Consider the following 51,531-nt stretch of genomic DNA (forward strand, 5'->3'; position numbering starts at 1 on the left):
TAAAAAATTTAAAAATTTTAAATTATAATTTTATTATTATTTTATGACTGTTATTTTAACATATAACAGTCATATTATATTTTAAATTAATTAATTAATTATTATTATTTAATTAAAAAATATAAAGAATAAAAAGATATTAATAATAAAATAAAACAAAAAAATTTTTCTATTTTATTTAAAAATAAAATATTTGGATTATTAATTTTAGTTAATATTAAAAATATTAATCCAGGAATGTATAATACTAATGATAATAATAAATTTGTAAATCCTGCTGCATATAATAACCATATAGAATAGATACAAGAACCTAAACTTATAAAAAAATTAAATTTATTTTTTTTTCTAAAAGATATTTTTAATAAATATGCACCTACTAAAAAATATGGTACTAATATCATTTCAGATGCAATAGTTAATAACTTATTATAATTTACTTTAGAGATCCAGATTAATATTAAACATAATTGCATACTAATATTAGTAAACCATAAAGCATATGATGGTGCATTATTACAATTTTGTTTAGATAATATCTTAGGAAATATATTATTTTTAGAAGCAATACATGGAACTTCTGCTGCCATAATAGTCCAGCTTAAATAAGCTCCGCATACTGATATAATTAATCCTATTGCAGTAAATAAATTACCAAATTTACCAATTAAAATTGTCATTAGCCCTGCCATTGAAGGATTTTTCATACTTGCTAAATCTATTCTATTCATAATTCCAAAAGATAATAAAGTTACTAATGAATATATAAATAATGCAATAATCACTGCTAATAAAGTAGCTTTACCAACATCATTTTTATTTTTTGCTCTAGATGATAAAATCACAGCTCCTTCTACTCCAATAAATACCCATAAAGTAATTAACATTGTATTTTTAATTTGTTTTAACAGAGAAATATTTAAATAATATCCCATTAAATCTATTTGAAATTTTTTAAAATTAAAAGCGATAAAAGATAAAAGAATAAAAATACTTAAAGGTATTAATTTACATAATGTAGTTATTTTATTAATGATAGATGCAGTTTGTGCTCCATTAAGTAATAAAAAATGAACTAACCATAATAAAATTGATGCTCCTAATATAGATTGCCATGTATTACCATTACTAAAAATAATATTTTTTGGAGTATCAATAAAAAAACTAATAGCAGAAAATACGATAACTAAATAAGAAACATTTGCAATAATAGCACATAACCAATATCCCCATGCAGAAAAAAATCCAATTAAATTACCAAATCCATTTTTTGCATATGAAAAAATTCCTCCTTGAAGATCAGGTTTTATTTTATTTAATAATAATAATGTTGTAGCTAAAAAAATAATTCCAATCCCAGTGATAATCCATCCTATTATTAAAGCTAAAGGACCAGCAATTATAGCCATATTTTGTGGTAAACTAAATACTCCAGCTCCTAACATAGAACTAAGAACTAATGATGTAAGTGATATTAAATTTAATTTTTTATTCAAAATAATTCCTTTTTTATAAAATTATTAATTTTAATTATTTAGTTTTAATTTTTAATTTAAAATTAAAAATTTAATTAAAAGTAAAAAAATATTATTTTTATACTGGATTATTTATATTAATAAAATTAGTATTTAATTTAAATTTTTTTTTTAACCAATTACCTAGCATAATAACTCCACCTTTTTCAGTTGCATGATGTCCAGCACTAATAAAATGAATTTTATTTTCATTTGCAATATGAAAATTCATTTCTGATACTTCTCCTGTAATAAAAACATCTATATTATATTTTATAACTTTTTCTAAAAATTTTTGTCCTGCTCCACTACACCAAGCAATTTTATAAATTTTTTTTGGAGCATTTTCTCCGAAATGTAACGGTGTTCTATTTAATTTATTTTTTATAATAAAAAGAAATTTTTTTATACTAATTTTATTTTTTAAATATCCATAAAAAACAAAAGGATTAATTATACCTTTAAAATTTATATTTAAAATTTTAGCTAAATAAATATTATTTCCTATTTGTTGATTAATATCTAAAGGAAGATGCCAACTATATAAATTAATATTATTTTTTAATATTGTATATATTCTTTTTTTTTTCAATCCTCTAATAACTGAAGATTCATTATTCCAAAAATATCCATGATGAACTATAATAGCATCTGTCTTTAATTTTACAGCAATATCTAATAATTTTTGGCAAGCACTAACTCCCATTATAATATTTTTTATATATTTTTTACCTTCTATTTGTAATCCATTCGGTATATAATCTTGTATACTAAAATTAGTATTTAACTTATTATTAATAATAATTTCTAATTCTTTATTTTTTATCATTTTATTTTATTAAAATTTATTTTATTTATAAAATAAATTTATGTTTTTTAGTCTTAGGAAATTAATAATTAATTTTTTAAAATAAAACAATATTTTTTGTAAAATAAATAAAATTTATGTGAGGAATGTAAATGTTTGAAAATTTAAGTAATAAATTATCTAAAATATTATCAAGAATTAGAAATTATGGACGTTTAACAGAAAAAAATATTCAAGATACTTTAGATGAAATCTATATTAATTTATTAGAAGCTGATGTTGCATTAGAAGTAACTAAAAATTTTATTAATAAAATTAAAAAAGATGCTATTGGTAAAAAAATTAATAATAATTTTACCCCAGGACAAGAATTTATAAAATTAATACATAAGAATTTAATAAAAATTATGGATTCTTCTGATAAGAATATTAATCTTGCAATTCAACCTCCAGCTATAATATTATTTATAGGATTACAAGGTGTAGGTAAAACAACTAGTGTTGTAAAATTAGCATATTTTTTAAAAAAAAAATATAAAAAAAAAGTTTTAGTAGCATCAACAGATATATATAGACCAGCAGCTATACAGCAATTAAAAATTTTAGCAAAAAGTGTAAAAATTGATTTTTTTGATATAAATTTAAATCTTTCACCAATAGAAATATCCGAAAAAGTACTAAATTATGCTAGAATAAACTTTTATGACATATTAATTATAGATACAGCTGGTAGATTACATATTGATAAGAAAATGATGAAAGAAATAAAAAATATCTCTAATTTATTATGTCCTATAGAAATTTTATTTGTTATTGATGCAATGACAGGACAAGATTCAATTAATAGTGCTAAAAAATTTAATGAATTATTACCAATAACAGGAATTTTTTTAACTAAAGCTGATAGTGATACTAGAGGGGGAGCTTTTTTATCTACAAAATATGTTATAAAAAAACCTATTAAATTTGTTGGTAATGGAGAAAAAATAAATAATATTACAATATTTTCTCCTGATATAATTGCTTCTAAAATATTAGGTATGTCTTCTGAATTAGCTGTTATTGAAAACATCAAAAAAAAAATTAATTTCAAAGAAAATCAAAAAATAATTAATAAATTAAAAAGTAAAAAAACATTAGATTTTAAAGATTTTTTAGAACAATTAGAACAAATAAAATTAATAGGTAATAAAAATATTTCTTTTTTATTAAACAAAATGAAAATGAATAATATTCAATATCCTACAAATTCTATAATAAATATTATGAATATAGACGATTCAACTATAAAAAATATTAAAGCAATAATGACATCTATGACTAAATCAGAAAAACAAAATATTAACATACTTAATTATTCTCGGAAAAAAAGAATATCATTAGGATCAGGAGTTTCTATTTTAAAAATAAATGTTATACTAAAACAATATAATCAAATGAAATTAATTAATAAAAAAATGAAAAAAAATAATAATATTAATAAAATAATAAAATATGTAAAAAACTTTTTTAATTTTAGAAAATAGGAGTAAATATGATTAAAATTAGATTATCTAGAAAAGGTATAAAAAAAAAACCTTTTTATCAAATAATTGTTACTGATAGTAGAAATTCTAGAGATGGACGTTTTATAGAAAAATTAGGTTATTTTAATCCTTTTAATTCTAAAAAAAATTGTAAAAAAAAAATAATAAAATTTAATAAAGATAGAATTAATTTTTGGTTATCTAAGGGCGCTATTCTCTCAAAAAGAGTATATAGTTTAATAAAATAAATTTATTCATGAATATTTTAAATAAAAAAATAATTTTAGGTAAATTTGGTAAAATTTATGGTATTAAAGGATTAATTAGATTATTTTCTTACACTGAAAAAAAAAAAAGTATTTTTTTATATAAAAAATTATTTATTATTAATAATATAAAAGATATTTTTTTTATAAAATTTAATAAATATAAAGATAAAAAAAAATATTTTATTGTTAAAATTAATAATGTTAATAAAAATGAAGATACTATTAAATTTATCAATCATGAAATTTATATTTTTAAAAATGAATTAATAAAATATAAAAAAGAAAAAGAATATTATTGGGATGAGATAATTGGATGTTATATATTAAATAATAATAATATTAATATAGGTAAAGTTATAAATATTATAACAATAAAATTATATGATATACTTATTATTCAACCTAATAACTTATATATGAAAAAAAAAATATTAATTCCTTTTATTGAACCTAATATAATTAAAAATATAGATTTAATAAATAAAATTATTAAAGTAAATTGGGATTTTTAATTTCTTAAAATAAAAAAATAAAAAATAATAATTATGTGGATTAGTATTATTAGTTTATTTCCAGAAATGTTCAAAAAAATTATAAAATATGGATTAATTCATAAAAGTATAAAAAAAAAATTACTAAATATTAATTTTTGGAATCCTAGAGATTTTATAAAAAATAAATTTAGTAAAATAGATTCTAATATTTATGGAGGTGGTGGAGGAGTTATATTAAAAGCAGAACCATTAATAAAATCTATTTATAAAGCAAAATTAGAAATGAAAAATAATGTTAAAATAATTTATTTATCTCCACAAGGTAAAAAAATTAATATTGCTTATATAAAAAAATTAGTATCATATAACAAAATGATATTTATTTGTGGAAGATATAAAGGTATAGATGAACGTGTTATTAATAATTTTGTAGATGAAGAAGTATCTATTGGTGATTATATTCTTAGTGGGGGAGAATTACCTGCTATGATATTATTAGATATATTAGTAAGACAAATACCTGGTGTATTAAATAATATATCATCTGCTAATACTGATTCTTTTTTTAATAATGGTTTATTAGATGCTCCTAATTATACTCATCCTAAAAAATTAACAAATTTAAAAAAAAATATTGTGCCTTCCATATTATTATCAGGAAATCATAAAAAAATACAAGAATGGAAATTACAACAATCTTTAGGAATAACTTGGTTAAAAAGACCTGATTTATTAAGAAAAAAGAAATTAACAAAAAAAGAGAAAATTTTATTTCAAAATTTTAAAAAATCTTATTTAAAAAATAAATAATTTAATGGAGTTAAAGATGAATAATATTATTTCTTATGTAGAAAAAAAACAAATAAAAAATTATAATAAATTTCCTATATTTAGATCTGGAGATACATTAGAAATAAAAATTTGGGTTGTAGAAGGATTAAAAAAAAGACTTCAAAATTTTGAAGGTATTGTTATTTCTTTAGTTAAGAAAAATAGTTTTAATTGTTCTTTTACAATTAGAAAATTATCCAATGGTATTGGAGTTGAACGTGTTTTTCCTTTATATTCTAAAATAATTCATTCTATTATAATTAAAAAAACAGGTCATGTAAGAAAAGCAAAATTATATTATTTACGTAAATTAACAGGTAAAGCAGCTAGAATTAAAGAAAGATTACTTTAACATTTAAATAAAATTATTTATAAATAATTTTTTCTATATAATGAAGTATTTTTTTTTTAATATTAGAAAATCTTTTAATTTTTAATTTTATTGCTTTATAAAAAATTGATTTGTGACTATAAATATTTATTTTTTTTTTAGCTCTAGTAATTGCAGTATAAATTAATTCTCTAGTTAAAATAGGATAAAATTTATTTGGTAATACTAATGATATTTTTTCAAATTCTGATCCTTGAGATTTATGTGTAGTTATTGCATAAGCTATATCATAAGGAGGTAAATTTTTGATAGATATCACTTGATATTTATCATTAGCTAATAAAAATTTTATTTTTAATTTTTTATCATTTTCATCAAAAAAAGTGATTCCAATATCTCCATTAAATAAATTTAAAAAATTATTATTTTGGTTAATAATAATTGGTCTTCCTATATACCAATTATGATATTTAATATTATTTATTAATATTTTTTTATTAAATAATTCTTGTTCTATAATATTATTAATTGTTTTTGTACCAAATAAACCATGTTTAACTGCACATATAATTTGATAATAATTAAATTTTTGCAAAATATTTTTATGATTATGATTTTTTTTTAAAAAAATAAAATATTTTTTATACTCATTAATAAATGAGTTAATCATGAATTTATAATTTTTTTCATTCATAATATTAATATAATTAATATCATTATATTTTTTTAATAAAAATAATTTTTTAATTTTTTTTATATTACCTTTTTTAATCATTATAGCTAATTTATTAATACCAGAATTATTTGGATATCTATAATTATGTTGTAATACAGTAATAAAATTACGGAAAAAAAAATTTGGAATATTATAATTTTCTTGTAATTTATTATTAGTTATACTATTTAACCATATAAAATATTTTCTTGTAAAAAAAAAATTTTTAAAATAACATAAATCTTTAAACATATTACCATACTCTATTGAAGGTAATTGATATTCATCTCCTAATAATATTAATTTAGTTTTTTTAGATAAAGATTTTAAAATAATAGACATTAAATTAAAATTAATCATAGATGCTTCATCTATTATTAATAGATCTAAATTTAATTTATTTTGAGAATTATATAAGGTATCTTCAGTATAGATTTTCATTTTTAATAAATTATGTATAGTAGTTGCTTTTTTTGGAATATTTTTTTTTTCGTTTTTATTTATTAAATTTAAAGATATTTTTTTAAAAAAGTTGTTTATAGATTGAGTTAGTCTTACAGAAGCTTTACCAGTAGTTGCAACAACCCTAATTTTTAAAGGATTGTTAAAAATTTTTATAAATGTAAAAATTATTTTAGATATTATACTTGTTTTGCCAGTTCCTGGAGATCCACTAATAATACTAATTCTATGTGTTAAAGCAGCACAAATAGCTTGTTTCTGAAAAAAATCATCTTTATTATTATTAATAAATAAAAATTTTAATATATTTTTAATTTTATCTTGTTCTACTAACATACATTGATTTTTAAGAAAATTTTTTACTATTGTATTTTCTTCATCCCATATTTTATATAAATAAAGGCAATTATCTTCTAAAATAATAGGAGTAATTTTTTTACCATTACTAATAATTTTTTTATCTAAAAATAATATATTTTTCCAATTTGTAATTTTATTTATTTCTTTTATTTTTTTTATAAAAAATTTATTTTTTTGATTTTTAATATTTATATCTAAATATAATTTAGATATTGGTAAACAAATATTACCTTTACTAATATTATTACTAAGTAATGTAATTGAATATTTTAAAAATTCTTGTTTCTTTGTTGTGAATATAGATGCAAAATAAAGATCAATTAATCTAATAATACCTATTTCACATAATTTTTTTAAAAAATATTGCATATATTTTATTTTAATATTTTAAAAATAAATTTAAACAAACAGTTGATTTAATTTATTAATTAATTTTAAAGATGGTTTTGTTATCCAAATACCATTTTGATTTTTTTTATTATTAATTCCTCTAATATATAAATATATTACCCCCCCAAAATGTTTTTTATAATTATAATTATTAATACGATATTTTAAATATTTATGTAAAGCTAATGAATAAATTTGATATTGTATATCATAACGATTGAAACATATATCATTTTGAATATATTTTTTTTTATAATTTTTATAATTATTACCTAACCAAGTGGATTTATAATCTATAATATAATATTTTTTTCCCCATAAGAAAATTAAATCAATTATACCTGATAAAAATCCTTCTATTACTTTAAATTTTAATTTATATAAATGACAAGAAATTAAATCATATTTACTTATAAAGTTATTATATTTAGTGGAAGAAAATGATTTTTTAATAGATAAATAAAATTTAAATTCTGTTTTTTTATTTTTATTTTCTATTTTATTTAGAATAATATTTTCATTACCTATTGGTTTCTTTAAAATATTATTAAACCAATTAGTTAGCATAATATGCCAAGTAAAATTAATATTATTTTTTATTAGTTCTTTTTTAATAAATTTTCTAGAAATAATTTGGGTAAAATCTAGTTTTTCTAAAATATTATGTAATATAATTCCTATTTGTTTACCATGAGGAAAATTATATTGTGTTTTTTTTAATTTTTCTTTATTTAAATTTGAAAATATATTTTTTAGATTAATATTTAAATAATTAAAATTAATATTTTGTTGTTTTTTTATCTTAGAAAAATTAGATATTGTTTTATTTTTAAAAAAAAAATTATTAATTTTCTGTGTAAATAATAATTTTTTTTTTTTTTTTTTTAAAATTTTATTATCTATTTTTATTAATTTTTTTTTTTTTACAATTTTAATCGAAATATCTTTATTTTTTAAATTATTTAAAATTTTTTCTAATTCTATATTAGAAATATTATTTTTTTTTTTAAGTAAAAAATCTAAAGAATTAAAATATTTTAAATATAAATTTAATTTTTTTAAGTTAAAAAATTTAATATTAGCAATACCAATACTACAATGGAAAATTGATCTTGTTAATGAAACATATAATAATCTTAAATTTTCAGCAAGTGATTCTTCTAAAAAAAATTTTTTACTTTCTTCATCTTTTTTAAAATCTAAAATTAATTTAAAATTTTTTCTATCATGATAAATGATAGCATCTTTATTTATAGATTCTATAATATTCGAAGAAATAAATGGTAACCAAACAATAGGAAATTGTAATCCTTTTGATTTATGTATTGTCATAATTTTTATTTTATTAATATTATAATATAATTTTATTTGTTTATTTAATAAATTTTTATTAGTATGTATAATTTGTTCTGATAACCAATCTATAATTTGATTATAATTTATAATATTTATACATGATGTTTGAATTAATTCTCCTAAATATAAAATATTTTTTATTTTTTTTGCTATAAAATTATTAATAAAATTTTCTTTATAAAAAATAGCATCTTTTATAAAAATTGTTTCTAACATAGTTAAAATACCATATTTCTCCCAAAGTAATTTATAATTAATAAATTTATTAATTATTGTACTTATATAATTTTTTTCTTTATTATCTATAAAAAAAGATAAATTAACATTAAATAATGCACTTGATAGAAGATTAATAATCTTTTGTTTATTTGGTTGTAAAATAGTTTTTAACAATAAAATTAGTTCTTTTGCTTCTTGTTTTTCAAATATATTGTCTGAATTAGATAAATAAATAGAAGGTAATTTGAATTTAATAAATTCTTTTTGTAAAATATATGCTTCAAAACGATTTCTTACTAAAACTGTGATATCTGAAATTTTAATTTTTTGATTTTTATTATTTTTTTGTAAAAATGCTTGATTTTTATTTCCTAAAATTATTAATTGACATATTTCATATGCACATGTATATGCTATTTTTTGTTTATATGAATTAATATCAATAATTTTATTAATAAACCAGAAAGTAATCCCAGGTTTAATTTTTTTATTAATGATAAGATTATAGTTTAATTTTTTATTTGTATATCTAATAGGATAAAAAATAATATTTTTAAATAAAAAAGGATAAGTTCTATAAGAAAATATTTTATTTATACTATTTACCATAGTACTAGAAGAACGCCAGTTATTTTTTAATGTATAACGTTTTTTTATTTCAAATGAAGCTTTTAAATAAGTAAAAATATCAGCTCCTCTAAAAGAATAGATAGATTGTTTTGGATCACCAATTAGTATAATTATACTATTTGATTTATTAATATAAATTTTTTTTAAAATATTATATTGTTGTATATCTGTATCTTGAAATTCATCTACTAATATTATAGGAAATAATTTTTTTATATCTTTTGCAATTTTTATACCATATGGGCTATTTAATCCTTTATTTAAAATAATTAATAAATCATTAAAACTTATTTCATTATTTTTTTCTTTTTTTTTTATTACATATTGATTTATATATTTAATAGCTTTTAAAATTATTAAAAATTTTAAATTATTAAATTTTTTTAAAAAAATATCTATATATTTAAATAAAATATATTTTGGTATTTTAATATTATTAATTGTGTTATTAATTAATAATTTTTGAGAAAATTTAGATAATTCTTTAGGATAAAAATTATCTTTACTTTTTGTTATACTCCATAAATTAATAATATTTATCCATTTATTTATTAAATTTTTATTATAAATATGTTTATTAACATTAGAATTAATAATAATGTTAAATATATTATTTTTATATTTTATCCAATATTTTTTTATTATTTTAATATATTTTAAATTTTTATAAAATTGTATATAAAAATTTTTATTTTTAATTAGATATTTAATTTTTGGAAAAGGTTTTTTTAGTAAAAAAGGGCTTATTGTATTTAATAAATCAAAAGGAGATTTCCAATAAAAAAAAACTATTCTTGCTATTTTTTTTGGTAATTTATAAAAATATTTTCTCCAAAAATTAATAGAAGCTTCTTGTTGTAAAGTTAATTCATCACTAATAATTTTTTTATTAGAAAAAAAATCATAAATTTCATAATTTTTAAAATTTAAAATTTTTTGACAAAAAGAATGTATTGTATAAATAGATGCATTATTAATATTTAATTCAGCTTTTAACAATAAATTATTAGCTACTTTATAATCTTTAATTTCTTTTATAAAATTATTTATAATATCATATTTACTTTTTTTTTCTAAACATCCTTTTCTTAAAATATTAATACTTTTCTTTATTCTTTTACGTAAATTTTGTGTTGCAAGGTCAGTAAAAGTTACTACTAAAATTTGTTCTACAGTTAATGGTAATACATTACAATTTTTTTGATGTAAACCTAAAAGCATTCTTAAATATAAGATAATAATAGTAAATGTTTTTCCAGTACCAGCAGAAGCTTCAATAAGATATTGACCTTTTAAATTTTCTTTAAATGGATCAAATTCTTTTAATTTTATTAATTTTTTTATCATTTTATTAAATCTAAATTAATTATTATAATATAATAAATCATTCATCCATTTTTGAATTAATTTTTTAATTTTTATCCATTCTTTTTCATTTAAATTAAAATTTAATTTTTTAAAATATGGATCATTTTTTTCATTAATAAAGTTATTATTATTCCAATAATAGAAAAATTTTTTTTTTGCTTGTTTTTGTATTAATAAATCATTATTAATACATTTTTTTTTTTTATCATAACAAGTATTTATCCAAATCCAAGAACTTTTCATAGGTAAAAAGATAGGATGATTTATACCAGACAAATAACCATTTATATATTTTTCTAATAAAAAAATAGCTTTATTTTTTGTTAAAAATTTAAAATTATATTTTGTTTTTTTTAAACCATAAATAAATAAATTTATTTTTTTATTATCAATATTATTTGCACATAAAATTAAATATTTAATCCAAAGACTAATAATAGTTTTAATATCTATTATTTTAGGTTCAAATTTAATTAAACCTTTTTCATAATTAAAAAATTTTATTTTTCCTTTTAAAATAATATTTAAAATTTTAAAATTAATTGTATAAATCTTTTCTATATATTTATACTTCTGAAATTGATTATTAAACATTTGATTAATTTTATATATTTTTTCTTCCCACCATATTTCTCCATAATAACCATAAGGTAAAATACCATTATTTAAATAAAAATAGTATAAATCATTAATGTTTTCATTTAAAATTAGTGTACGTAATATTTTTTTATTTATAATATATTCTTGTAAATAATTAATAGTAAATGGTTCTGTATTAGATACTTTTATTTTATCCAAATTTTCTAAATATATTCTCAATCCTTGATTAAAATATCCTTTAATTGGATGTTTCCAAAAATTAATTAAATTATTAATTTTTAATTTAATAATTTTTATTGGTTTATTTATAATAATTTTATTATTAACTATAACATCAAGTTTTTTTTTATTAAAAAAATTAATATTTTTATATTTATAATTTCTATAAAAATATTTAATAATATTATTATTAATTATTTTTTTTTTAAAAAAATAATTTTTAGAAATATATGATAGTAATTTTTTTACTATACTAGATAAATTATTATTAATTTGTTTATTATCAGTAAAACTAATAAATAATTTATTTTCTGTAGAAATAATTATTTTTAAAAATAAATTTTTTTCTTTATCTAAATAATTATTTTTATAAATATTATTTTTTAATAAATCAAATGTAATAGGATATTTTTTTTTTGGAAAATAATCATTATTCATTCCAATTACAAAAATTTGTTTAAAAAATATATTTTGAAATATATTTAAAGGACAAAAATTAATCTTATTTATAGAAAATAAGAAATTTTCATTTTTTTTTTTAATAAAAAATTTAACTTTTTTTATAATTATTTTAATTGAAATTTTTTTTTTATATTTTATATCAATACCTTGATCAAGGAACAAAAAAATTTTATTTAAAATAAAATAGATATTTTTATCTATAAACTTATTTTTAGGAAAAAAATTTTGATAAAGTTTTAATAAAATATTTTTCCATTGTTTTAAAAAATATTTTTTATTAAGTTTATTTTTCCATTTTTCTAATTGAATTAAAAAATAAAGAAATTTACCTATTAATTCCTTTGATAATCCAATAGATATATTATATGGAATTAAATTTTTCCATTTTCCTATATTTTGATTTAAAGCAAATCCCAAAAATATACGATAAATACCTAATTTCCATGTATATTGATCTTTAGGTAAATTAATATTATTAAAATTTTTAATATTTAGACCATATTTAATTCCTAAATCTTTTATCCAATAATGTAAATATTCTAAATCATCTTTATTTAAAAGAAATTTATTAGATATATAATCATCATCTAATAAAAAAAATATTTCTTTAGGAGTTAAATCTTTATAAGATATTTTTAATAAAAATAAAAATTTATTTAAAATATCTAAATTTTCTATTTTATTCTGATTAGAATATATATTAATAGGTATATTAATATTTTTAAATATTGTATTAATATAAGGAATATATAATTTTAAATTAGGAGATAAAACAATAATATCATGTAAAAAATAATCTTGATTATTTTTTAGAGTATATAGTATATTATTATATAATAATTCTGTTTCGGTATAAAGATCTTCACAGATATTTATCTGAATAGATTTATCTAAATAATTAATTTTTTTTTTATATTTTAAATTATTTTCATTTAAATATAAAATGTCATTTTTTATATTATCTAATAAACTTAGATTTTTATTTTCTATAAAAGTTTCAATATATCTAGATGATAAATTTATTAATTTGTTTATATTATTTAAACAATAATTACCCCAAGAAAATAATAATGTATTAAAATTAACATTTTTTTTCTTATTAATATAAGTATATTTAGAAATATTACCCCAATAATATTTAGAAGGATTACATATTAAAATGTGTATTTCTATGTATTTTTCTATTTTTTTTAATAAATTTAAATGTATTAAAGGAATATTTTGTATATCTAATATAAAAATTCTTTCTGGAATTAAATTATATTTAAATAATATATTTTTTTTATATTTTTCATAAAAATAAAATAATTTACCATAATGCCATAATTTTTTATCTAAAGTATTTTTATAATATTTTAATAATGTTCTCCATAATTTAGCTTGCCATATTTGATGTTCATTATTTATAGTTAAAAAAAATTTTTTTTTTTCCCATAAAAATAATAATTCTGGTTTATATTTTTGATAATCATTATATAAATTAGAAATTTGAGTAGATATTTGAAATAAATAATTAAAATTTTTAATTTTAGATCCAAATTTTTTTTTAAAATTTATAAATTCTTTTGTAGATATTAATGTAGGAATTAATAATAATATTAACCAAACAATATTTTCCTTATATAAAATATTATTTTTAGATATATTAGGTACAATTTTTATAAAAGTATTCCAAATAAATTTATCAAAAGTAATAAATTTAATATTACTATATATTCCTAAAATTTTTGAAAAATTAATTTTAATTAATTTAGAAAAATTTTTATGTTTATCATATAAGATTATTTCTGGATTTAAAGGATTTTTTAAAGGATTTTTTTTAATTTGTATTTTTATTATATTTAATAAAATATTAATATTATTTGAATAATAGTTTGTAAACATATTAATTTATATTTGATTAAATGATTTTTTTTTTATAAATAAAATTAATCCAATAATTATCATAATTATTGAAAATAATTGATTAATAGTTAAAATAATATTATTTTTAAAAAAAGTAAATTGGATATCAGGTTCTCTAAAATATTCAACAATAAACCTTATTATACCATAAAAAATTAAGAATAAAATAGATTTATATCCTGTAAATATATTTTTTTTAAAAATTATATTTAAAATTAAAAATAAAATTATACCTTCTAATAAACATTCATAAATTTGTGTTGGATGTCTAGGTAAATTACCATATTGTATAAAAATTTTTTTATATTTTAAATTTTTTTGTAAAAAAATTAGATCTTTTTTAATTGAATTAGGAAATATAATAGCCCATGGTACATTTGTTACTTTTCCCCATAATTCACTATTAATAAAATTTCCTATTCTTCCCATACCAATCCCGATTGGAACCATAGGTACTATAAAATCTGTAATTTGTAAAAAATTTTTCTTTTTTATGTAAGAAATAAAAGATATAACTATAATAGTACCTATTAAACCTCCAAAAAATGACATCCCTCCTGTCCAAATTTTTATTAAAATAATTGGATTTTTTATAAAAACATGTATATTATACAGTAGTATACATCCTAATTTACCTCCTAATAATAAACCTAAAAAACATAAACATAATAAATTATTAATTTCTTCTTTTTTCCCAAAATTATTATTTTTATTTCTTATATAAGAAATTTTTTTTACTAAAATAAAACTAATAAAATACATAATTCCATACCAATAAATATTAATTTTATTTATTTTTAAAAAAATTGGATTTATTTTTGGAAATAAAAAATATTTTTTATACATTTTTATTATAGATTAATTAATTTTATTAATATATTATACAATATATTTATTTATAAATATAATTTATGTAAATATATGAAAAAAATTTTTTCTACCTTTATTCCTAATGAAAATATTTTGTTTTTAAGAGCAAAATTAATAACAGGGTATTATATACTAGATATTGCAAGATGGTTAAATTATAAAATATCTAATAATTTTAAAAAAGATAAAGGAATAATAGGTAAATTAATAGAATTTTATTTAATAGGTAAAAAAAATAATAATTTATTTAATCAAGACATACCATATCTTGGTATAGAAATTAAAACAATAACTATTGATTTAAACAATAAAACTATAAATAATAGTTTTATTTGTTCTTTACCTTTAATTAATAAAGATCTTTTACTTTTTTATAAAAGTAAATTATATAATAAAGTATCTAAAATTTTATGGATACCTATTATCATTAAAAATATAAATACACCTCTCCATATGAGAAAGATAGGTAAACCATTTTTTTGGGTACCAAATATAGATGATAAAATAAAGTTAAATTATGATTGGTCTAATTTAGTAAAATTATTAATTTTAGGAAAAATAAAAAGTATAAATTCTTATAATGGTTATATTTTATTAATCAAAAACAAAGGAGGTAAAAAATCTTTTACCAAAACTATCAATAATTTAGGTAAAGTTATATCTGTTGTTCCTAAAGCTTTATATTTTAAAAAAAAATTTTTAAATTCTTTATTAAAAAATAATTATTAAAAAAATTTTTTAAAACAATTCTAAATTAATTAATTCTTGTATTTTTTGACGACGTCTAATAATTTTAGGTATATTATTTTCAATTAAAATTTCAGGTATTAAAGGTCTACTATTATAATTAGAAGACATTGAAGCTCCATATGCTCCAGTATCATGAAAAATTAAATAATCCCCAATATTAACTATAGGTAACTTAAAATAAGAAATTTCACCATTATCTAATTGTGTAAATATATCTCCTGATTCACATAAAGGACCTGCAACAATAGTATTAATTTTTAAATCATTAGACATATCTTGACCCTTAGAAGAAATTGCAGATATATAATGATAACTACCATACATTACAGGCCTAATTAAATCATTAAAACCCGCGTCTACTATAACAAACCTTTTATTTTTTATATTTTTTATAGCACAAACTTGACAAATTAAAATACCTGATTCTGCTACTAAAAATCTTCCTGGTTCAATTTCTAATTTTATATTTCTTTTAAAAAACTTATTAATAATATTTCTTGTATTATTCCATAATTTAAAATAATGATTAGTATTTACTTTAATATCATTTTTTTTATAAGGTATAGATAAGCCTCCTCCAGCTGAGATTATATTAATTTTAGGCATATAAGGTTGTAATACATTATTTAACATTGAATTACATACTTTCTGTAAATGATAATAATCAACTCCTGAACCTATATGCATATGTATTCCAATTAGATTTAAATTATATTTTTTTATAAAATAAATTGATTTTTTTAAATCTGTATACCAAATACCATGTTTACTTGTCTCTCCTCCTGTGTTTGTTTTTTTATTATGACCATGCCCAAAACCAGGATTAATTCTTAACCATATATTATGACCTTTAGAAATATTACCTAATTGATGTATCATATCTATTGAACCAATATTTACAGTAATGTTTAACTCAATAATACGTTTTAACGTTTGTTTATCAAAAATATCAGATGTAAATACAATATCATTAATTTTTTTAGGATCATATCCAGCAATTAAAGCTCTTTCTATTTCTCCTAATGAAATAGCATCAACTTTAACTCCTTCATATCTCATAATTTTTAAAATATTTATATTAGAACAAGACTTTTGTGCAAATCTTATTATATCAAATTGTTTTAATTGTAAAATTTTATTTTTTATATTTTCAGCACAATATAGCCAAAATGGAGTTTGATATTTTTTTATTAAGAATAAAATTGTTTTAATTGAAATATTATTTTTATTAAATTTTTTATCAAAAATTTTCATTTTTATATAATAACCTTATAAATAAAATATTTTTAAAATATTAAAATAAATATTTTAAATAATTAAGTATATAATTATTTATCTTTATTTTTTTTAAAAATAAATAATAATTTATATATAATATATATATATTCTAAATTATATTAAAATAATTTTTTTATTAAAATTTAGATTTATTATTATTTTAATAATAAATAAAATATATAATATATATATCTTAATAAATTTAGTAGCCAAGATAATTTATCTATGTTATTTATACAATAAAATATTTAAATATATAAAAATTATTTATTATTGATAAATTAATATTTTAATTATTATATAATTATTGTTTAATATATTAAAATTAAGGAAAAATAATGTTACAAAAAGAAATTATTATTAATAACACTCATGGTTTTCATACTCGTCCAGCAGCACTTTTTGTAAAAGAAGCTAAAAATTTTATATCAGATATTACAATTACATCTAAAGGAAAAACAGTAAACGCTAAAAGTTTATTTAAAATTCAAACATTAGGATTAACTAAAGGAACTTTAATTATTTTAAAAACTTCAGGAATAGATGAAAAAAATGCTATAGAACATTTGACTAAAATTATTCAAAAATTATAAAATAATTTTTTAATTTTATAATAAAAAATATAATTTATAAAGATTTTACTAATAAAACTAATTCTTAGTTTAGTAACTTATTTAAATTATTATTTCAATAAATATTGATATAAAATTATTATATAATGAGGTAAAAATATGATTTCAGGAATTTTAGCTTCTCCTGGTATTTCTTTTGGTAAAGCTTTTTTATTAAAAAAAAATAATATTATTATTAATCGTAATAAAATTACTGATAATCAAATAAATATAGAAATTAATAAATTTTTAGATAGCCAAAAAAAATCTATAAGACAATTAGAATATATTAAAAAAAAATCATTAAATAATTTAAATTCTGAAAAAGAATTAATTCTTGATGGACATATTCTTTTTTTAGAAGATGAAGAAATGACTAAAGAAATTATTTTTTTAATAAAAAATAATTTATTTTCAGCAGATGCTGCTGTAGATTCAGTAATAAAATCTCAAATTAAAATATTAGAAAATTTAGATGATAAATATTTAAAAGAAAGGATTATTGATATAAAAGATATTGGTGATCGTTTAATAAAAAATATTTTAAATTTAAATATTTTAAATTTAAATCAAATAAATAAAAAAGTAATTTTAATTGCAAAGGACCTAACACCTTCAGAAACTGCTCAATTAGACTTAAAAAAAATTTTAGGTTTTATCACTGATTTAGGAAGTAAAACTTCTCATACAGCTATAATGGCACGTTCATTAGAAATACCAGCAATTGTTGGAACAGGAAATATAACAACTAAAGTTAAAACAAATGATTATATTATTTTAGATAGTATTAATAATTTAATTTATATAAATCCTTCTATAAATAAAATTAAAGAAAAAAAAATATTATTTAATCAATATCTTTTTGAAAAAGAAAAATTAAAAAAAAATAGTAATTTACCAGCTAAAACAAAAGATAATTTTAAAATAAAAGTATGTGCTAATATAGGATCATTAAAAGAGTTAAGTAATATTGAAAAAAATGGTGCTGATGGTATTGGTTTATATAGAACAGAATTTTTATTTATGAATCGTACTTCTTTACCTACAGAAGAAGAACAATTTAATATTTATAAAACTGTTGCAACAAATATGCATGATAAATCAGTTATTATTAGAACTATGGATATAGGTGGGGATAAAAAAATACCATATATGAATTTACCTAAAGAAGAAAATCCTTTTTTAGGTTATAGAGCTATTAGAATAAGTATGGATCGGAAAGATATTTTACATACACAATTAAGAGCACTCTTAAGAGCATCTTTTTTTGGTAAATTATATATAATGTTTCCTATGGTTATTTCAGTAGAAGAAGTTTTATTCTTAAAAGAAGAATTAGATTTTTTAAAAAAACAATTACAAAAACAAAAATATAATTTTAATAAAAATATTCCTATAGGAATAATGATAGAAACTCCAGCTTCAGCTATAATAGCTCATCATTTAATAAAAGAAATAGATTTTTTTAGTATAGGTACTAATGATTTAACCCAATATACATTAGCAGTAGATAGAGGTAATGATTTAATTTCACATTTATATAATCCTATTCATCCTGCTATATTTTTTTTAATAAAAAAAGTAATAGATGCTTCACATGAAGAAGGAAAATGGACAGGAATGTGTGGAGAATTAGCAAGTGATGAATGTTTTATTCCTATATTATTAGGTATGGGATTAGATGAATTAAGTATGAATTCTATTTCTATTCCAAAAATTAAAAATATTATTTGTAATATAGAAATGGTTCAAGCAAAAGAACTAGCTAATAATGTCTTATTACAACCTACAATTAAAAATATTAAAAATTTATTATTAAAATTTAATAAAAAAAAATAATTTTTCTAAAAGGAAAATAAATGAATATTTTTTCTAATTTTTTTAAAAAAAAACAAAAAAAAATTGAAATTACTAAAATATTTGCTCCTATTTCAGGTAATATAATAGATATAGAAAAAGTTCCTGATATTGTTTTTTCAGATAAAATTGTAGGAGATGGTATTGCAATTAATCCAACTGAAAACATTATCGTTTCTCCTGTTGATGGAATAATTGGTAAAATATTTGAAACTAATCATGCATTCTCAATAAAAACATTAAATAAAATAGAATTATTTGTACATTTTGGAATTGATACAGTTAAATTAAAAGGAAAAGGATTTATAAGAAAATTTAATTTTGAAAAAACTAATATAGTAAAAAAAGGAGAAATAATTATTGAATTAGATTTGGCTTTTTTAAAAAAAGTTGCTAAATCTATATATACTCCAGTAATAGTTTCTAATATTGAAGATATTAATAAAATAAAAAAATATTCTGGAAATGTAATTGCTGGTATTGATCCTATATTAGAAATATATAAATAAAAAACTTATATTAAAAGCATTTTTTAATAATTAATTTTTTTATTATTAAAAAATGTAATTTAGGTATTTATTTTTAAATAAAAATTTTTAATAATTTTTTTATAAATGAAGACGACTATGTGTAATTGCAATTGCTAATGCATCAGCAGCATCTTTTTTTGGATAAAAGGATAATTTTAACAACATAAATACTGTATCTTGTACTTGTTTTTTTTTTGCATTACCAATACCAGCTACAATCATTTTTACTTTACTTGCTGAATATTCAAAAACAGAAAGATTATGATTTACAGCTGATATTATTGCTGCACTTCTTGCATGACCTAATTTTAATGCAGAATCAGCATTTTTAGACATAAAAATTTGTTCTATAGCAAAATTATCAGGTTTAAATTTTTTTATTATTTTACTTATATTTTTATAAATTATTTTTAATCTTGTAGGAAAATCTTTAATTTTTAAAGTTAAAATACATCCACTATCAATATAAATAATCTTATTATTTTTGAGTTTTTTAATTAAACCATATCCTGTAATTCTAGATCCTGGATCAATACCTAAAATTATTGTCATAATATTTTATCTTTTAAATTATATAAAAATAATTGTTCATTAAATTTCAGCATTATGATAAATATTTTTTATATCTTCATATCTCTTACATAAAGATAAAAAAATAAATAATTTATTTTTTGTAGAAATATCAATTTTTTTTTTTATAAATGGTTCAATAAATAAATTGATTTTTATTGGTTTAATTTTAAAATTTTTTATTTCTTTAGTAAGAAGTTTATATTTTTTTTTAGAAAAAATAATTTGAATATTTTTTTTATTAAAAATAATATCATCTGCTTTTAATTTTTCTGCTATATCAATAATATAATTTGGATTATTTTTATATGAATATGAAATAAAAATTTGTTTTTTAAAAATATAATTGACAGCGCCTTTTTGTTTTAAACTACCCCCGGTTTTATTAAAAATATTACGTATTAAAGAACTAGTTCTATTATTATTATTAGTTAAACATTGAATCATTAATGCAATATTATTTGGTCCAAATCCTTCATAATAAATTTCTTTTAACTGATTATTATTTTTTTTTTTTTTTTCTAAAATATTATTAATTGTTGATCTACTCATATTAAATGATAATGCTTTTTCTATAATTAAACGTAATTTAGAATTATATTGTGGATTTATATTTTCACTTTTTTTTATAACTGTATTTAATTCTTTAATAATTCTAGAAAAAATTTTATCTTTTTTATTATCTTGTAATTCTTTACGATGACGTGTATTAGCCCATTTACTATGTCCAGACATAAAATTATATTCCTTTTATTATTATTTATATTTAATTAATCATTATAATAATGATAATCCTAAATCTTTTAAAATATTTATATCAACTTTATTAGGAGATTGTGTTAATAAACAATTTGCTGATGTAGTTTTTGGAAAAGCAATAACATCACGAATATTATCAGTGTTAGTTAATAACATAATTAATCTATCTAATCCTAAAGCCATACCTATATGTGGAGGAGTACCAAATTGTAAAGCTTCTAAAAAAAAACCAAAATTTTTTTTTTGAACTACTTCATTTATTTTAAGAAAATCAAATATTTTTTTTTGTATTTTATAATTATTTATTCGTGCAGAACCACTACCTATTTCATAACCATTAATTACTAAATCATATGAATCAGATATTATCTGATGAGGATTTTTTTGTAAAAAATTATCTATATTTTTAATAAATTTTTTTTTTGGAGATGTAAATGGATGATTCATAGGAATTAATTTACCTATTTTATTTTTTTTGAATAAAGGGAAATCAATTATCCATAACGGACACCATTTCTTATTTTTAATAAGATTAAAATCTTTTCCTAATTTTTTACGTAAATATCCCATAGAAGATATATTATCATTAATAATTTCTGTTCCAATAAAAATAATATCATTATTATGACATTTATTTTTAATAATAATATCTTTAATTTGTTCATCATTTAAATTAAATGTAAAATTATTTTTTATATTTAAAATATTTATTAATTTATTATTATTTACTTGGAATATATTTAAATCATTTGTATTATATTTCTTAATATAAGAAATATATTTATTTAAATTTTTTTTTTTAAAATTAGATAAATATTTATTTTTTATAGAAATTGAAACTATTCTATTCTTATTTTTTACAATAAAAAAATTACTTAGATCTATTAATTTTAATTTATTTCTTAAATCAGGTTTATCTGTACCAAAATATTTCATTGATTTTTTAAAAGTTAATACTTTAAATTTATCTAGAAATATATTTTTTATATTTTTCCATAAATTAAAAATCATTTTTTCTATAAAAAATCTAAATATTTCTGAATTTGTAAAAGATATCTCTATATCAATTTGTGTAAATTCTGGTTGACGATCAGAACGTAAATCTTCATCACGAAAACATTTAGCAATTTGATAATAACGATCCAATCCAGCAATCATTAATAATTGTTTAAAAATTTGTGGAGATTGAGGTAATGCATAAAAATTATGTTTATGAATTCTGCTTGGAACTAAATAATCTCTTGACCCTTCAGGGGTTGAATTTGTTAATATAGGAGTTTCAATATTTAAAAAATTATTTTTTTCTAAAAAATTTCTGATATAACTTATTACTATTGATCTTTGTTTTAAAATTTTAGTCATTCTTATTTGTCTTAAATCTAAATATCGATATTTTAATCTTATTTCTTCTGTATTAATCATATTGTTATCAATAGGTAATGATTTAGATTTATTAAGTATAGATATACTAAATACGATAATTTCTATTTCTCCAGTTATTAAATTAAAATTTTTATTTTTTTTTGTTCTTTCTACTATTTTACCTTTAATTTTTACACAAAAATTATTACGTAATTTAATAGCTATATTATAAGCTATTTTATATTCTGGTTTAAATACCGCTTGAATAATACCTTCTCTATCTTTTATATTAACAAAAATTAGTTTTCCTAAATTTCGATAACTATCAACCCATCCATAAATAATTATTTCTTTATTTATAAATTTTTTATTAATTTCACCACAGTAAATTTTATTTTTCATTTATAAATCCTTTATTTAAAATAAATATTTTTGTGTTATTAAATTATTTGTGTATAAAATATGATTTAATATAAATTAAATTTATAATTTATGTTAATTTATATTAAAATTATTTATTATTTTTACATAATATAATTATTTATTAAAATATTATTTTAATAAATTTATTTATAGAATAAATAAAAAATTAATATATTATTAATATGATTAAAATATCTTTATAAGATATAATAATAATTAATTTAAATTTGTTAATTATAAAATCAATGAAATAATTAATTATTTCTTTTAATAAAGAAAAAATTTTATTTTTTTTATAAAAAATATAAATAATTTTATTATTATTATTTTTTAAAATATTTATTTTATTTTTAATTTTAAATTTATTTAATTTTAATTTATTTTTAAAATAATAATTTATAATTATAATTATAATAATTAGATAGAAAATAAAATATTTTTTTAAAAAAAAAATACTGTATTAATTTATTTAAATTTTATATTTTAAAATGTATTTATAAAATAAATAAATAAGTATTTATATATAATATTTAAAATAATAAAAAAGAAAAATATATGAATATAAAAAAAATTCTTTCAAAAAAAATTCATAAATCTATGATAAAAGTAGGTATCCCAAAAAAATATAATGTAATATTACGTTCATGTAAAAGAAAAGAATTAGGACATTATCAAATTAATGGTATTATATCTGCAGCTATTTATTTAAATATTAATCCTAATGATTTAGCTATTAAAGTAGTAAAAAATTTAAATATAAAAAAAATAATATCTAAAATTACAATATCTAAATTAGGATTTATTAATCTTTTTATTAAAAAAGAATGGTTATCAAAACAAATTAATTTATTAATTAATTCTAAAAAATTAGGATTAACAAAAAAAATTATATCAAAAAATATTGTTATTGATTATTCAAGTCCTAATATAGCTAAAGAAATGCATGTTGGACATTTAAGATCTACAATTATAGGAGATTCTGTTGTAAGAATTTTATCTTTTGTTGGTCATAATGTTATTAAATCCAATCATATTGGAGATTGGGGAACAAATTTTGGTATACTTATAGCTTTTTTAAAGTTAAAAAATAAAAAAAATAACTTGTTACTTGCTGATATAGAAAAATTATATAAACAAGCTCAAAAAAAATATATTGAAGATGTAAATTTTGCAAAAGAAGCTAAATTATATGTAGTTAAATTACAAAAGAAAGATATTTCTTGTTTAAAAATATGGAAAGAAATAGTTAATATTACAATGAATTATAATTACCAACTATATAATAAACTTAATATTAAACTAACATATCTTGATACTATGGGAGAAAGCACATATAATGATATGTTATCAAATATAATTATAGATTTACAAAAAAAAGGAATAGCCATTAATAATAATGGGACTATCATTATCCCAATGAAGGGAATAAAGAATATAAAAGGAGAATTAATGGCAGTTATTATTAAAAAAAAAGATGGAGCTTATCTTTATGCTACAACAGATATTGCGTGTATTAAATATCGTTATGAAAAATTTAAAGCAGATAGGATTATTTATTATGTAGATGCACGTCAAAATCAATATTTAAGACAAATTTTTCAAATAGTTAAAAAAGCAAAATATGTACCTTCTAATATAAAATTAGAACATCATATGTTCGGAATGATTTTAAATAATAAAAATAAACCTTTTAAAACAAGAGAAGGAAAAAATATAAAATTAAATGATTTAATAAATAAATCTATTTTAAAAGCTAAAAATATAATTCTTCAAAAGAATCCTCTTATTAAAAAAAATAAATTAGAAGATTTATCTTCTAATATTGGTATTGGAGCAATAAAATATGCTGATTTATCTAAAAATAGAATAAATAACTATATTTTTAGTTGGGATAAAATGTTATCTTTAAATGGAAATACATCTTTATATATACAATATGCTTATGTAAGAGCTATATCTTTATTAAAAAAATCTAATATTAATTTAAAAAATTTTTTAGATTTAAAGATTAATTTTATAAATCATTATGAACTTAATTTAGCTATATCATTTTTAGATTTTGAAGAAATTATTTTAAAAATTGTTGACAAAGGTACTCCACATATATTATGTAATTGGTTATATAAAATTACAGTTTTATTTACTTCATTTTATGAAAATTGTAATATTTTAAATTTAAAAGATAAAATGCTAAAAATTAGCAGATTAAAAATAGTTTTTTTAACATCATTATTTTTAAAAAAGGGATTATATTTATTAGGAATAAAAATTATAAAAAAAATATAAAAAAATATTAATAATAAATACATTTTTTAAAATACTATTAATTAAATTAATTTATATAAAAATTTATATTTTATAAAATTTATGTTTAAAAAAAAAGTAATAATTGCAATGTCTGGTGGTATAGATTCTTCTTTTTCTGCCTGGTTATTAAAAAAACAAAATTATCAGGTAGAAGGATTATTTATGAAAAATTGGGAAGAAGATGATACAAATAATATTTGTAATATTGAAAAAGATTTATATGATGCAGAAATTATTTGTAAAAAATTAAAAATACCTTTACATAAAATTAATTTTTCATCTGAATATTGGGATTATGTTTTTAAAAAATTTCTTTCTGAATATAAAAAAGGAAATACACCAAATCCTGATATTTTATGTAATAAAATTATTAAATTTAAATATTTTATGAATTTTGCTATTAATAATCTAGGAGCTGATTTTATCAGTACTGGTCATTATGTACGTTGTAAAAAAATAAAAGATAAATTTTTTTTATTAAAAGGAATTGATTCTATTAAAGATCAAAGTTATTTTTTATATACAATAAAAGAAAAACAATTAAAAAAAATTTTGTTCCCTATTGGAGGTTTAAAAAAAACAGAAGTAAGATATTTTGCAAAAAAACTTAAATTTATAAATGCTAATAAAAAAGATTCAACAGGTATTTGTTTTATAGGTGAAAAAAATTTTCCTAAGTTTTTAAATAAATATATATCTTCTCCATCAGGAGATATAGTTAATATTAATGGTAAAATTATAGGAAAACATAGAGGATTAATTCATTATACTATAGGACAAAGAAAGGGTATTGGGTTAGGAGGATCTATATTTTATGAAAATAAACCATGGTATGTTTATAAAAAAGACATAAAAAAAAATATTTTAGTTACCCTACAAGGTAGGGAAAATTTATATTTATATTCTATTGGTTTAATAGTTAAAGAAATTAATTGGATAAATTATATACCAAAAAATATAAAAAAAAAATGTACAATTAAAACTAGATATCGACAAAAAGATGTAAAATGTAAAATTATTTTTTTAAATAATAATAGAATTAAAGTATATTTATATACTCCTATTTCAAGTATTACAAAGGGACAATCAGCTGTATTTTATTATGGTAAAATTTGTTTAGGGGGTGGAATTATTGAAAAAGAAATTCCATTAATTAACTAAAATAAATTTAAATATTTGAAGTTATTTTTTAATTATATAAATTAATAATTAAATAAAAAATAATATTTTATTAAATAGAGTATTATTATGGAAAAAAAATCTTTTGAGAAAATTTTAATTAAATTAATTAATATTAATAAATCTTTTGCAAGTAAAAAAATTATTTATAATTTAAATTTAAGTATAAATGATGGAGAATTTATTACTTTATTAGGACCATCTGGTTCTGGTAAAACTACTATTATACGTTTAATAGCAGGGTTAGAAAAAGTAGATAGTGGTTCTATTTTTCTTAATGAAAAAGAAATAACACAATATCCAGCAGAAAAAAGACAAATAAATACTGTTTTTCAAAGCTATGCATTATTCCCCCATATGTCTGTATTTGATAATATAGCTTTTGGATTAAGAATGCAAAAAAAAACACATAAAGAAATACTTAAAAAAGTTGAAAAAATTTTAAATATAGTTCAATTAAAAAAATTTATAAATAGAAAACCCCATGAATTATCTGGAGGTCAACAACAAAGAGTTGCTATAGCAAGAGCTGTAATTAATCAACCTAGATTATTATTATTAGATGAGCCATTGTCAGCTTTAGATTATAGATTACGTAAAAAAATGCAAAATGAATTAAAAGCATTACAAAGAAAATTAGGTATTACTTTTATATTAGTTACACATAATCAAGAAGAAGCTTTAAGTATATCAGATCGTATTATTTTATTAAGAAATGGTATAATAGAACAAGATGGCTCACCAAGAGAAATATATGAAGAACCTAAAAATTTATTTGTTGCTAATTTTATAGGTGATATTAATATATTTAATGCTTTAATTTTAAAAAAATTTAATTCTAATCAAGTATTAGCTAATTTAGAAGGTTATATATGTAAGATCAAAGTCCCATTTCATATTATTGTTGGTGAAAAAATACACGTTTTATTAAGACCAGAAGATTTAAGAATTAAAGAAATTAATAATAAAACTGATTTAAATACAGGTTTAGTTGGTTATATAAAAGAAAAAAATTATAAAGGTATGACTTTAGAATCAACATTAAAACTTAATAATGGTAAAATTATTATTGTAAGTGAATTTTTTAATGAAAATGATCCTTATGTTGATCATTCTTTGAATCAAAAAATGTTAATAAATTGGGTTGAAACATGGGAGGTTGTATTACCTTATGAAAAGGATAATGGGATATTTTAAAAAAATTACGATTTTTATAATTATTAGTTGGTTATTATTATTTATTTTATTACCTAATATAATTATAATTATAATTAGTTTTTTAAAAAAAGATAATTATAATCTAATTACGTTTAAATTTTCTTTTAATAACTATTTAAATCTATTAGATTTTTTATATATTAGAGTCTTTGTAAATTCTTTATTTATTTCATTTATTACAATGATAATATGTCTTCTAATAGGTTATCCATTTGCATGGTGTTTAACAAAAATATCTAATAAAAAAAAATCTTTAATGTTATTTTTTTTATTTTTACCATTTTGGGTTAATTCATTAATTAGAATATATTGTCTTAAAATATTTTTAGGAATTAATGGATGGCTTAATAATATTTTAATATATTTTAAAGTTATTAATTCTCCTATTCATATAATTTATACCCCAACTGCTGTAATAATAGGATTAGTATATATTTTATTACCTTTTATGATCGTTCCAATATATTCTAGTTTTGAAAAATTAGATCAATTATGTATTGAAGCAGCTAAAGATCTAGGAGCACAATCTTGGAAAATATTTTTTTATATAATAATACCTTTAACTACTTCAGGAATTATAGCAGGATGTCTTTTAGTTTTTTTACCTAGTATGGGGATGTTTTATATTTCCGATTTAATGGGAGGATCTAAAAATCTATTAATAGGAAATATTATTAAGAATCAATTTTTAAATATTAGAGATTGGCCATTAGGAGCTGCTACAAGTACAATAATAACATTATTTACAGGTATTTTATTAATATTATATTTTAAAACTATTAAATTTTTAAATAAAAAGGAATTTAAAAAAAATGTTTAAATATATATGTCGAATGATATTTATAAATATCATTTATTTTTGTTTTTATATCCCTATTATTTTATTAATAATTAATTCTTTTAATAAATCACGTTTTAGTATTATATGGCAAGGATTTACTATTAAATGGTATAAACTAATTATACATAATTCTTCTTTGTTAGAAGTTACATATCATTCTTTATTTATTGGTATTATTACAGCAACTTTTACAACTTTTCTTGGATTATTAACTGCATTATCATTATATCATTTTAATATGCATATTAAAACTTTTATAAATACGCTATTATTTATAGTAATTATTTCTCCTGATATTGTAATGGGTATTTCTTTATTATTATTATTTATTTTTTTAAATTTATCTTTAGGTTTTTGGACTTTATTATTTGCACATATTACATTTTGTTTTCCATATGTAGTTATTACTATTCATTCTAGATTACAAGATTTTGATAATCGTATGATAGAAGCTGCAAAAGATTTGGGTGCTAATGAAATTGTTATTTTAACAAAAATTATACTTCCTATAATATTTCCTACTATTATTTCAAGTTGGTTATTAAGTTTTGCTTTATCGATGGATGATATAACAATATCAACTTTTGTAACAGGGCCAGAATATGAAATACTCCCATTAAAAATTTATTCAATGTCTAAAATAGGTATTACTCCTGAAATTAATGTTTTAGCAACAATATTAATAATAATATCTTTATTTTTAGTAATAATAAGCAGAATAATATTAGGAAAATATAAAACATATAATCAAATTACATCTTTATTAGATTAATTATTTTATTTTAAATAATTTATTTTTGACATTTATAACAAAAAAATGTACTTCTATTTCTTTGTGTTTTTCTAATAATTTTTTTTTTACATATTTTACATAGTTCATTTTCTCTTCCATATACAAAGAAGTATTGAGAAAAATTCCCAGTATTATTATTAGGTAATCTATAATTAGATATAGTTGAACCTCCATGTTTTATTGATTTATATAAAATATATTTAATATTTTTAGTTAAAACTGTAACTTCTTTTATATTTAAAGTATTAGATATACGAAATGGAGAAATTTTTGATAAAAATAAAGATTCATTAGAATATATATTTCCTATACCAGTTACAATTTTATTATCCATTAATAATATTTTAATATAAATATTTTTTTTTTTTGTAAAATTATATAAATATGAATTATTAAATTTATTTTCTAAAGGTTCTGGACCTAATTTTCTTAAAAATATATTTTTTTTATAATTTTTCATTTCCCATAACCAAAATCCAAATTTTCTTATATCAGTATATCTTAAAGTAAAATTATTATTTATAACTAAATCAATATGATCATGTTTATGATAAAAAATATTATTATTACTATTAATAATAGATAATATCCCTGTCATACCTAAATGTATGATAATTGTATTTTTAAATAAAATTATTATAATATATCTACCTCTTCTTTTAACATTTAAAATTTTTTGATTTTTTATTTTAAAAATATCATTAGGGATAATATATCTTAATTTTTTAGTTCTAATTATAGAATAATTAATTATTTTTCCTTTTAAAAAAGGTTTTATAATATTCTTAATTACTTCTACTTCAGGTAATTCAGGCATAAATTTTATTTACCAACACAAAATTGAGAAAAAATATTATTTAATAAATCTTCAGAATAAAATTTTCCAGTAATAGAATCTAATTCTTTTTGTATTAATCTAAAATCTTCAGATAATAATTCTAGAGAATTTGTATTTAAAAAATTTTTTTTTCCTTTTATAAGATATTTATAAATAGAATTTAAAATTTCTAAATATCTTTCTCTTGCTGTAAATTGATTTTCATTAGTATTTTTATTTAAAATTCTTTCTTTTATAAAATGCATTAAATTTGATATACCAATTTTTTTTTTAATTGATATTTTTATAATTGTATAATCATTATTATATATTATTTCAGGAACATTATTTGTTATATCTATTTTATTACGTATAATAATAATAGGAATACTTTTTATAAAATTTTTTAAATATTTTTTAATAATTATAGATAAATTATCTTCTGACATTTTATCTTCTATAACTAAAAATAAATAATTAGAATTTTTAATTTCTTCAAAGGTTTTTTTTATACCTAATATTTCAATCTGATTATCAGTATTTCTAATACCAGCGGTATCTATAATTTCTATAGGAACTGAATCTATATAAATATTTTCATGTAAAATATCTCTAGTTGTTCCAGGAATATTAGTTACTATAGAAATATCTTTATCAGTTATTAAATTCATTAAACTAGATTTACCAGAATTAGGTGGTCCAATTAATATTATTTTAATTCCTTCTTTAATTCTAATACCGTTTTCTACATATTCTATAATATTTATTAAAAATTTTAATAATTTTTCTAATGTTATTATAATTTTTTTACAAAAAGTAGAATAATTAATTTTGTAATCAAATTCTAAAAAAGATTCTATTTTTACTCTTAAATTAATAATTATTTTTGTAAATTTTGTTAATAAAAATGATAATTTACCATTCATTAAATTCATTGCAGAAAATATAGCTGCTTTTGAATTAGCTGAAATTATATCAGAAATTGCTTCTACTTGAGTTAAATCAAACTTTTTATTTAAAAATGCTCTTCTAGAAAATTCTCCTGGAGCTGCTATTCTAATTCCTGAGATATTTAAAATATTATTTATTAATAAATCTATTAAAATAGAATTTCCATGACATTGTAATTCTAAAATATCTTCTCCAGTAAAAGAATTAGGTTTTGGAAACCATAAGACTATACCTTTATCTATAATTTTATTTTTATAAAAAAATGGTAAATAATGTGCATACCTAGGTTTAATATAAGTTAATTTTAATATATATTTTATTACATCTATTACTTTACTACCAGATATTCTTATTACTCCTATACTTCCTTGTCCTGTAGGAGTTGCTCTTGCTATTATTGTATTGTTTTTTTTTTCCATAATTTAATTATCATATTTAATAATATTTATTATTTATTTTATAAAAAACCCATTTTTGTTGTAAAATGGTTATTAAGTTATTTATTATATAATAAAGAACTAATCCTGAAGGTAACCATAAAAAAAATAAACTAAAAAAGATGGGTATGATATATGTAAATTTTTCTTGTACAGAATCATTATCAAAATTATTTTGAGAAATTTTTTGTATTACTAACATAGTAATACTCATTATAATTGGTAAAATATAATATGGATCTTCTGATGATAGATCTTTGATCCAAAAAATAAATGGAGCATGTCTTAATTCTATAGAATTAATTAACATATAATATAAAGCTAAAAAAATAGGCATTTGTATAATAAAAGGAATAAACCCCATTAGTGGATTTAAGTTTTCCTTTTTGTATAATAAAATTATTTCTTTACTAAAACGTTCTTTATCATTACTAAATTTTTCTTTTATTTTTTTTATTTTTGGTTGTAAAAAATTCATTTTATTTATAGCAATAAATTGTTTTTTAGATAATGGGTATGTTATTACTCTTATTATAAGAGTAATTATAATTATGGAAAAACCCCAATTTCCTATTAAATAAAATAATAAATTTAATAAATTAAATAATGGTTTAGATAAAAATCCTAAAAAACCATAATCTATAGTTAAATCTAAAAAAGGCGCTATTTTAGACATTTTATCTTGAATTTTAGGACCTATCCAGACTTTAGATACAAAATTATATTTTTTTTTTGGTAAAATTGAATAATATGAAGATTTAAAACCAGCACTAATAGTATTATGAAAATTTTTTTTTATATATATATTATTTTTTTTAGAAAAACTAGGGATAATCCAAGCTGAAGTAAAATATTGCTGTAATACAGCTATCCATCCATTATTAGTATAAATATTTATCTTTTTTTTTTTTAATATTTTAGAAAATTTATATTTTTTAAATTTATTATAATCTGTAGAAATAGCTACACTATCAAATGTTTTAATAGAAATATTATTATGTTGTTTATCTAAATATTTTTTAGGTGTATTAATAGATTTATCTATTTGTCCAAATATACTTATTTTAACAGGTTTTAGACTTTTATTAAAAACTTGATGATTAATTTTTATTAAATAATCTCCTCTTTTAAATGAGAAAATTTTAATATATAAAATATTTTTTTTTATAAAAAATAAAGGTATTTTTAATATATCTTTATTTTTTTCTAATTTAAAATAATATGATTTTGAAAAAAATTTATTATTTTTATTAAAATATTGATTTTTTTTAAAATTATTTTTCTGAATTATACCACTTTTTATTTGATAAATAAAATCATTATTCTTTCTTAATAAAGTAAAAAAATTTTTAGAATTTAGTTTTTCTAGATAATCTAATAATTTTACTTTTTCAATATTACCTCCATAGGGATTAATATATAGAAAAAATTTGTCAGTTTTAATTAAAATATTTTTATTTTTAATACTTTTTTTAGTAATAAATTGATATTTATCATTTATATTTTCATGACTAATTTGTTTTTTATTATTTTTTATATAATTATATATTTTTTGCCAATTACCTAAAATAATAAAAAAAAATAAACAAAAAATAATTATAAAAATATTATTTTTTGAATTCATTATTTTATACTCATTTTAATTTATTTAATAATAAAAACTTATTATAACTTAAAATTAATAATTAGTTTAATTTTCTTAAAAGAAAAAATATAAATTTTTATTTAAAAAATTATTTTATTTTAAAAATATTCCATATTTTTTCTAAATATTTTTTAAAATAAAAATTATTTATTTTTAAAATATTTTTATTATTTACAATTATAATATAATCCATAATAACAAATGAATATTGATTCAAACGAAAATATTCACGAATAATTCTTTTAAATTTATTTCTAATATTTGTTTGATCAATTATTTTTTTAGGGACAATTATACCTATACGAGAATGTTTTATTTTATTTTTTTTACTTAAAATAGAATAATATTTATTATGTAATTTAGTAGGATTATTAAATACTAAATCAAAACTTGATGAAGTTAAACGTTTTTTTTTAGAAAAATTAAAATACTTCATTTTTTATTTTGATATTTTATCTGATATACTTAAATATATACGATGTTTAGCACGACGACGATTTATTATTTGTCTTCCATTTTTTGTTTTCATTCTATTTCTAAAACCATGAGATCTTTTTTTTTTTAATATAGATGGTTGAAAAGTACGTTTCATAAAATTATACTTATAAATATTTTACAATATATCAATTATTACATAATTTTTATATTTAATAAATTATTTTTTATAAATTTTTTAATTTTAAATTTTAGTAATTAAAAGTTTATATATGTTATAATAACGAATAAAGATTTTTTATTATAATTTTTTTTTAAAAATAAAAAAATGATAGAAAATAATATTATTATTAATCGAGAGTTATTAATTAAACCATTAAAATATGTAACAAATATTATTAATAATAAATCTATATATCAAAATATTAGTAATATTTTAATAGATATTTTAGATAATGGTTTAATTTTGTTTAAAAGTACTAATTTAGAAATTGAAATTTCATCATTTATTAAAAATATAAATAATAAAAAAAAATATTCAATTATAATTGAAGGGAAAAAGTTTTATAATATATGTCGTAGTTTACCTAAAAATCATGATATAAATATATTATTTAGTAATAATAAAGCTATTATATCATCACAAAATTGTTATTTTAGTATAGCTACTTTACCAGCAAATAATTTTCCTACTATAGATTTTATAAAATCTGATATAGAATTTGATCTTCAACATAAAACAATAAAAAAATTTATATATGCTACTTATTTTTCAATAGCAGATAATGATGTAAGAAAATATTTAAATGGATTATTATTACAAATTAAAAATAATATTTTAAATATTGTATCAACTGATGGGCATAGATTATCTATTTATACTTATTTAATAAGTAAAAATATTATTAACTATTATGCTATAATTCCTAAAAAAAGTATTTTTGAATTATCTAAATTACTTAATAATACTAATGAATTAATTAATATTAAAATTAATAAAAATAATATTTGCTTTATTTTTAATAATTTAAAATTTATATCTAAATTAATTGAAAATAATTTTCCTGATTATGAAAAAATTATACCTAAATTTTTTTATAAAGTTATAAAAATTAATCGTATAGAATTTAAAAATTCTTTAAATAGGATTTCTATCTTAGTTAATGAAAGAACTAAAGGAGTAACTTTATTAGTTAATAATAATTATTTAAAAATCTCTAGTATTAATATAAATAATGAAAAAGCAGAAGAAATATTAAAAATAGAAAAATATAATAATGAAAAAAAAAATAATATTAATATATCTTTAAATATTAATTATTTAATTAATGTCATTAATATATTAGAAAGTGATATAATTAAAATTTCTTTTATTGATAATATTTCTAGTATTAAGATAGAAGATTGTTATAAAAAAAATAAAATTTATTTAATCATGCCAATGAAAATTTAAAATTATATTTATTTTTTATAAAAAAATGAGAGTTTAATGTGACAAATAAATATTATAATGCATCAAGTATTCAAATTTTAAAAGGATTAGATGCAGTAAAAAAAAGACCAGGTATGTATATTGGAAATACAGATGATGGGACAGGGTTACATCATATGGTTTTTGAAGTTATAGATAATGCGATAGATGAATCTCTTGCTGGTTTTTGTAAAAATATAAAGATTATCATTCATAATGATGATTCTATATCTATTATTGATGATGGAAGGGGTATTCCTACAGATATACATAAAGAAGCACAAATTTCAGCAGCTGAAGTAATTATGACTATATTACATTCAGGAGGTAAATTTAATAATAAATCATATAAATTATCAGGAGGATTACATGGAGTAGGTATTTCAGTTGTAAATGCTTTATCTAGAAAACTAGAATTAATAATTAAAAGAAATGGAAAATTATATAAACAATTATATTGTTATGGTATTCCTCAAAATAAATTAAAAAATATTGCTAATAGTACTACTACCGGTACTCATATTAGATTTTGGCCTAATTTTAATATTTTTAAAAATATTCAATCTTTTGATTATAAAATTTTATCTAAAAGATTAAGAGAATTATCATTCCTAAATTCAGGATTATTTATTTCAATAAATGATATAAGAATTAATAAATCTAATTCATTTCAATATAATGGTGGTATAAAAGAATTTATAAAATATTTAAATAAAAATCAAAATATTATTCATAATAATATTTTTTATTGTTATAATAAAAATAGTAAAATAAATATAGAAATTGCTATGCAATGGAATAATTCTTTTAAAGAAAGAATATATTGTTTTACAAATAATATACCTCAAGAAAGTGGAGGTACTCATTTATCTGGATTAAAAGCAGCTATAACACGTACAATTAATTTATATATAGATAAAGAAAAATATAATAAAAAAAAAAAATATATTAATATTACGGGAGAAGATACTAGAGAAGGATTAATAGCTATTATATCTATTAAAATTTCAAATCCTAAATTTTCTTCTCAAACTAAAGAAAAATTAATTTCATCAGAAATAAAATCTTTAGTAGAATGTTATGTTAATCAACAATTAATGTTTTTTTTATTAGAAAATCCTAATGATGCAAAAAAAATAATAGAAAAAATTATACATGCAGCAAAAATAAGAGATGTTGCAAGAAAAACAAAAGAAATAATAAAGAATCAAAATATTTTTAGTATATCTAGACTTCCAGGAAAATTATCTGATTGTCAAGAAAATAATCCAAAATTATCTGAAATTTATTTAGTAGAAGGAGATTCTGCTGGAGGATCAGCAAAACAAGGAAGAAATAGAAAAAATCAAGCAGTATTACCATTAAAGGGTAAAATACTTAATGTAGAAAAAGCTGGGTTTAATAAAATTATTTCTTCACAAGAAATTATTACATTAATTACTGCTTTAGGATGTAATATTGATAAAAACCAATATAGTATAGATAAATTAAGATATCATAATATCATTATTATGACAGATGCAGATGTAGATGGAGCACATATTCGTACTTTATTATTAACATTTTTTTATCGTCAAATACCTCAAATAATAGAAAAAGGATATGTATATATTGCACAACCTCCATTATATAGAATTAAAAAAGGAAATAAAAAATTATATATTAAAAATAATGAAGAAATGGAAATTTTTACATTAAATATAGCTTTTAATAAAGCTATGTTTTTTTTTAAAAATTCAAAAAAGATTTTATCAGATAAAAAATTATTAATATTAGTTAACAAATATAATTATATTAAAAAAATCATAAAATTTTCAAAATACATTTTTTCTGATAAAATATTATTTTCATTATTATATAATCCAAAATTAGAAAAATTAAATGACTATAATAATGTCAAAATATGGTTAGATAATTTATTATTATTTTTAAATAAAAAATATATTAATATTAATTTTTCAGGAAATATAAATAAAAATATAAAACAAAATATTTTTGAACCAATAATTTATGAAAATAAATATGGTAATATAAATAAATATCAATTAAATTATGACTTTTTTATTAGTAATGAATATAAAAAAATATGTTTATTAGGAAATAAATTACTTTCTTTAAAAGAGAAAAAAATTTTTCGTGTAGAAAAAGGGGAAAAATATAAGAATATTAATTCTTTTGAAGAAGGTATCGAATGGTTATTAAAAGAATGTAAAAAAAAATTTATTATACAAAGGTATAAAGGATTAGGTGAAATGAATCCAACCCAATTATGGGAAACAACTATGAATCCTTTAACTCGTAATATGTTACAAGTTACAATTAAAGATGCAAAAAAAGCAGATAAATTATTTTCAACTCTTATGGGTGATGAAGTAGAACCTAGAAGGTTATTTATAAAAAATAATGCGTTAAAAGTAATTAATATCGATATTTAAGATAAATTTTTTTAAATAAAATAGTTTTTTTTTATAAAAAATTAATAGTTATGTAAATCAATAGATTGAAATTTTTTATCTATATTTTTTTCATAATTATCTATAATTTTTTTATTTATTAACCCTTGTTCAATTTCTCGTAATGCTAAAATAGTTGTTTTATCATTTTTTTCTGGTAATAAAGGTATTTTTCCTCTAATTTGGATTTGTCTAGCTCTTTTAGCTGCTATTATAACTAAATCGAATCTATTACCTATTTTTTGAATAGCTTTTTCTATAGTAATTCTAGCCATAATTAATATACCATTTTTTATTAAAAATAAATAAATTAATTTGTTTATTTTGTTTAAATAATAATAATATTATATATATTAATTATAATATCATATTTTTTAAAAATATAAAATTTTAAAATTATAATATTTTATATAAAGTATATTTTTTATATATAAAGGAAATTATTATATGAATTTAAATTGTATTCCTTCTGGGAAAAATATTCCCAATGATATTAATGTTATTATTGAAATATCTTCTAATTCTAATCCAATAAAATATGAAATTAATAAAAAATACGGAATATTATTTGTAGATCGTTTTATTAATATACCTATCTTTTATCCATGTAATTATGGATATATAAATAATACATTATCATTAGATGATGATCCTTTAGATGTAATGGTAATAACAAAATATCAAATTATACCAGGATCTGTAATTAGATGTCGTCCTATAGGTTTATTAAATATGATAGATGAGTCTGGAGATGATAAAAAAATAATTGCAGTACCACATGATAAAATTTCTCAAGAATATACTTTTATTAAAAGTATAAAAGATTTATCTATTTTTTTACAAAAACAAATTATATATTTTTTTAAACATTATAAAGATTTAGAACAAAATAAATGGTGTAAAGTAAATAATTGGGAAGATGTTTTTCAAGCAGAAAATGAAATTTTACTTTCTATTAAAAGATTTAAACAAAAAAATAATAGTTATTAATATTTTAATAAATTTAAATTATTATTTAATTAAGTTAAAATAATTTAATAAACAATTTTTAAAATTTTAATATATTTTTTATAAAAAAATTTTAGTAAAATATTACTTATATTATAAATTTCATTAAGAGAATAAAATGTCTAAAATAAAAAAAATAATAGGTAGAGAAATTATTGATTCTAGAGGTTATCCAACTATTGAAGCAGAAGTACATTTAAATAATAACATAATTGGGATCGCATCTGTTCCTTCTGGTGCATCAACAGGATCTAAAGAAGCAATTGAATTGCGTGATGGAGATAAAAAAAGATTTTTAGGTAAAGGAGTTTTAAAATCAGTTGAAATAATTAATAATATTTTAAATAAATATTTAATTAATCAAAATTCATTAGATCAAGAAAATATTGATAAAATTATGATTAATTTAGATAATACTGAAAACAAATCTAATTTTGGAGCTAATACTATTTTAGCAGTTTCTTTAGCTAATGCTAGGGCTGCTGCTTTATTTAATAATATACCATTATTTCAATATATTAGTATTATTAATAATACAAAAGAAAAACTTTCTATGCCATTACCAATGATTAATGTTATTAATGGAGGTAAACATGCTGATAATAATTTAGATATACAAGAATTTATGATACAACCTATTAGTGCAAAAAATATAAAAGAAGCTATACGTTATGGGGCTGAAATATTCCATCATTTAGCATTAGTACTTAAAAAAAAAAAATTAATTACTTCAGTTGGGGATGAAGGGGGATATGCTCCTAATTTAAATAATAATAGTGAAGCATTTGATATAATATCAACGGCTATTTATAATGCAGGATTTATTATTGGTAAAGATATTACTTTTGCTATTGATTGTGCTGCTTCAGAATTATTTTATAATAAAAAATATTATTTAAAAAGTGAAAATATAAATTTTTCTTCAAAAGAGTTTACAAATTTTTTATTTAATTTAGTTAAAAAATATCCTATTACCTCAATAGAGGATGGATTAAATGAATCTGATTGGGATGGTTTTATATATCAAACAAAAATATTAGGTAATAAAATTCAATTAGTAGGAGATGATTTATTTGTTACAAATCAAAAATATTTAAAAAAAGGAATTAAATATAAGGTAGCTAATGCAATTTTAATAAAATTAAATCAAATAGGATCCCTTACAGAAACATTATCTACTATTAAAATAGCTAAAAAAGCAGGATATAAAATTATTATTTCACATAGATCTGGCGAAACAGAAGATACTTTTATTTCAGATTTAGCAGTAGGTACAAATGCTGATCAAATTAAAACAGGTTCTATGAGTCGTTCTGATAGAAATGCAAAATATAATCAATTAATTAGAATTGAAGAAAAATTATAAATAATTTATTACTATGTTGTATATATATTCAACATAGTAAAGTTTTATTTAAATAAAATTTAAATTTAAAATGAAAATATATTCGGAAGAAAAAATAATTTTTTGGTTAAAAAAACAGAGTTCTTTTGCTAAAAATTTATTAATAATTTCTTATTTGTTAAATTTTATTAACATATGTGTATTAATAATACAAAATTGGATATTATCTAAACAAATACAAACTTTCTTTTTTAAAGAAAATAAAAAAAAGATTTTTTATTATTATATAATATTATTTTTATGTTTTATTATAAAAATATTTTTAACTATTATAATAAATAAAATAAATTTTTATTATAGTGAAATAATAAAAATCTCTATTAGAAAAAAAATTTTAAGTAAATTAACATCTAGATATTATGAAAAATTAAAAAATCAAACAACTGGATCTGATATATCATTAATTATAAATCAAGTAGAAAATTTACAAGATTATTATAAACAATATATACCTCAATTTTTTAATGTAAAAATATCATCATTAATAATTTTAATTAATATATTATTTATTAGTTGGATTATAGATTTAATAATAATTATTATTAGTATAATAATTATTTTTTTTATAATATTAATTGGAAAAAAAACTATACAAAAAAATAAAAAAAATTTTAAATTATTATCACTTTTAAACGGATTATTTTTTGATAGATTAAAAGGAATAGAAACTATTAGATTATTTAATCTTTACAAAATAGAAATAAAGAAAATTTCTTTTTATATTGAACAATATAGAAAAAAAAATATTGAAATATTAAAAATTATTTTTTTAACTTCAGCTATTTTAGAATTTTTTTCTTCTATTTCTTTAGCTTTTATTATTATGTATTTTAGTTTTACATATTTACATATAATAAATTTTGGTTTTTATAATAAAAATATTAAAATATTACATAGTTTTTTTATATTAATGTTAATTTCTGAATATTTTCAAAATTTTAGTAATTTAGGAATATTATATCATATTAAATCTAAAGCTATTGGTGCAGCAGATAATATTATAAAATTATTAAATAATAAAATTTATATTTTAAAAAAAAAAAAACAATTTTTTTTTAAAAAAACAAATAATTTAGAAATAATAGCAAAAAATTTAATAATTAAAGATAACAAAGGTAAGATATTAATAGGTCCTATATCTTTTAAAATATTTTCTGGTAAAAATATAGTTATTATTGGTGATAATGGATGTGGTAAAACAACATTATTTAATGTTTTTTTAGGTCTTTTACCATATAATGGATCATTAAAAATTAATAATATTGAATTTAAAAATATAAATTTATATAGTTGGTATAAAAAAATATCATTTATAAAACAAAATCCTAAACTACCTGCTATAACAATTAAAAAAAGTTTATTTTTTAATAAAAAAATAAATATTTCTAAAATAGAAAAAATTATTAAGGATATTGGTATAATAAATTTTCTAAAAAAATTACCTAATGGAATAGATACTTCTTTATATAAAGAAAATATATATTTATCAGTTGGACAACTACAAAGAATAGCTATTGCTAGAGCTTTAATTAAAGATCATCTAATATTATTATTAGATGAACCAATATCTAATATTGATATTAGAAGTCAATATGATATTATTAAATCAATAAAAAAAAATAATTCACCTTTTAAAATTAGTATAACAATTACACATAAAATATATCAAATAAATTATTGTAATGAAATATGGTATATGAAAAATGGGAAAATTGTTAAAAAACATATTTTAAAACTAAAAGAAAACAAATAAATTTTTTATTTAAAAAAGAGTTTTTAAAATGTTTTATGTATTTTATTTTTTAAAAAATAATAAAAATTATATTAAAAAAATTTTTTTAGGAATTTTTCTATCTGTAATAAATAATTTAATGAATTTATTCTTATCTATAATTTCTGGATATTTATTAACTTATACTTTTTTATTAAGTATGGAAAATAATCAAATTTATTATAATTATATTATACCTTCAACTATTATTAGATTAATTTCAGTAATAAAAATTATTACTAAATATTTCGAAAAAATAATTCAACATAATAATACTTTATATTTTTTAAAAAATTTAAGAATTATAATTTTAAAAAAAATATTTCCTTTATATCCATCTAATTTAATTTCAATCAATAATATTGAAATATTAAATATATTAATTTCAGATATTGAAATATTAGATTTTTTATATTTACGAATAATTACACCTTTTTTGATTATTATTATAATCACTTTATTAGTTTTAATATATTTAAGTATATTTAATACATTTTTTTTTATAATTTTATTTATTAATATATTAATATTAATTATATTTTATTTTTTTTATTTTTATAAAAAAGGAAAAATAATAGGAGAAAAAAACATAAATACAAAAAAAAAATATTATTATCTAATAAATAATTTTTTATCACATTATACTGAATATAAAGTATTTGAAGGTATAAAATATATATCTAATAAAATCAATATTTTAGAATTAAAATTACAACAAATACAATTAACAAAAAATAATAATAATATTTATTCACAATTATTAATAATTATTATTACTGATATGAATATATTATTATTGTTAATATATAACCATATATATTTTAATAATATAGAATTACAGCATAAAATTATATTATTTTTATTATTTTTAATAACATTTTCAAAAATATTATTTCCTTTAAATAATATTTTTCAAAATATTCATGAAATATTTTTTTCAGCTAAAAAGATTTTTAATTTTATAAATAAAAAACCAACTATTATTTTTATAAATAAAAAAAAAAATAATAGAAATTACTGTTTAGAATTAAAGATAAAAAATTTATCTTTTTATTATAAAAAAAATTATCCATATATATTAAAAAATATATCTTTACATATAAAAAAAAAACAAAAAATTGCTATTACCGGATATAATGGATGTGGAAAAACAACATTATTTATGTTACTAACTAGAGCATGGAATCCAATAAAAGGCAAAATTTATTTAAATAAATATAATTTAAATAAATGGAATTTATCTTTACTAAGAAAAAATATAAGTGTTTTACCTCAAAAAATATATTTATTTAGTGATACATTAAAAAATAATATATTATTAAATAATCAAAATAATATAGATATTAATAATAAATATTTAATAAAAATTTTAAAATTAGTTGGTTTAAAAAATTTATTAGATAAAAAAAATAATTTAAATATATGGATGGGAGAAGGAGGAAGAACACTTTCAGGAGGAGAATTAAAAAAATTAGGAATAGCAAGAATTATCTTTCATAATGGAGATTTGATTTTATTAGATGAACTTACAGAAGGATTAGATCCAAATTCATCTATTAAAATTATTAATTTAATTTTATCAATTTTTCAAAAAAAAATAATTATATTTATTACACATAATATTAATATTATGAAAAAAATGGATTGTATTTATTTTATGGATAATGGTTTTTTAGTTGAAAAAGGAAATTATAAAGAGTTAATAAATAAAAAAGGATATTATTGGAATTATATAAAAAATAATATAAAATTATAATTATAATATTTTATTTATTTAAATAAGGTATAATAATGTCAAAAGAAGATCATATAGAAATGCAAGGTATAGTATTAAATACATTACCAAATACTATTTTTCATGTAAAATTAGAAAATGGGCATATAATAACAGCTCATATTTCAGGTAAAATGAGGAAAAATTATATTCGTATATTAACAGGAGATAAAGTTACAGTAGAATTAACACCATATGATTTAGAAAAAGGAAGAATTATTTTTCGTAGTCGTTAATAATTTGATTATTTAAAATAATATAATTTATAGTAAAATAATTTACTATTTATTTATTAATATTAATTATTTTTAATAAATTAATTATTTATTAATAATTTTTATTTAAAAATTTTTGTGCATCTAATGCAGCCATACATCCTGTAGCTGATGATGTAATTGCCTGTCTATAAGTATTATCCATAACATCACCAGCAGCAAAAATTCCAGGGATATTTGTTTCTGTAAAATAGGAATTATTTAATTTATTTTTATTAGTAATAATATAACCATATTCATCTAATTCTAATATTTTTTTAAATAAAATACTATTAGGAATAGTACCAATTAAAATAAATATCCCATATAATGGGATTATTTGAATATTTTTATTGTATAAAGAATAAATTTTTATACCTGTTACTCCAATATTATTCCCTAATATTTTTTTTACTATATAAGGAGTATGTAAAATGACTTTATTATTTTTTATTAATATTTCTAATTTTTGAAGTAATATTTTTTCAGCAGTAAAATTATTTTTTCTATGAATTAAATGTACTTTAGAAGCAATTTTTCCTAAATATAATGCTTCTTCTATTGCAGAATTACCTCCTCCTATAATAGCTACTACTTTATTACGATAAAAAAAACCATCACAAACAGCACAAGAAGAAACCCCTTTTCCTATAAATTTTTTTTCAGAATCTAAACCTAAAAATTTTGGATATGATCCAGTTGCAATAATTATACTATTGCAAATATATCTAAATAAATTACCTTCTACAATAAAAGGTGATTTATTAAAATTAATAATTTTTATTATTGTATCATTTATAATATTAGTATTAAAATATAAAGCATGATTACATAATTGATCCATTAATTTTTTGCCAGTTATTTGTGGAAAATTCCCTGGCCAATTTTCTATACTAAATGTTTTTGTTAATTGTCCTCCAATATTATTTCCTGTTACAATAATAGGACTTAAATTAGCTCTTGCAGCATATATTGCTGATGTATAACCAGCAGGACCAGATCCTAAAATAAGAAGTTTTGTTTTTTTTAAATTTTTCATATAAACTTATTTTTTTAATATTTAGAATGTTAATTTAAAATATATTATATTAATATCAAATATTTTTAAAAATTAAAATATACATAAAATAAATTTATATTATTATATAATATGTTTTTTATTTAATATAGGAAAAAATTATGTTAGACGTAAAATTATTAAGGAATAATATTAATTATGTATATTCAATTTTAAAAAAAAGAAACTTTTTTTTAGATATTAATTTAATAAATCAATTAGAAAAAAAACGTAAAGATATACAAATAAGAATAGAAAATCTACAGATTAAAAGAAATCAAATATCTAAAATTTTATCAAAAAAAAATATTAATAATACATCTGAATTAAAAAACAAAGTAATTCATATTAATAAAAAAATTTTAAAAGATAAAATTATATTTAATGATATAAAAAAAAATATAAATAATATTTATATTTCAATACCTAATTTACCATTAGATGATGTACCGATAGGAAATAATTCAAAAGAAAATAAAGAAATAAAAAAATGGGGGAAAAAAAATAAATATAATTTTCCTATACGTGATCACCTAGAATTAGGTTATTTAAATAAAGGTATTGATTTAGAAGCAGGTGTTAGTTTAAGTGGTTCAAAATTTTTTGTATTAAAAGGATTAATTGCTTATTTATATAGAATACTTATTCAATTTATGTTAAATATTCATATTACTAATCATCATTATACAGAAATTTATGTCCCTTATATAGTAAATAAAAGAGCTTTATATGGTACTGGACAATTACCTAAATTTAGTAAGGATCTTTTACATATAAAAAATTTTAAAAATTCTGATATATGTGAAGAATTTTTAATACCTACAGCAGAAGTACCTTTAACAAATTTAGTATATAATAAAATTATTGAAGAAAAAAAATTACCAATTAAATTAGTCGCTCATAGTCCCTGTTTTAGGTCAGAAGTTGGTTCATATGGTAAATATAATAAAGGATTAATACGTACACATCAATTTGATAAAGTAGAATTAGTACAACTAGTTAAACCTAAAAATTCTCTTATTGCTTTAGAACAAATTACTAATAATGCAGAAAAAATATTACAATTATTAGAACTACCATATAGAAAAGTATTGTTATGTACAGGTGATATGAGTTTTGCATCAAGTAAAACTTATGATTTAGAAGTATGGTTTCCTTCAAAAAATAAATATTATGAAATTTCTTCTTGCTCTAATATGTGGGATTTTCAATCTAGAAGAATAAAAGCTAGATATAGAAGAATAAGAGATAAAAAAGTTTTGTTTATACATACTTTAAATGGTTCTGGATTAGCAATTGGTAGAACATTAGCCGCTATTATGGAAAATTATCAACTTAAAAATGGAAATATTAAAATTCCTAAAATTTTAAGAACATATATGAATGGATTAAAATATATAAAATAAAATTTTTTGCAAATTTTATTATATATTAAAATTTTTGTTCGAATAAATTTTGTATAGAATTATATAAATGAATAGTTTTAAATAAACGAGTAGGTACTACAAAAATAGTATCATCACCTGCAATTGTACCTAATATTCCTTCTGATTTACCTAAAGAGTCTAATAATCTAGCTATTAATTGAGCAGCTCCAGGACTAGTATGAATAATAATTAAAATATCATTATAATCAATGTCTAATACTAAATTTTTTAATGGACTAGTTGTATTTGGTACACCTAATTCTAAAGGAAAACAATATACCATTTCCATTTTAGTATTTCTGATTCTTACAGCTCCAAATTTTGTTAACATTCTAGATACTTTAGATTGATTAATATTATTAAATCCTTCTTCTTGTAAAGCACGTACAATTTCTGTTTGTGTACTAAATTTTTCTTTTTTTATTAAATTTTTAAATATTTTAATTAAATTAGCTTCTTTTTTTTTTGTAGAAATTAGATTCATAAAATCACCAAAAAAATAAAATAAAAATATTATCTATTTAAAATAAAAATTTTATTTTAAATATAACAAAATGTGTAATATTAAAATAAAAAAGACTAATTGCATTTGTAATATAACTATATTATCATATTTTAATAAAAATTTATATTTTTTTATAAAAAAATTAAAAATAAATAAATTACATAATTTTATTAATTAATCATATTTTGGATATATATAAATGAATATTTTATTAAAAAAAAAAATTCATCGTCAATGGCATCTTATAGATGCAAAAAATAAAATTTTAGGAAGATTATCAAGTATAATTGCATATTATTTGATGGGAAAACATAAAATTTTTTATTTACCTTATACTGATATTGGTGACTATATTATAATTATAAATGCTAATAAAATTAAAATTACAGGAAATAAAAAAAAAAATAAATTTTATTTTAATCATAGTGGTTACTCTGGAGGATTAAAAAAAATTTCATTTGAAAAATTAATTAAAAAAAATCCTTGTAAAATAATTCAACATTCTGTTAAAGGAATGTTACCTAAAAATAAAATAGGAATTTTAATGTTAAATAGATTAAAAGTTTATTCTGGGTTAACACATAAACATATAGCACAAAAACAAAATATTTTGAATATTTAATCATATTATTAAGGATATAAATTAATGAAAAAAACTAATTATGATTATAATGCAACAGGAAGAAGAAAAAGTTCTTCTTCTAGGGTATTTATTAAAAAAGGTAATGGTAATATTTTAATTAATAAAAAAAATATAAATATTTTTTTTTCCAGAAAAACATATATTATCATGATAATGAAACCTTTAGAATTAATAAAAATGAATAATAAATTAGATTTATATATTACTGTAAAAGGGGGAGGTACTTCAGGACAAGCAGGTGCTATTAGACATGGTATTACAAGAGCATTAATAAAATATGATAATTTTTTTAGAAAAGATTTAAAAAAAGCAGGATTTATAACACGTGATGATCGTAAAGTAGAACGTAAAAAAGTAGGTTTAAGAAAAGCTAGACGTAGTCCTCAATTTTCTAAACGTTAAAATTAAATTTTATTAATTAATTTTTTGTAAATTAATTAGAAAAACTATTTATCTTAATAATCTATAAAATATTAAAATTTATTATTGTTTATTTTAAAATTTTATTAGTTTTTTCAGAGTAAAATATGGGTAAATTTATAGTAAAAGGTCCAGTAAAACTAAAAGGAGAAGTTAATATCTCTGGATCTAAAAACGCAGCTTTACCAATTTTATTTGCATCACTTTTAATAAAAGAAGTAATTGAAATTAAAAATATTCCTAAATTAAAAGATATAGATGTAGTAATAAAATTATTTTTACATTTAGGAGTAAAAATTAAAAACAGTAAATCATTAATAATTAATGCAAGTAATTTATACAATAATTTTAATTTTCCAAAAAATTTAATAAAATCAATTAGAGCTTCTATTTGGTTAGTAAGTCCTTTATTATTTCGTTTAAAAAAAATAAATATATTTTTACCAGGAGGTTGTTCTATTGGTATAAGACCTGTTGATTTACATATCAAATATTTACAAAAATTAGGTGCTAATATTTATATAAAAAATAATTATATTATCGGATCTATAGATAAAGAATTTAAAGGATCTCATATTATAATGAAAAAAAGTAGTGTAGGAGCTACTATTAGTATTATTTTAGCTGCAATTTATGCTAAAAATATAACTATTATTGATAATGCAGCAAGAGAACCAGAAATAAAAGATTTAATTAATTTTTTAAATATTATGGGAGCTAATATTAAAGGAGCTGGGACTAATAAAATAATAATTAAAGGTGTATTACAATTAAGAGGAGGTATTTATACAATTATGGATGATAGAATAGAAACAGGAACTTTTTTAATAGCTGCTGCAATCTCAAGAGGAAATATTTTATGTAAAAATACTAATCCTAAAAATTTAAAAATAGTTTTAAAAAAATTAAAATATTCAGGAGCAGAGATTAAAACAGGAATAAACTGGTGTAGTATTAATATGAATAATAAAAAACCTAAAGCTGTTAATATTATAACAGGACCATATCCTAATTTTCCTACAGATATGCAACCTCAATTTACTTTATTAAATTGTATTGCTTCGGGATTTAGTATAGTACAAGAAACTATTTTTGAAAATCGTTTTTTATATATACATGAATTAAATAAAATGGGAGCAAAGATTTTTATAAAAAATAACAAAGCATTTTGTAAAGGAGTTTCATCACTTTATAGTACAAAAATTAAAGCTACAGATTTAAGAGCATCAATTAGTTTAGTTTTAGCTGGATGTATTGCTACTGGGATAACTATTATTGATAATATTGAGTATATTGATAGAGGATATGAAGATATAGAAAAAAAATTAATTTCCTTAGGTGCAAAAATAAAAAGATTAAAATAAAAAGATTAATAACATAAAAATTATTAAATAATTTTATTATATTATATTTTTTATATTATTAATTATTTTTTTAAATATGTTATAAGGATAATAATAAATGTATGCTGTTTTTGATAGTTGTGGTAAACAATATAAAGTTATTCAAGGTCAAACTATTAAAGTAGAAAAAATTATAGGTAATATTGGAGATAAAATTGAATTTAAAAATGTTTTAATAATATATAATAAAGATAAAATTAATATAGGAAATCCTATTATTCCAGGAGCTAAAATAATAGCACAATTAATTTTACATGGTAAAAATAAAAAAATTAAGATAATTAAATTTCGTAGAAGAAAACATTTTAGAAAAACACAAGGACATCGTCAATTATTTACTAATATAAAAATTCTTAAAATTAAATATTCAATATAGGAAAATAATTTATGGCACATAAAAAGGCTGGAGGTTCCTCCAGAAATGGTCGAGATTCACATTCTAAAAGATTAGGAATTAAATGCTTTGGAGGAGAAAAAGTAAAACCAGGATATATTTTAATAAGACAAAGAGGTAATAAATTTCATGCTGGAGATAATGTAGGATGTGGTAAAGATCATACTTTATTTTCTAAAATAGAAGGAATTGTTAAATTTACTAATAAGGGGATAAAAAAAAAAAAATATATTAATGTTGTTTCTATTTAATTCTAAATTATATTTAAATAGAAAATAATTTTTTTTAATTAATAAAATATATTTTTTTAATAAAATGGAGTTATAATGAAATTTTTTGACGAAGCTATTATAAATATTAAAGCAGGTAAAGGAGGTAACGGATGTATTAGTTTTCATCGTGCAAAATTTATTCCTAAAGGGGGACCTGATGGAGGTAATGGAGGTAAAGGAGGTAATATATATTTTATATCTGATAATAATATTAATAACTTAAATAATTTTCATTGTAAAAAAAATTATATGTCTCAAGATGGATTTAAAGGACAAAATTATCAATGTACAGGAAAAAATGGTAAAAATTTATTTATTAGAGTACCAATAGGTACAAATATTATTGATATAAAAAAAAAAATAGTTCTTATATCATTAAAAAAAAATAGACAAGTTTTTTTAGTAGCAAAAGGAGGAAATGGAGGATTAGGTAATATTAATTTTAAATCTTCTATAAATAGAACACCATATAAAAAAACTGAAGGTATTCTAGGAGAAAAAAAAAAAATAAAATTAGAATTTATTTTAAAAGCAGATATAAGTGTTTTAGGTTTACCTAATTCAGGAAAATCAACATTTATAAAAAAAATATCTTCTGCTAATACTAAAACCGGAAATTATTTTTTTACAACTACTAAACCTATTTTAGGTATTATTAAAAATAAATTAAATAATTCTTTTGTTTCAATATTAGATATCCCTAGTATTATAAAAAAATCTTCTCTTGGTAAAGGTTTAGGATTAAATTTTATTAAACATTTTGAATATTGTAATTTATTATTACATTTTATAGATATATCTATGATTAATATTAAAAATAATTCATCTATATTTGATATTGTAAATATAATTAATTATGAAATTAAAAAATATAATAAAAAATTTCTTTTAAAAGAACAATGGCTTATTTTAAATAAAATTGATTTACCACATAATAAAGATAATTTAATTTATTATAGTAAAAAGATTTTAATAAAATATAAATTTATAAAAAAATTTTATTTTATTTCATCTAAAAAAAATATTGGTATAGAAAAACTATCTTTAGATATTTTAAAATATTTAAATAAATAAAAAAATTATAATATAAAATTATTTTACTAAAATATTTTATATAAAATAATTATATTTTTTTATAACAAAATTATATTAAATTAAATTTTATTTAATTTGGATTTTAAA

Annotated in this window: 47 protein-coding genes (1 of these 47 only partly in view); 29 read left to right on the forward strand and 18 right to left on the reverse strand. The window is 17.4% G+C overall.

The window, feature by feature from the left end; translation table 11 throughout:
- Positions 1-28 carry the 3' portion of a class Ia ribonucleoside-diphosphate reductase subunit beta gene (gene nrdB, locus GJU05_RS02020; RefSeq protein ID WP_208753865.1) on the forward strand. It extends 1,103 nt beyond the left edge of the window, so the window shows 28 of its 1,131 coding nt (coding positions 1,104-1,131); its start codon lies beyond the left edge, outside the window; its stop codon occupies positions 26-28.
- A 76-nt stretch (positions 29-104) separates the two neighbouring features.
- Here nrdB and GJU05_RS02025 read toward each other — a convergent pair whose 3' ends face one another.
- Both GJU05_RS02025 and GJU05_RS02030 read right to left on the reverse strand, forming a co-directional pair.
- Complete coding sequence (locus GJU05_RS02025) at positions 105-1,496, reverse strand: basic amino acid/polyamine antiporter (protein ID WP_208753866.1); 1,392 nt, start codon at positions 1,494-1,496, stop codon at positions 105-107.
- Positions 1,497-1,593: 97 nt separating this feature from the next.
- Positions 1,594-2,343 (reverse strand): Nif3-like dinuclear metal center hexameric protein, encoded by a 750-nt coding sequence (locus GJU05_RS02030; RefSeq protein ID WP_343034282.1) that lies wholly within the window; start codon positions 2,341-2,343, stop codon positions 1,594-1,596.
- Positions 2,344-2,474: 131 nt separating this feature from the next.
- On the opposite strand from GJU05_RS02030, the gene GJU05_RS02035 reads away from it, so the two are divergent.
- The 5 genes from GJU05_RS02035 to rplS are packed head-to-tail and all read left to right on the forward strand — an operon-like array spanning position 2,475 to position 5,794.
- Entirely contained in the window at positions 2,475-3,848 is a 1,374-nt protein-coding gene (locus GJU05_RS02035) for a signal recognition particle protein (protein WP_208753867.1), read from the forward strand.
- Between the two features lie 8 nt (positions 3,849-3,856).
- Positions 3,857-4,096: a 30S ribosomal protein S16 gene (gene rpsP / locus GJU05_RS02040; RefSeq protein WP_208753868.1), complete on the forward strand. Its 240-nt coding sequence runs from the start codon at positions 3,857-3,859 to the stop codon at positions 4,094-4,096.
- Between the two features lie 8 nt (positions 4,097-4,104).
- Positions 4,105-4,629, forward strand: a complete 525-nt coding sequence (rimM, locus tag GJU05_RS02045) for a ribosome maturation factor RimM (protein WP_208753869.1) — start codon at positions 4,105-4,107, stop codon at positions 4,627-4,629.
- Positions 4,630-4,662: 33 nt separating this feature from the next.
- A complete protein-coding gene (gene trmD / locus GJU05_RS02050) occupies positions 4,663-5,421 on the forward strand; it encodes a tRNA (guanosine(37)-N1)-methyltransferase TrmD (protein ID WP_208753870.1) in 759 nt (252 codons plus the stop codon).
- 16 nt (positions 5,422-5,437) lie between these two features.
- The gene (gene rplS, locus GJU05_RS02055) at positions 5,438-5,794 is read left to right on the forward strand and encodes a 50S ribosomal protein L19 (RefSeq protein WP_208753871.1); all 357 of its coding nucleotides are present in this window, start codon (positions 5,438-5,440) and stop codon (positions 5,792-5,794) included.
- Between the two features lie 13 nt (positions 5,795-5,807).
- On the opposite strand, the gene recD is transcribed toward rplS, so the two are convergent.
- From recD to lgt, 4 genes are read right to left on the reverse strand one after another with little or no spacing between them, the layout of a single operon-like run.
- The gene (recD, locus tag GJU05_RS02060; protein WP_208753872.1) at positions 5,808-7,679 is read right to left on the reverse strand and encodes an exodeoxyribonuclease V subunit alpha; all 1,872 of its coding nucleotides are present in this window, start codon (positions 7,677-7,679) and stop codon (positions 5,808-5,810) included.
- Positions 7,680-7,709: 30 nt separating this feature from the next.
- Positions 7,710-11,252: an exodeoxyribonuclease V subunit beta gene (gene recB / locus GJU05_RS02065; RefSeq protein WP_208753873.1), complete on the reverse strand. Its 3,543-nt coding sequence runs from the start codon at positions 11,250-11,252 to the stop codon at positions 7,710-7,712.
- A gap of 15 nt (positions 11,253-11,267) precedes the next feature.
- A complete protein-coding gene (locus tag GJU05_RS02070; RefSeq protein ID WP_208753874.1) occupies positions 11,268-14,438 on the reverse strand; it encodes an exodeoxyribonuclease V subunit gamma in 3,171 nt (1,056 codons plus the stop codon).
- 6 nt (positions 14,439-14,444) lie between these two features.
- The gene (gene lgt, locus GJU05_RS02075) at positions 14,445-15,305 is read right to left on the reverse strand and encodes a prolipoprotein diacylglyceryl transferase (RefSeq protein WP_208753875.1); all 861 of its coding nucleotides are present in this window, start codon (positions 15,303-15,305) and stop codon (positions 14,445-14,447) included.
- 75 nt (positions 15,306-15,380) lie between these two features.
- Here lgt and GJU05_RS02080 point away from each other — a divergent pair, with 75 nt between their 5' ends.
- On the forward strand, positions 15,381-16,058 hold the full coding sequence (locus GJU05_RS02080) for a MutH/Sau3AI family endonuclease (protein ID WP_208753876.1): 678 nt from the start codon (positions 15,381-15,383) through the stop codon (positions 16,056-16,058).
- Between the two features lie 9 nt (positions 16,059-16,067).
- On the opposite strand, the gene lysA is transcribed toward GJU05_RS02080, so the two are convergent.
- Positions 16,068-17,333: a diaminopimelate decarboxylase gene (lysA, locus tag GJU05_RS02085; RefSeq protein ID WP_208753877.1), complete on the reverse strand. Its 1,266-nt coding sequence runs from the start codon at positions 17,331-17,333 to the stop codon at positions 16,068-16,070.
- 362 nt (positions 17,334-17,695) lie between these two features.
- On the opposite strand from lysA, the gene GJU05_RS02090 reads away from it, so the two are divergent.
- The 3 genes from GJU05_RS02090 to crr all read left to right on the forward strand — a co-directional run bounded on the left by GJU05_RS02090 (position 17,696) and on the right by crr (position 20,334).
- Positions 17,696-17,950: an HPr family phosphocarrier protein gene (locus tag GJU05_RS02090; protein ID WP_208753878.1), complete on the forward strand. Its 255-nt coding sequence runs from the start codon at positions 17,696-17,698 to the stop codon at positions 17,948-17,950.
- 138 nt (positions 17,951-18,088) lie between these two features.
- Positions 18,089-19,807 carry a phosphoenolpyruvate-protein phosphotransferase PtsI gene (gene ptsI / locus GJU05_RS02095; protein ID WP_208753879.1) on the forward strand — a complete coding sequence of 573 codons (1,719 nt, stop codon included), beginning with the start codon at positions 18,089-18,091 and terminating at the stop codon, positions 19,805-19,807.
- 20 nt (positions 19,808-19,827) lie between these two features.
- Positions 19,828-20,334 (forward strand): PTS glucose transporter subunit IIA, encoded by a 507-nt coding sequence (gene crr / locus GJU05_RS02100; RefSeq protein WP_208753880.1) that lies wholly within the window; start codon positions 19,828-19,830, stop codon positions 20,332-20,334.
- 99 nt (positions 20,335-20,433) lie between these two features.
- On the opposite strand, the gene ruvC is transcribed toward crr, so the two are convergent.
- The 3 genes from ruvC to aspS are packed head-to-tail and all read right to left on the reverse strand — an operon-like array spanning position 20,434 to position 23,448.
- Positions 20,434-20,907 carry a crossover junction endodeoxyribonuclease RuvC gene (ruvC, locus tag GJU05_RS02105; RefSeq protein WP_208753881.1) on the reverse strand — a complete coding sequence of 158 codons (474 nt, stop codon included), beginning with the start codon at positions 20,905-20,907 and terminating at the stop codon, positions 20,434-20,436.
- 39 nt (positions 20,908-20,946) lie between these two features.
- A complete protein-coding gene (locus GJU05_RS02110) occupies positions 20,947-21,660 on the reverse strand; it encodes a YebC/PmpR family DNA-binding transcriptional regulator (protein ID WP_208753882.1) in 714 nt (237 codons plus the stop codon).
- 42 nt (positions 21,661-21,702) lie between these two features.
- Positions 21,703-23,448 carry an aspartate--tRNA ligase gene (aspS, locus tag GJU05_RS02115; RefSeq protein WP_208753883.1) on the reverse strand — a complete coding sequence of 582 codons (1,746 nt, stop codon included), beginning with the start codon at positions 23,446-23,448 and terminating at the stop codon, positions 21,703-21,705.
- A 576-nt stretch (positions 23,449-24,024) separates the two neighbouring features.
- On the opposite strand from aspS, the gene argS reads away from it, so the two are divergent.
- The 5 genes from argS to potC all read left to right on the forward strand — a co-directional run bounded on the left by argS (position 24,025) and on the right by potC (position 29,786).
- Positions 24,025-25,755 (forward strand): arginine--tRNA ligase, encoded by a 1,731-nt coding sequence (gene argS / locus GJU05_RS02120; RefSeq protein ID WP_208753884.1) that lies wholly within the window; start codon positions 24,025-24,027, stop codon positions 25,753-25,755.
- A gap of 81 nt (positions 25,756-25,836) precedes the next feature.
- Entirely contained in the window at positions 25,837-26,937 is a 1,101-nt protein-coding gene (gene mnmA / locus GJU05_RS02125) for a tRNA 2-thiouridine(34) synthase MnmA (protein WP_208753885.1), read from the forward strand.
- Positions 26,938-27,024: 87 nt separating this feature from the next.
- Entirely contained in the window at positions 27,025-28,152 is a 1,128-nt protein-coding gene (gene potA, locus GJU05_RS02130) for a spermidine/putrescine ABC transporter ATP-binding protein PotA (protein WP_208753886.1), read from the forward strand.
- A complete protein-coding gene (potB, locus tag GJU05_RS02135; RefSeq protein WP_208753887.1) occupies positions 28,127-28,993 on the forward strand; it encodes a spermidine/putrescine ABC transporter permease PotB in 867 nt (288 codons plus the stop codon). The genes potA and potB overlap by 26 nt, the downstream gene beginning before the upstream one ends.
- Positions 28,986-29,786 carry a spermidine/putrescine ABC transporter permease PotC gene (gene potC / locus GJU05_RS02140; RefSeq protein WP_208753888.1) on the forward strand — a complete coding sequence of 267 codons (801 nt, stop codon included), beginning with the start codon at positions 28,986-28,988 and terminating at the stop codon, positions 29,784-29,786. The genes potB and potC overlap by 8 nt, the downstream gene beginning before the upstream one ends.
- Before the next feature lie 19 nt (positions 29,787-29,805).
- Here potC and mutM read toward each other — a convergent pair whose 3' ends face one another.
- The 5 genes from mutM to rpmH form a co-directional block, all read right to left on the reverse strand.
- Entirely contained in the window at positions 29,806-30,624 is an 819-nt protein-coding gene (gene mutM / locus GJU05_RS02145; RefSeq protein ID WP_208753889.1) for a bifunctional DNA-formamidopyrimidine glycosylase/DNA-(apurinic or apyrimidinic site) lyase, read from the reverse strand.
- A gap of 5 nt (positions 30,625-30,629) precedes the next feature.
- Positions 30,630-31,994, reverse strand: a complete 1,365-nt coding sequence (gene mnmE / locus GJU05_RS02150; protein ID WP_208753891.1) for a tRNA uridine-5-carboxymethylaminomethyl(34) synthesis GTPase MnmE — start codon at positions 31,992-31,994, stop codon at positions 30,630-30,632.
- Between the two features lie 16 nt (positions 31,995-32,010).
- Positions 32,011-33,636 (reverse strand): membrane protein insertase YidC, encoded by a 1,626-nt coding sequence (gene yidC / locus GJU05_RS02155; protein ID WP_208753892.1) that lies wholly within the window; start codon positions 33,634-33,636, stop codon positions 32,011-32,013.
- A gap of 109 nt (positions 33,637-33,745) precedes the next feature.
- The gene (gene rnpA, locus GJU05_RS02160) at positions 33,746-34,093 is read right to left on the reverse strand and encodes a ribonuclease P protein component (RefSeq protein WP_208753894.1); all 348 of its coding nucleotides are present in this window, start codon (positions 34,091-34,093) and stop codon (positions 33,746-33,748) included.
- 3 nt (positions 34,094-34,096) lie between these two features.
- Positions 34,097-34,249, reverse strand: coding sequence for a 50S ribosomal protein L34 (gene rpmH / locus GJU05_RS02165; RefSeq protein ID WP_208753896.1), 153 nt, complete (start codon positions 34,247-34,249; stop codon positions 34,097-34,099).
- A 171-nt stretch (positions 34,250-34,420) separates the two neighbouring features.
- Between rpmH and dnaN the strand changes: the two genes are divergently transcribed.
- The gene (gene dnaN / locus GJU05_RS02170; RefSeq protein ID WP_208753898.1) at positions 34,421-35,545 is read left to right on the forward strand and encodes a DNA polymerase III subunit beta; all 1,125 of its coding nucleotides are present in this window, start codon (positions 34,421-34,423) and stop codon (positions 35,543-35,545) included.
- Positions 35,546-35,583: 38 nt separating this feature from the next.
- A complete protein-coding gene (gyrB, locus tag GJU05_RS02175; protein WP_208753900.1) occupies positions 35,584-37,998 on the forward strand; it encodes a DNA topoisomerase (ATP-hydrolyzing) subunit B in 2,415 nt (804 codons plus the stop codon).
- Positions 37,999-38,039: 41 nt separating this feature from the next.
- Here the strand turns inward: gyrB and rpoZ are convergent, their stop codons facing one another.
- A complete protein-coding gene (rpoZ, locus tag GJU05_RS02180) occupies positions 38,040-38,291 on the reverse strand; it encodes a DNA-directed RNA polymerase subunit omega (protein WP_208753901.1) in 252 nt (83 codons plus the stop codon).
- Positions 38,292-38,463: 172 nt separating this feature from the next.
- On the opposite strand from rpoZ, the gene ppa reads away from it, so the two are divergent.
- The 5 genes from ppa to infA all read left to right on the forward strand — a co-directional run bounded on the left by ppa (position 38,464) and on the right by infA (position 44,210).
- Positions 38,464-39,006 (forward strand): inorganic diphosphatase, encoded by a 543-nt coding sequence (ppa, locus tag GJU05_RS02185; RefSeq protein WP_208753903.1) that lies wholly within the window; start codon positions 38,464-38,466, stop codon positions 39,004-39,006.
- Positions 39,007-39,142: 136 nt separating this feature from the next.
- The gene (gene eno, locus GJU05_RS02190; protein ID WP_208753905.1) at positions 39,143-40,390 is read left to right on the forward strand and encodes a phosphopyruvate hydratase; all 1,248 of its coding nucleotides are present in this window, start codon (positions 39,143-39,145) and stop codon (positions 40,388-40,390) included.
- A gap of 70 nt (positions 40,391-40,460) precedes the next feature.
- On the forward strand, positions 40,461-42,182 hold the full coding sequence (locus GJU05_RS02195; protein ID WP_208753907.1) for an ABC transporter transmembrane domain-containing protein: 1,722 nt from the start codon (positions 40,461-40,463) through the stop codon (positions 42,180-42,182).
- A gap of 28 nt (positions 42,183-42,210) precedes the next feature.
- A complete protein-coding gene (locus GJU05_RS02200) occupies positions 42,211-43,956 on the forward strand; it encodes an ATP-binding cassette domain-containing protein (RefSeq protein ID WP_208753909.1) in 1,746 nt (581 codons plus the stop codon).
- Positions 43,957-43,991: 35 nt separating this feature from the next.
- Positions 43,992-44,210 (forward strand): translation initiation factor IF-1, encoded by a 219-nt coding sequence (gene infA, locus GJU05_RS02205; RefSeq protein WP_208753910.1) that lies wholly within the window; start codon positions 43,992-43,994, stop codon positions 44,208-44,210.
- A 91-nt stretch (positions 44,211-44,301) separates the two neighbouring features.
- Here infA and trxB read toward each other — a convergent pair whose 3' ends face one another.
- Complete coding sequence (gene trxB / locus GJU05_RS02210) at positions 44,302-45,267, reverse strand: thioredoxin-disulfide reductase (RefSeq protein ID WP_208753912.1); 966 nt, start codon at positions 45,265-45,267, stop codon at positions 44,302-44,304.
- Between the two features lie 140 nt (positions 45,268-45,407).
- Between trxB and serS the strand changes: the two genes are divergently transcribed.
- Positions 45,408-46,691 (forward strand): serine--tRNA ligase, encoded by a 1,284-nt coding sequence (gene serS / locus GJU05_RS02215; protein WP_208753914.1) that lies wholly within the window; start codon positions 45,408-45,410, stop codon positions 46,689-46,691.
- Between the two features lie 25 nt (positions 46,692-46,716).
- Here serS and argR read toward each other — a convergent pair whose 3' ends face one another.
- Positions 46,717-47,196 (reverse strand): transcriptional regulator ArgR, encoded by a 480-nt coding sequence (gene argR, locus GJU05_RS02220; protein ID WP_208753916.1) that lies wholly within the window; start codon positions 47,194-47,196, stop codon positions 46,717-46,719.
- 220 nt (positions 47,197-47,416) lie between these two features.
- On the opposite strand from argR, the gene rplM reads away from it, so the two are divergent.
- The 6 genes from rplM (at position 47,417) to cgtA (ending at position 51,423) form a co-directional block, all read left to right on the forward strand.
- Positions 47,417-47,839 carry a 50S ribosomal protein L13 gene (gene rplM, locus GJU05_RS02225; protein ID WP_208753918.1) on the forward strand — a complete coding sequence of 141 codons (423 nt, stop codon included), beginning with the start codon at positions 47,417-47,419 and terminating at the stop codon, positions 47,837-47,839.
- 24 nt (positions 47,840-47,863) lie between these two features.
- The gene (gene rpsI, locus GJU05_RS02230; RefSeq protein WP_208753920.1) at positions 47,864-48,262 is read left to right on the forward strand and encodes a 30S ribosomal protein S9; all 399 of its coding nucleotides are present in this window, start codon (positions 47,864-47,866) and stop codon (positions 48,260-48,262) included.
- 125 nt (positions 48,263-48,387) lie between these two features.
- Positions 48,388-49,644 (forward strand): UDP-N-acetylglucosamine 1-carboxyvinyltransferase, encoded by a 1,257-nt coding sequence (gene murA, locus GJU05_RS02235; protein WP_208753922.1) that lies wholly within the window; start codon positions 48,388-48,390, stop codon positions 49,642-49,644.
- A 97-nt stretch (positions 49,645-49,741) separates the two neighbouring features.
- Positions 49,742-50,059: a 50S ribosomal protein L21 gene (gene rplU, locus GJU05_RS02240; RefSeq protein ID WP_208753923.1), complete on the forward strand. Its 318-nt coding sequence runs from the start codon at positions 49,742-49,744 to the stop codon at positions 50,057-50,059.
- Between the two features lie 11 nt (positions 50,060-50,070).
- On the forward strand, positions 50,071-50,328 hold the full coding sequence (gene rpmA, locus GJU05_RS02245; protein WP_208753925.1) for a 50S ribosomal protein L27: 258 nt from the start codon (positions 50,071-50,073) through the stop codon (positions 50,326-50,328).
- 75 nt (positions 50,329-50,403) lie between these two features.
- Complete coding sequence (gene cgtA / locus GJU05_RS02250; RefSeq protein ID WP_208753927.1) at positions 50,404-51,423, forward strand: Obg family GTPase CgtA; 1,020 nt, start codon at positions 50,404-50,406, stop codon at positions 51,421-51,423.
- Positions 51,424-51,531: the final 108 nt, after the last annotated feature.

The sequence above is a fragment of the Enterobacteriaceae endosymbiont of Donacia fulgens genome (assembly GCF_012567545.1).
Classification (GTDB): domain Bacteria; phylum Pseudomonadota; class Gammaproteobacteria; order Enterobacterales; family Enterobacteriaceae.

Bases quoted from the DNA above. Each gene is read 5' to 3' on its own strand.
- GJU05_RS02035 (WP_208753867.1), top strand. From the start codon at position 2,475: ATGTTTGAAAATTTAAGTAATAAATTATCTAAAATATTATCAAGAATT.
- mnmA (WP_208753885.1), top strand. From the start codon at position 25,837: ATGTTTAAAAAAAAAGTAATAATTGCAATGTCTGGTGGTATAGATTCT.
- GJU05_RS02070 (WP_208753874.1), bottom strand. From the start codon at position 14,438: ATGTTTACAAACTATTATTCAAATAATATTAATATTTTATTAAATATA.
- GJU05_RS02080 (WP_208753876.1), top strand. From the start codon at position 15,381: ATGAAAAAAATTTTTTCTACCTTTATTCCTAATGAAAATATTTTGTTT.
- rnpA (WP_208753894.1), bottom strand. From the start codon at position 34,093: ATGAAGTATTTTAATTTTTCTAAAAAAAAACGTTTAACTTCATCAAGT.
- rplM (WP_208753918.1), top strand. From the start codon at position 47,417: ATGAATATTTTATTAAAAAAAAAAATTCATCGTCAATGGCATCTTATA.
- infA (WP_208753910.1), top strand. From the start codon at position 43,992: ATGTCAAAAGAAGATCATATAGAAATGCAAGGTATAGTATTAAATACA.
- dnaN (WP_208753898.1), top strand. From the start codon at position 34,421: ATGATAGAAAATAATATTATTATTAATCGAGAGTTATTAATTAAACCA.
- ptsI (WP_208753879.1), top strand. From the start codon at position 18,089: ATGATTTCAGGAATTTTAGCTTCTCCTGGTATTTCTTTTGGTAAAGCT.
- rpsI (WP_208753920.1), top strand. From the start codon at position 47,864: ATGAAAAAAACTAATTATGATTATAATGCAACAGGAAGAAGAAAAAGT.
- rpoZ (WP_208753901.1), bottom strand. From the start codon at position 38,291: ATGGCTAGAATTACTATAGAAAAAGCTATTCAAAAAATAGGTAATAGA.
- potA (WP_208753886.1), top strand. From the start codon at position 27,025: ATGGAAAAAAAATCTTTTGAGAAAATTTTAATTAAATTAATTAATATT.
- rplU (WP_208753923.1), top strand. From the start codon at position 49,742: ATGTATGCTGTTTTTGATAGTTGTGGTAAACAATATAAAGTTATTCAA.
- GJU05_RS02090 (WP_208753878.1), top strand. From the start codon at position 17,696: ATGTTACAAAAAGAAATTATTATTAATAACACTCATGGTTTTCATACT.
- lysA (WP_208753877.1), bottom strand. From the start codon at position 17,333: ATGAAAATTTTTGATAAAAAATTTAATAAAAATAATATTTCAATTAAA.
- ruvC (WP_208753881.1), bottom strand. From the start codon at position 20,907: ATGACAATAATTTTAGGTATTGATCCAGGATCTAGAATTACAGGATAT.
- GJU05_RS02195 (WP_208753907.1), top strand. From the start codon at position 40,461: ATGAAAATATATTCGGAAGAAAAAATAATTTTTTGGTTAAAAAAACAG.
- eno (WP_208753905.1), top strand. From the start codon at position 39,143: ATGTCTAAAATAAAAAAAATAATAGGTAGAGAAATTATTGATTCTAGA.
- rpsP (WP_208753868.1), top strand. From the start codon at position 3,857: ATGATTAAAATTAGATTATCTAGAAAAGGTATAAAAAAAAAACCTTTT.
- rpmA (WP_208753925.1), top strand. From the start codon at position 50,071: ATGGCACATAAAAAGGCTGGAGGTTCCTCCAGAAATGGTCGAGATTCA.
- cgtA (WP_208753927.1), top strand. From the start codon at position 50,404: ATGAAATTTTTTGACGAAGCTATTATAAATATTAAAGCAGGTAAAGGA.
- rplS (WP_208753871.1), top strand. From the start codon at position 5,438: ATGAATAATATTATTTCTTATGTAGAAAAAAAACAAATAAAAAATTAT.
- recB (WP_208753873.1), bottom strand. From the start codon at position 11,252: ATGATAAAAAAATTAATAAAATTAAAAGAATTTGATCCATTTAAAGAA.
- murA (WP_208753922.1), top strand. From the start codon at position 48,388: ATGGGTAAATTTATAGTAAAAGGTCCAGTAAAACTAAAAGGAGAAGTT.
- yidC (WP_208753892.1), bottom strand. From the start codon at position 33,636: ATGAATTCAAAAAATAATATTTTTATAATTATTTTTTGTTTATTTTTT.
- argS (WP_208753884.1), top strand. From the start codon at position 24,025: ATGAATATAAAAAAAATTCTTTCAAAAAAAATTCATAAATCTATGATA.
- GJU05_RS02110 (WP_208753882.1), bottom strand. From the start codon at position 21,660: ATGTCTGGACATAGTAAATGGGCTAATACACGTCATCGTAAAGAATTA.
- potC (WP_208753888.1), top strand. From the start codon at position 28,986: ATGTTTAAATATATATGTCGAATGATATTTATAAATATCATTTATTTT.
- lgt (WP_208753875.1), bottom strand. From the start codon at position 15,305: ATGTATAAAAAATATTTTTTATTTCCAAAAATAAATCCAATTTTTTTA.
- recD (WP_208753872.1), bottom strand. From the start codon at position 7,679: ATGCAATATTTTTTAAAAAAATTATGTGAAATAGGTATTATTAGATTA.
- potB (WP_208753887.1), top strand. From the start codon at position 28,127: ATGAAAAGGATAATGGGATATTTTAAAAAAATTACGATTTTTATAATT.
- GJU05_RS02030 (WP_343034282.1), bottom strand. From the start codon at position 2,343: ATGATAAAAAATAAAGAATTAGAAATTATTATTAATAATAAGTTAAAT.
- trmD (WP_208753870.1), top strand. From the start codon at position 4,663: ATGTGGATTAGTATTATTAGTTTATTTCCAGAAATGTTCAAAAAAATT.
- argR (WP_208753916.1), bottom strand. From the start codon at position 47,196: ATGAATCTAATTTCTACAAAAAAAAAAGAAGCTAATTTAATTAAAATA.
- mnmE (WP_208753891.1), bottom strand. From the start codon at position 31,994: ATGGAAAAAAAAAACAATACAATAATAGCAAGAGCAACTCCTACAGGA.
- ppa (WP_208753903.1), top strand. From the start codon at position 38,464: ATGAATTTAAATTGTATTCCTTCTGGGAAAAATATTCCCAATGATATT.
- crr (WP_208753880.1), top strand. From the start codon at position 19,828: ATGAATATTTTTTCTAATTTTTTTAAAAAAAAACAAAAAAAAATTGAA.
- mutM (WP_208753889.1), bottom strand. From the start codon at position 30,624: ATGCCTGAATTACCTGAAGTAGAAGTAATTAAGAATATTATAAAACCT.
- rpmH (WP_208753896.1), bottom strand. From the start codon at position 34,249: ATGAAACGTACTTTTCAACCATCTATATTAAAAAAAAAAAGATCTCAT.
- GJU05_RS02200 (WP_208753909.1), top strand. From the start codon at position 42,211: ATGTTTTATGTATTTTATTTTTTAAAAAATAATAAAAATTATATTAAA.
- rimM (WP_208753869.1), top strand. From the start codon at position 4,105: ATGAATATTTTAAATAAAAAAATAATTTTAGGTAAATTTGGTAAAATT.
- aspS (WP_208753883.1), bottom strand. From the start codon at position 23,448: ATGAAAAATAAAATTTACTGTGGTGAAATTAATAAAAAATTTATAAAT.
- trxB (WP_208753912.1), bottom strand. From the start codon at position 45,267: ATGAAAAATTTAAAAAAAACAAAACTTCTTATTTTAGGATCTGGTCCT.
- serS (WP_208753914.1), top strand. From the start codon at position 45,408: ATGTTAGACGTAAAATTATTAAGGAATAATATTAATTATGTATATTCA.